This window comes from Saprospiraceae bacterium, from assembly GCA_016716185.1.
In the GTDB taxonomy this organism is placed as follows: Bacteria; Bacteroidota; Bacteroidia; order Chitinophagales; family Saprospiraceae; genus Vicinibacter.
The window spans coordinates 2,830,172-2,887,842 of the sequence record JADJWV010000002.1; the positions used below are offsets into that span (position 1 = coordinate 2,830,172).

At 39.7% G+C, this 57,671-nt stretch carries 52 protein-coding genes (1 of these 52 cut by a window edge); 23 read left to right on the plus strand and 29 right to left on the minus strand.

The genetic code is table 11. The annotated features are described in order from the left end of the window. Positions 1–378: 378 nt before the first annotated feature. Positions 379–2,697, minus strand: a complete 2,319-nt coding sequence (locus IPM34_12765; protein MBK8956407.1) for a 3-hydroxyacyl-CoA dehydrogenase/enoyl-CoA hydratase family protein — start codon at positions 2,695–2,697, stop codon at positions 379–381. A gap of 128 nt (positions 2,698–2,825) precedes the next feature. Here IPM34_12765 and IPM34_12770 point away from each other — a divergent pair, with 128 nt between their 5' ends. From IPM34_12770 to IPM34_12780, 3 genes are all read left to right on the plus strand, one after another. Continuing rightward, complete coding sequence (locus IPM34_12770) at positions 2,826–3,107, plus strand: hypothetical protein (protein ID MBK8956408.1); 282 nt, start codon at positions 2,826–2,828, stop codon at positions 3,105–3,107. A 378-nt stretch (positions 3,108–3,485) separates the two neighbouring features. Further along, positions 3,486–3,845 (plus strand): cupin domain-containing protein, encoded by a 360-nt coding sequence (locus IPM34_12775; protein MBK8956409.1) that lies wholly within the window; start codon positions 3,486–3,488, stop codon positions 3,843–3,845. 60 nt (positions 3,846–3,905) lie between these two features. After that, positions 3,906–5,015 carry a DNA alkylation repair protein gene (locus IPM34_12780; GenBank protein ID MBK8956410.1) on the plus strand — a complete coding sequence of 370 codons (1,110 nt, stop codon included), beginning with the start codon at positions 3,906–3,908 and terminating at the stop codon, positions 5,013–5,015. A 408-nt stretch (positions 5,016–5,423) separates the two neighbouring features. Here the strand turns inward: IPM34_12780 and IPM34_12785 are convergent, their stop codons facing one another. From IPM34_12785 to radA, 4 genes are read right to left on the minus strand one after another with little or no spacing between them, the layout of a single operon-like run. Beyond that, the gene (locus IPM34_12785; GenBank protein ID MBK8956411.1) at positions 5,424–6,296 is read right to left on the minus strand and encodes a flippase-like domain-containing protein; all 873 of its coding nucleotides are present in this window, start codon (positions 6,294–6,296) and stop codon (positions 5,424–5,426) included. Positions 6,297–6,302: 6 nt separating this feature from the next. Continuing rightward, on the minus strand, positions 6,303–7,250 hold the full coding sequence (locus IPM34_12790) for a glycosyltransferase family 2 protein (protein ID MBK8956412.1): 948 nt from the start codon (positions 7,248–7,250) through the stop codon (positions 6,303–6,305). Beyond that, positions 7,244–8,872: a hypothetical protein gene (locus IPM34_12795; protein MBK8956413.1), complete on the minus strand. Its 1,629-nt coding sequence runs from the start codon at positions 8,870–8,872 to the stop codon at positions 7,244–7,246. The genes IPM34_12790 and IPM34_12795 overlap by 7 nt, the downstream gene beginning before the upstream one ends. A gap of 46 nt (positions 8,873–8,918) precedes the next feature. Next, positions 8,919–10,304, minus strand: a complete 1,386-nt coding sequence (gene radA, locus IPM34_12800; GenBank protein MBK8956414.1) for a DNA repair protein RadA — start codon at positions 10,302–10,304, stop codon at positions 8,919–8,921. 512 nt (positions 10,305–10,816) lie between these two features. Between radA and scpB the strand changes: the two genes are divergently transcribed. Together scpB and IPM34_12810 are read left to right on the plus strand one after the other, a co-directional pair. Further along, positions 10,817–11,449, plus strand: a complete 633-nt coding sequence (gene scpB, locus IPM34_12805) for an SMC-Scp complex subunit ScpB (GenBank protein MBK8956415.1) — start codon at positions 10,817–10,819, stop codon at positions 11,447–11,449. A 2-nt stretch (positions 11,450–11,451) separates the two neighbouring features. After that, entirely contained in the window at positions 11,452–11,961 is a 510-nt protein-coding gene (locus IPM34_12810) for a DUF2480 family protein (protein ID MBK8956416.1), read from the plus strand. 705 nt (positions 11,962–12,666) lie between these two features. Here the strand turns inward: IPM34_12810 and IPM34_12815 are convergent. The 6 genes from IPM34_12815 to IPM34_12840 form a co-directional block, all read right to left on the minus strand. Then, a complete protein-coding gene (locus IPM34_12815) occupies positions 12,667–13,455 on the minus strand; it encodes a TIGR00266 family protein (protein MBK8956417.1) in 789 nt (262 codons plus the stop codon). A gap of 135 nt (positions 13,456–13,590) precedes the next feature. Continuing rightward, complete coding sequence (locus IPM34_12820; GenBank protein ID MBK8956418.1) at positions 13,591–14,580, minus strand: cytochrome c; 990 nt, start codon at positions 14,578–14,580, stop codon at positions 13,591–13,593. A gap of 667 nt (positions 14,581–15,247) precedes the next feature. After that, a complete protein-coding gene (locus tag IPM34_12825) occupies positions 15,248–16,735 on the minus strand; it encodes a DASS family sodium-coupled anion symporter (GenBank protein ID MBK8956419.1) in 1,488 nt (495 codons plus the stop codon). 28 nt (positions 16,736–16,763) lie between these two features. Beyond that, the gene (locus tag IPM34_12830) at positions 16,764–17,495 is read right to left on the minus strand and encodes a TerC family protein (GenBank protein MBK8956420.1); all 732 of its coding nucleotides are present in this window, start codon (positions 17,493–17,495) and stop codon (positions 16,764–16,766) included. A gap of 118 nt (positions 17,496–17,613) precedes the next feature. Continuing rightward, a complete protein-coding gene (locus IPM34_12835) occupies positions 17,614–19,209 on the minus strand; it encodes a DUF1501 domain-containing protein (protein ID MBK8956421.1) in 1,596 nt (531 codons plus the stop codon). A gap of 34 nt (positions 19,210–19,243) precedes the next feature. Continuing rightward, complete coding sequence (locus tag IPM34_12840) at positions 19,244–20,995, minus strand: DUF1800 family protein (protein MBK8956422.1); 1,752 nt, start codon at positions 20,993–20,995, stop codon at positions 19,244–19,246. A 150-nt stretch (positions 20,996–21,145) separates the two neighbouring features. Here IPM34_12840 and IPM34_12845 point away from each other — a divergent pair, with 150 nt between their 5' ends. The 9 genes from IPM34_12845 (at position 21,146) to IPM34_12885 (ending at position 31,400) form a co-directional block, all read left to right on the plus strand. After that, entirely contained in the window at positions 21,146–22,468 is a 1,323-nt protein-coding gene (locus IPM34_12845; protein ID MBK8956423.1) for a methionine adenosyltransferase, read from the plus strand. 347 nt (positions 22,469–22,815) lie between these two features. Beyond that, complete coding sequence (locus IPM34_12850) at positions 22,816–23,898, plus strand: DUF3667 domain-containing protein (GenBank protein MBK8956424.1); 1,083 nt, start codon at positions 22,816–22,818, stop codon at positions 23,896–23,898. Between the two features lie 34 nt (positions 23,899–23,932). Continuing rightward, positions 23,933–24,352, plus strand: a complete 420-nt coding sequence (gene mce, locus IPM34_12855; GenBank protein ID MBK8956425.1) for a methylmalonyl-CoA epimerase — start codon at positions 23,933–23,935, stop codon at positions 24,350–24,352. After that, positions 24,339–25,115: a sulfite exporter TauE/SafE family protein gene (locus tag IPM34_12860; GenBank protein MBK8956426.1), complete on the plus strand. Its 777-nt coding sequence runs from the start codon at positions 24,339–24,341 to the stop codon at positions 25,113–25,115. The genes mce and IPM34_12860 overlap by 14 nt, the downstream gene beginning before the upstream one ends. Next, positions 25,112–28,246: an ATP-dependent helicase gene (locus tag IPM34_12865; GenBank protein MBK8956427.1), complete on the plus strand. Its 3,135-nt coding sequence runs from the start codon at positions 25,112–25,114 to the stop codon at positions 28,244–28,246. The genes IPM34_12860 and IPM34_12865 overlap by 4 nt, the downstream gene beginning before the upstream one ends. A gap of 97 nt (positions 28,247–28,343) precedes the next feature. After that, entirely contained in the window at positions 28,344–28,766 is a 423-nt protein-coding gene (locus IPM34_12870; GenBank protein ID MBK8956428.1) for a RidA family protein, read from the plus strand. Further along, positions 28,763–29,881 carry a hypothetical protein gene (locus IPM34_12875; protein ID MBK8956429.1) on the plus strand — a complete coding sequence of 373 codons (1,119 nt, stop codon included), beginning with the start codon at positions 28,763–28,765 and terminating at the stop codon, positions 29,879–29,881. Before IPM34_12870 ends, IPM34_12875 begins: the two co-directional genes overlap by 4 nt. After that, on the plus strand, positions 29,868–30,863 hold the full coding sequence (locus tag IPM34_12880; protein ID MBK8956430.1) for an amidohydrolase: 996 nt from the start codon (positions 29,868–29,870) through the stop codon (positions 30,861–30,863). Before IPM34_12875 ends, IPM34_12880 begins: the two co-directional genes overlap by 14 nt. Before the next feature lie 120 nt (positions 30,864–30,983). Beyond that, the gene (locus IPM34_12885) at positions 30,984–31,400 is read left to right on the plus strand and encodes a hypothetical protein (protein ID MBK8956431.1); all 417 of its coding nucleotides are present in this window, start codon (positions 30,984–30,986) and stop codon (positions 31,398–31,400) included. 242 nt (positions 31,401–31,642) lie between these two features. Here the strand turns inward: IPM34_12885 and IPM34_12890 are convergent, their stop codons facing one another. Next, complete coding sequence (locus IPM34_12890; GenBank protein MBK8956432.1) at positions 31,643–32,593, minus strand: hypothetical protein; 951 nt, start codon at positions 32,591–32,593, stop codon at positions 31,643–31,645. A 76-nt stretch (positions 32,594–32,669) separates the two neighbouring features. Here IPM34_12890 and IPM34_12895 point away from each other — a divergent pair, with 76 nt between their 5' ends. The 3 genes from IPM34_12895 (at position 32,670) to IPM34_12905 (ending at position 35,053) form a co-directional block, all read left to right on the plus strand. Beyond that, on the plus strand, positions 32,670–33,485 hold the full coding sequence (locus IPM34_12895) for a helix-turn-helix transcriptional regulator (protein MBK8956433.1): 816 nt from the start codon (positions 32,670–32,672) through the stop codon (positions 33,483–33,485). A 66-nt stretch (positions 33,486–33,551) separates the two neighbouring features. Further along, entirely contained in the window at positions 33,552–34,529 is a 978-nt protein-coding gene (locus IPM34_12900) for a PD40 domain-containing protein (protein MBK8956434.1), read from the plus strand. Positions 34,530–34,585: 56 nt separating this feature from the next. Further along, on the plus strand, positions 34,586–35,053 hold the full coding sequence (locus tag IPM34_12905) for a GNAT family N-acetyltransferase (protein MBK8956435.1): 468 nt from the start codon (positions 34,586–34,588) through the stop codon (positions 35,051–35,053). Here IPM34_12905 and IPM34_12910 read toward each other — a convergent pair. Next, positions 35,022–36,413 carry a phosphoglucomutase/phosphomannomutase family protein gene (locus IPM34_12910; GenBank protein ID MBK8956436.1) on the minus strand — a complete coding sequence of 464 codons (1,392 nt, stop codon included), beginning with the start codon at positions 36,411–36,413 and terminating at the stop codon, positions 35,022–35,024. The two genes, IPM34_12905 and IPM34_12910, sit on opposite strands and share 32 nt — an antisense overlap. 93 nt (positions 36,414–36,506) lie before the next feature. Here IPM34_12910 and IPM34_12915 point away from each other — a divergent pair, with 93 nt between their 5' ends. Further along, entirely contained in the window at positions 36,507–37,154 is a 648-nt protein-coding gene (locus IPM34_12915) for a protein-L-isoaspartate(D-aspartate) O-methyltransferase (protein ID MBK8956437.1), read from the plus strand. A gap of 463 nt (positions 37,155–37,617) precedes the next feature. Here the strand turns inward: IPM34_12915 and IPM34_12920 are convergent, their stop codons facing one another. Continuing rightward, positions 37,618–38,220, minus strand: coding sequence for a hypothetical protein (locus tag IPM34_12920; protein MBK8956438.1), 603 nt, complete (start codon positions 38,218–38,220; stop codon positions 37,618–37,620). Positions 38,221–38,474: 254 nt separating this feature from the next. Next, entirely contained in the window at positions 38,475–39,467 is a 993-nt protein-coding gene (locus tag IPM34_12925) for an NTP transferase domain-containing protein (protein ID MBK8956439.1), read from the minus strand. A gap of 251 nt (positions 39,468–39,718) precedes the next feature. Here IPM34_12925 and IPM34_12930 point away from each other — a divergent pair, with 251 nt between their 5' ends. Further along, positions 39,719–39,967 (plus strand): hypothetical protein, encoded by a 249-nt coding sequence (locus IPM34_12930; protein ID MBK8956440.1) that lies wholly within the window; start codon positions 39,719–39,721, stop codon positions 39,965–39,967. Between the two features lie 241 nt (positions 39,968–40,208). Here IPM34_12930 and atpG read toward each other — a convergent pair whose 3' ends face one another. From atpG to atpB, 6 genes are all read right to left on the minus strand, one after another. Beyond that, entirely contained in the window at positions 40,209–41,105 is an 897-nt protein-coding gene (gene atpG / locus IPM34_12935) for an ATP synthase F1 subunit gamma (GenBank protein MBK8956441.1), read from the minus strand. A 32-nt stretch (positions 41,106–41,137) separates the two neighbouring features. Beyond that, a complete protein-coding gene (locus IPM34_12940; GenBank protein MBK8956442.1) occupies positions 41,138–42,730 on the minus strand; it encodes a F0F1 ATP synthase subunit alpha in 1,593 nt (530 codons plus the stop codon). A 232-nt stretch (positions 42,731–42,962) separates the two neighbouring features. Next, entirely contained in the window at positions 42,963–43,532 is a 570-nt protein-coding gene (gene atpH, locus IPM34_12945) for an ATP synthase F1 subunit delta (GenBank protein MBK8956443.1), read from the minus strand. A gap of 23 nt (positions 43,533–43,555) precedes the next feature. Beyond that, a complete protein-coding gene (atpF, locus tag IPM34_12950; GenBank protein MBK8956444.1) occupies positions 43,556–44,071 on the minus strand; it encodes a F0F1 ATP synthase subunit B in 516 nt (171 codons plus the stop codon). 85 nt (positions 44,072–44,156) lie between these two features. Next, entirely contained in the window at positions 44,157–44,363 is a 207-nt protein-coding gene (atpE, locus tag IPM34_12955; GenBank protein MBK8956445.1) for an ATP synthase F0 subunit C, read from the minus strand. Positions 44,364–44,412: 49 nt separating this feature from the next. Next, a complete protein-coding gene (gene atpB, locus IPM34_12960) occupies positions 44,413–45,744 on the minus strand; it encodes a F0F1 ATP synthase subunit A (protein ID MBK8956446.1) in 1,332 nt (443 codons plus the stop codon). A 259-nt stretch (positions 45,745–46,003) separates the two neighbouring features. On the opposite strand from atpB, the gene IPM34_12965 reads away from it, so the two are divergent. Beyond that, positions 46,004–46,276 carry a DUF2188 domain-containing protein gene (locus IPM34_12965; protein ID MBK8956447.1) on the plus strand — a complete coding sequence of 91 codons (273 nt, stop codon included), beginning with the start codon at positions 46,004–46,006 and terminating at the stop codon, positions 46,274–46,276. A gap of 22 nt (positions 46,277–46,298) precedes the next feature. Further along, positions 46,299–46,919 carry a hypothetical protein gene (locus IPM34_12970; GenBank protein MBK8956448.1) on the plus strand — a complete coding sequence of 207 codons (621 nt, stop codon included), beginning with the start codon at positions 46,299–46,301 and terminating at the stop codon, positions 46,917–46,919. Positions 46,920–47,103: 184 nt separating this feature from the next. On the opposite strand, the gene IPM34_12975 is transcribed toward IPM34_12970, so the two are convergent. After that, positions 47,104–47,625, minus strand: coding sequence for an energy transducer TonB (locus tag IPM34_12975; protein ID MBK8956449.1), 522 nt, complete (start codon positions 47,623–47,625; stop codon positions 47,104–47,106). A 124-nt stretch (positions 47,626–47,749) separates the two neighbouring features. After that, entirely contained in the window at positions 47,750–49,267 is a 1,518-nt protein-coding gene (locus IPM34_12980) for a serine hydrolase (GenBank protein MBK8956450.1), read from the minus strand. A gap of 504 nt (positions 49,268–49,771) precedes the next feature. On the opposite strand from IPM34_12980, the gene IPM34_12985 reads away from it, so the two are divergent. Continuing rightward, positions 49,772–50,113 (plus strand): hypothetical protein, encoded by a 342-nt coding sequence (locus IPM34_12985; protein MBK8956451.1) that lies wholly within the window; start codon positions 49,772–49,774, stop codon positions 50,111–50,113. 106 nt (positions 50,114–50,219) lie between these two features. Here IPM34_12985 and IPM34_12990 read toward each other — a convergent pair whose 3' ends face one another. Continuing rightward, a complete protein-coding gene (locus tag IPM34_12990) occupies positions 50,220–50,783 on the minus strand; it encodes a YceI family protein (protein MBK8956452.1) in 564 nt (187 codons plus the stop codon). Positions 50,784–51,105: 322 nt separating this feature from the next. Between IPM34_12990 and IPM34_12995 the strand changes: the two genes are divergently transcribed. Next, a complete protein-coding gene (locus tag IPM34_12995; GenBank protein ID MBK8956453.1) occupies positions 51,106–52,722 on the plus strand; it encodes a hypothetical protein in 1,617 nt (538 codons plus the stop codon). 268 nt (positions 52,723–52,990) lie between these two features. Here IPM34_12995 and IPM34_13000 read toward each other — a convergent pair whose 3' ends face one another. From IPM34_13000 to IPM34_13020, 5 genes are all read right to left on the minus strand, one after another. Further along, positions 52,991–54,880, minus strand: coding sequence for a CHAT domain-containing protein (locus tag IPM34_13000; protein ID MBK8956454.1), 1,890 nt, complete (start codon positions 54,878–54,880; stop codon positions 52,991–52,993). Positions 54,881–54,897: 17 nt separating this feature from the next. Continuing rightward, complete coding sequence (locus IPM34_13005) at positions 54,898–56,340, minus strand: tetratricopeptide repeat protein (GenBank protein MBK8956455.1); 1,443 nt, start codon at positions 56,338–56,340, stop codon at positions 54,898–54,900. A gap of 563 nt (positions 56,341–56,903) precedes the next feature. Beyond that, positions 56,904–57,041 carry a hypothetical protein gene (locus IPM34_13010; GenBank protein ID MBK8956456.1) on the minus strand — a complete coding sequence of 46 codons (138 nt, stop codon included), beginning with the start codon at positions 57,039–57,041 and terminating at the stop codon, positions 56,904–56,906. 5 nt (positions 57,042–57,046) lie between these two features. Next, entirely contained in the window at positions 57,047–57,223 is a 177-nt protein-coding gene (locus IPM34_13015) for a caspase family protein (GenBank protein ID MBK8956457.1), read from the minus strand. 104 nt (positions 57,224–57,327) lie between these two features. Continuing rightward, on the minus strand, positions 57,328–57,671 hold the final stretch of the coding sequence (locus IPM34_13020; protein MBK8956458.1) for a tetratricopeptide repeat protein. 1,492 nt of this gene lie beyond the right edge of the window; the window shows 344 of its 1,836 coding nt (coding positions 1,493–1,836); its start codon lies off the right edge, out of view; the stop codon is at positions 57,328–57,330.

The window sequence follows — 57,671 nt, forward strand, 5'->3', positions numbered from 1 at the left end:
AAATAATTGATTAATAAGTATCCATTTATTATTTAATGTTATTCCAATTAAAAGATTGCCTTTTTACACATTTACTATGATGATTTGCATTAAATGACTACAGCCCATTTTATGAAATGCCTAAATATCATATTTCATAATCCCAATCTCTGCATTAGAATTGAAAATATACCATATATTGTTGATTATCAATATATAATTTCCAATATATTGCAATAGAAAGGTGATGTACAAAAACCCTAAACAAAGCTTACTGCTTATTGCTTTAAGCTAAGAAACTGGATTCCATTGCATGAATTGGGATAATTCAAAAACACTATCAATAACTGCCAGATAGCTTCGAGCTTTAAGCTTTTAGCTTTTAGCTTTTAGCTTCTCTCAATTCCTCAACACCTTCCTGTGCTCCAACATATGCTGAATCCTCTCCAGCGTCTTTGGTTCCGAACACAGACTCAAAAACGCTTCCCGTTCGAGATCCAGCAAATACTGCTCAGAAACTTTCTGGGGCGCGCTCAGTTCACCGCCGCACAGGACATGCGCAATTTTTCTTGCGATATGAACATCGTATTCACTGGCATAACCGGCGCGTTGCATGGAATTTGCAGCTACGTATAAGGTGGCCAGTCCGCTCTGCCCCAGGACCTGGACTCCTGTTTCTATGGGTTGTACATAATTTTCACTTAAATGTAATACCTTTTCTTTGGCCTTACGAACGTTTGTTAGTTTTTGGATGCACACCGCATCGCGGCGGTCGTCGAGATAGCCCAAATCAAAAGCTTCATGTGCGGATGTGGATACTGCTGCCGTAGCAATGGTTTTAAATCTGTGGATAAGCTGTGGCATGTGCACTTCGCCTTCTTTCATTTCCTGACTGAGTCTTTTGGCAAATTCTTTGGTTCCGCCACCGCAGGGTAAAATGCCTACACCCATTTCGACCAGTCCGATATAAGATTCTGCATAGGCCACAGCAGCGTCGCAATGCAAAAGCAATTCGACGCCTCCGCCAAAAGTATAGCCCTGGCAGGCACAGACTACCGGAATGGCAGAATATCTGCAACGCATGGAAGTTTCCTGAAATAATTTTGCAGCTTCATCCAATTGTGAATATTCCTGTTGAAAAGCCATCATGCCTATATACAAAAGATTTGCGCCGACGGTAAAATGCTCGGATGTATTGCCGATGACGACTCCCTTCCATCCCTGCGTTTCTGCCAGATCTATGGCATATTGAATTCCGCGAAGTATGCCTTCGCCGATGATATTGTTCTTGCTTATAAAATTTACACACAGAACTTCATCGCCTATATCGAGAATTTGGATTTCATCATTTTGAAACAGATTGTTTTCTTTGCAACGTATCTTAAAATTTAATTCTTTATCGGATCCGGGAATGCTTACATAGTTTCCGCTTAATGGATTCCAATATTCCATTCGCTCCGATTCATTGCGGTAAAACTGCAAATTTTCCTGATCCGACATTTGCTGAATCCATTCCGGTACGGTGAATCCCGAATCATGGATCAATTCAATTCCCTGTTGAAAGCCCAAAACATCCCACAGTTGAAAAGGACCCAGCTCCCAACCAAACCCGCTGCACATGGCCTGGTCGATTCCATAAACGGTATCACATATTTCGGGAATTCTGTGTGCAACATATGAAAATAAAAAGGCCGTACTTCTTTTAATCAACAACGCTCCTTCGTCCTCCAATGAAATCAAGGTGTTCATTCTCTTTTGTAAATCATCAATCTGTTTGGACAATTGCAGGCTTTCCAGTTTTACCGGAACTTCCAGTTCATAACTACAGGTCTGCAAATTCAAAGCCCTTATTTTGCGTTTCCCGGATGCATCCAATTCATCCGTTTTTTCATAAAAACCTTTTCCGCTTTTGCCTCCGTAAAATTGGTGCCGGAGCAAAAATTCAAAGGCTTTTGATGGCGGAATATTCTGAAGCATCTCATCATCCAAACAATGTATTTTTAGACCCTGCAAAACTTTTGCAGCTGTATCTAAGCCGACCAGATCAGCCAATCGAAATGTTCCCGATTTTGGGCGACCCATTGCCGGACCCATGAGTTTATCTGCAACATAAATGGGAAGTCCGAGAGTTTCACAGAGCTCGATGACTTTCAACATATAGGGCAGAATGATCCTGTTGGCCACAAAGCCCGGACGATCCTTACACAAGACCGTTTGTTTCCCTAAATACCTCGATCCGAAATCCAACATAAAATCGATGACTTCGGGTTTGGTTTCGACACAAGGAATGATTTCCAATAATTGAAGATATCTGGGAGGATTAAAAAAATGCGTCGCGATAAAATGTGATTTAAAATCAGCGCTTCTGCCTTTCGTCAACATTGAAATCGGCAAGCCCGAAGTATTGCTACTGATGATAGCATCAGGACGTCGAACAGCTTCGATTTTTTCGAACAATTCTATTTTAGGTGGTAGTTCCTCGATGATGGCCTCGATGATCCAATCGCATTGTGCCAACTTATGAAAATCATCATCAAAGTTTCCCGTTTTGATGCGCTCTGCAAAATCCTTCCGATACAAGGGTGAAGGCTTAGAGGATAAACAGGATCGCAGACTCTCCTTCACCAGGATATTTTTATCAGGACCAGCCGCTGCCCGATCCAATAAAAGCACTTGAAATCCCGCTCCGGCCAGATGGCAGGCTATGCCGGAACCCATCAATCCGGCGCCCAGTACTCCAATTTTGCGTATGTGAAAACTTGCCAAAATTCATTTGTTAAGAGGTTTAAAAATAGGGTGGAATATTTAACTAATACTTTTTCTATTGACAAATATTTCTCAAGTCATTGGAAAGACATTTCTTGCATTTAAACATAGTTTTGGGTATTTTTGCAACTATGGAAGCACAAAGCATCAAAGCCGAATTAATAGAATGGTTAAAAGAATTAGATGATAAGAGTATTTTGACATCCTTGCTTCAATTCAAAAAATCCGCTGAATCTGGAGACTGGGTGGACAAACTTACACAAGAACAAATTGAATCTCTTGAAAGGGGTCTTTCAAACTTATATGATGGTAAAATCATAAGCACAAAGGACTTTTGGATTTCATATGGCAGGCAAGTATAATGTTAACTGGACTCTTGAAGCCAAGAACCAGGTTGATCAAATTTTATCATATTTGAGAGAAAATTTTAGCGAAAAGGAGTGCAATGATTTTTTAGATCTTTTGTTTCATTTTGAAAAAGCGATTACCTCTTTCCCAAAATTGTTTAAAGAATCGAGTGTTTACAAAAACTGCAGACTTGGTATAGTACATAGACATGTTACAGCAATTTACATATTCCGGGGAAAATCAATTACAATACTTACCATAATTGATAATAGAAGCAAACTTAAAAAATAAACTATTCTTATTGAACCTGCCATTTTAAACAGGTAAACTAAATCCTTCCGCAACTATAGAATATTTTGCATATGTTCGTACATTCAAAGAATATTTGCAAAATGGACGTCATCAACATTCAAGAAAAACTAAACTCCTTTGAAGATCATTGGAACCCCAGAATTTTAGCTGAACTAAATGGTCAGCATGTTAAAATTGCAAAGTTTAAAGGAAGTTTTATTTGGCATAAGCACGATTTAGAAGATGAATTATTTATGGTACTCAAAGGAAGGTTTACCATGGAATTCAGAGACCGGAAAGTCACCGTCAGTGAAAATGAAATACTCGTGGTTCCCAAGGGTGTCGAACATCGCCCGGTAGCCCAGGAGGAAGTATCGGTGCTTTTATTTGAACCGGCTGGGACCTTAAATACAGGTGATCAGCAAAATGAATTAAGCCGGAGTCAATTGGAAAAGATCTAAGCTTTCTTAAAAATCATTGATGCCTTTTTATTCTCCTTCTTCATTTAGCAATCCCAGCTTATGAGTTCACTACTAAAAGATTTATATACAACAGATTTTGTCAGGCAATTTGCAATTCGGCTTTCAGAAGTTGTTCCCGACGCGAATGAAAAGGAATTTATCAAAGATGTTTTCGACAAGGATTGGAAAAACAAAGAACTCAAACAGCGCATGCGGCATCTTTCTACCGTGCTTAAAAAGCAATTGTCGGCAGATTACAAAATAGCTTCGAAGCAAATCGTAGACTTGATAGAACACCTGCAGTTAAAAGGCATGCGGGAATTCAGCCTTGAGTTCATGTTTTTACCCGACTTTATTGAACAATTTGGGCTCCATGATTTTCATGCATCTGTAAAGGCGATGCAACACATTACTGTATTCACCAGTTGCGAATTTGCAGTACGTCCGTTTCTCATTCGTTACAGAGAACCCATGATGAAGCAAATGCTGGTTTGGTCAAAGCATCCTCATGAAAAAGTCAGAAGACTTTCGAGTGAAGGAACCCGTCCTCGCTTGCCCTGGGCCATGGCTGTGCCCTATCTCAAAAAAGATCCTAGTCCACTGATTCCCATTTTAAACAATCTGAAATCTGATTCCTCTGAAACCGTAAGAAGAAGTGTTGCCAACAGCATCAACGATATTTCGAAAGATCATCCAGATCTTGCCCTCAAAATTGTTAAAGAATGGAAAGGCATAAGCAGGGAGACCGATGCACTCATCAAACATGCCAGCCGCAGCTTGCTCAAACAAGGCCATTCGGAAATTCTGAAATTTTACAAACTGCACAAAAGCGATCACTTCAAACTCACAAAATTCCAACTCAGACAAACGAAAATCAAAATGGGTGAAGATCTTGAATTCACCATAAGCCTGGAAAATACCCGTCCGAAACCATCTACCCTTCGGCTGGAATACGGCATCTATTATCTTCTAAAAAACGGCCAACATTCGCGCAAAGTATTTAAAATCAGCGAACGCGAGATTCCCGGATACAGTCAAATTGATATCACCCGAAAACAAAAATTTAAACCCATTACCACAAAGGTATTTTATCCAGGAAAGCATAAAATTTCAATCATTCTAAATGGGAAGGAGTTTGGGGAGAGGGCTTTTAGGCTTTTAGGCTTTTAGGCTTTTAGGCTTTTAGGCTTTTAGGCTTTTAGACTTTTAGACTTTTAGACTTTTAGACTTTTAGGCTTTTAGGCTTTTAGGCTTTTAGGCTTTTAGGCTTTTAGGCTTTTAGGCTTTTAGGCTTTTAGGCTTTTAGGCTTTTAGGCTTTTAGGCTTTTAGGCTTTTAGGCTTTTAGGCTTTTAGGCTTTTAGGCTTTTAGGCTTTTAGGCTTTTAGGCTTTTAGGCTTTTAGGCTTTTAGGCTTTTAGGCTTTTAGGCTTTTAGGCTTTTAGGCTTTTAGGCTTTTAGGAAAAAACGGAGTCTAACGAATGTTAGTTCCATAATTGCCAATTATTTTTCATTATTTTTCAATCATAATTAGTCGAAATCGTATTCATTCTGAATAAATATTCTCAGCACCTTCAGGGGCTAGGTATTGGTAACTTCAAAACTATTTTTCTTAAACGCGATGAACATGCCTAATAACGACACCCCTGTAGAAATGATATAAAATACAAAACCAACGGCAATGGCCTCTTCAACGATACCGCCCACCATCGGAGCACCATACATAAAGCAAATTTCGCGGGCGCCTGCTCCCCCTATGGTTATCGGAATCATAGCCGCCAGGGAAGAACCCAAAAACAGCAACAGGTATGCACCCAAATGCTCTTGTTGTTGCAATGCATAAATGATTCCGAATGCTGAAAATATTTGCGCGAGTTGAACGAGCAATGAATAAAAAGCCAAACGAAATCGTATCGACAGGTACAATGGATCGATGAACCTGAGAAATATCCAACTACAAAGAAGGGATAACATCAATGCAAATAGTAGCCAATAAAAGTAAATTTTAAATGCACTCAACAGCAACATCAATAACAAAGCCCACTGCACCAAAGCAATCAGACCCGAAATGCGATCTGCCAATACCAATTTTATCAATTGTCCAATGGATAAAGGATATCTATCCTTTAACACTTTCATTTTATAGGCATCGCCGCTGATGCCTCCCGGTAGTAATAAATTGTAATACATGCTCTTCCAATACAAAAGCAGGTTTTCTTTCCATTCAAATGGAGGGCTATGCAAATTCACCAGGGACCTGAAACGCTCGGCAGAAACCCATTTTGAAAAAGCAAAACAACAGATTGCAAAAAGGAGCCAGATGGGATCGGCTTTGCTCAAAACAGAAAAAAAATCCCCCCAATTTATTTTTTGTGCGATGATCAAAATGATCGCCATGGAGATCAACAATTTGAGCGTCCATTTTAACCAACCCGGAAAGGTGTAAGTAATCATTTCAGCTTAAAGGGTTTCTTCACGGAGGCTGTGAACTTTCCGGATCCTGTACACTTTTTTACCCTGAGATTCATAGTAGGTTCGAAGTTGCATTTCGGAAAGTATACCGAGTACGATCAATTGCAACCCGGTCACCATCAGGATCATCCCTAAAATTAAAATCGGCCTTCCCCAGATATCATGTCCGGCTAACTTTTCACCAAAAAGATAGATCATGATCAACACTCCGATGAACGTGAACAAGACTCCCCATCCACCGAACAAGTGCATGGGTTTGTGCCTGAATTTTTTCAAATACAAGATCAACAAAAGGTCGCTTAAAACACGCATGGTCCTGTTGATGCCATATTTTGATTGTCCAGCATTCCGGGCATGATGCAAAACCGGAGTTTCATCCATACGGGCTCCTTCCAGATCGGCAAGAACCGGTATAAAGCGATGCAATTCTCCATAGATTCCGAGACTTTTAGCCAGATCCGATTTCATCATTTTCAGGGTACAACCGTAATCGTGCAGATGAACCCCACTGGCATTTCTGATCAAAAAGTTGGCTATTTTAGAAGGTATTTTTCTCAGAATAAATCCGTCTTTTCTGTTTTGTCTGATCCCTGCCAGCAGATCCAGATTTTTTGACTTTGCCATTTCCAGCATTCGGGGTAAATCAGCAGGATCATTTTGTAAATCGCCATCCATGGTGGCGATCCATTCGCCGGATGCCAGTTCGATTCCGGCTGCCAGGGCAGCACTTTGACCGTAATTTCTCCTGAATTCAATGATTTTCATATCTCGCTCCTTCAGCAAACTCAAGCGTGAAAGCGTATCGTCCCGCGAACCATCATCCACAAAAATCAATTCATACTTCAGGCTCTTTAAAGCAGCTCTGAGCCGGGATACCAAAGGTTCGATATTTTCGGATTCGTTAAAAACACATATGACTACTGAAAGCTCTACCATGATTTGTTTGTCAATTTCATTACATTTAAATACCTTCCGGTTTCAATAAAAACCGAATCTATTTTCACCCCGCTAAATTCAGGATAAATTTCCGGATCGACAATATAGATCGCTGTTGTATCTGTCGCATGAAGTTGTTGGGTGATTATCTGCTGATAATTCTGTGTAAGATAATACCTGGAGATCTGGTGCAATTCGGTATCGCCATAAATGTACCAGACAAACATTTTGTATTGTCGCATGACTCTTTCCGCATCGATTTTACAAGTGTAAGCTTTTTCGCGAACAGGCCTGACTTCCAATACAGTCAGGTTAAAAACAATTCTTACAGCCAACATAAAAATCGCCAACCACAGTATCCAGTTCTCTTTGGCTTTCCATAAAACCAGACAAAACAGAGTCAATAATAAAGCAGAGCCCAGCCAAACTGTTGTCATTTGGGGTATTTCATTTGCTGATTCAAATAAGGGCAGCCCAAAGCTAACGCAAGTTAGTAAAGCAGCAATTGATATGAAAAACTTTTGGAAAATAGCCGGTAAAAATTGTTCATCCTGAACCTGGTTTTGGTAAAAATGAATTACCCATAAATTAAATAGCGGAATGAACATCAACAAATATCTGGGATACACTTCTACCGAAAGCCAATAAACCGGTATATTGGCTGCCAACATGATCCAATTATATTTTACAAAATGATGCCCGCTGATCCAGGACCAGAATTTTTTCGTAAATATGAATACAACAAATAAAGACCAGGGTAAAAAGTGATACAATTGTTCGAATGGAAAAGTAAAAAAATGAACAATTGTTTTGAAAATACCATGGTGTGTAGCGGTCCTCCTCAAAGACTGATCGGCCAGAACAGAAAACACCTGATCTAAAGGCACATAAGCCATGTAAACCAAATAATAGGTCACAACGGGAAGCAAACCTATCACTGCACAACCGATGTGAATCCAGGTAAAGAATTTCCGTTTAAATTCTCCAAAAAAAGCTAGTGCCACAATCATACTTATCGCCTGGAAAACCAAGGCCGGTAATCCTTTCAACATAAAAGCAACCGAACAGAGCAAATAAGATAACAAGAAAAAATGCAGCCATTTGCCCTTGTTGCCAAAATGATAGAGCCACATGAAATTCAGAAAAATCACCCACGAAAAACAGATATCGATCAAACCGTACATGCTGTCCCAAAAAAGAATTCGTCCACTTGTTAGAAACATCAATACAAGTGTAATTCCTCTGAATCCATGCGCGTATCTTCCCGTCCAATAAAAAACAGTAGCAGCAAAAATCCCAAGAAAAAATAGATTGACCAGTCTGGAAGGCATTTCGCCACCGTGACCCATTACCAGCGTGTTCAAATAGATCAGCCAGTTAAACAGCGGAGGTTTATTCAAGTATAGTTCTCCGTTTAGAGTTGGGACTATAAAATTTCCGGAGAGCTTCATTTCCAGTGCTACCAGATTTCTGATTCCTTCGTCTCCAATGATCGGCAGATTTCCGAGGTTCAGTAAATATGCCGGGATCCCTAAAATAAGCGCCAGCAGGCCTATTTGGCGATTTGAAATGCCATGAGCCCGATTATTTATTATTTGAAAAATAGAATGGATTAGATTCATCTAAAAGATCCGTTTAATACAGTCGGTTTTTAGTTGGGAAAAATTTTCATGTTTTTGAAAATACGAGATCGTAGAGTTCGTCCACGGTAGCAATAGGTACAATATTCAGTTTGTATTTGGATGGGTCCCAGGATTTTAAATTGTATTTGGAGATGCACACCGCCTTAAATCCTATCCGTTTGGCTTCCTGTATCCTCGATTCAATTCTGGAGACCGAACGCACTTCCCCCGATAATCCCACCTCGGCTGCGAAACAAATCTGTTTATGCAATGCTTTATCTTCCAAAGATGAAATGACAGCGGCAACTACAGCCAAATCCATAGCCGGATCACTGACCCGAATGCCACCGGCAACATTGAGAAATACATCTTTTTGTGCTAATGAAAACCCGCATCTTTTTTCGAGTACAGCAAGCAACATCGCCATTCTCCGATTGTCAAATCCATTGGCCACACGCTGAGGGCTTGAATAGACTGCAGGACTTACCAATGCCTGGGTTTCAATTAACAAAGGACGCTGTCCTTCTATCGTCGCCGCAATTGCTGAACCACTTAAGAGTTCCTCGTTCTGCGACAGCAGCAATTCGGAAGGATTGGTAATGGCACGCAAACCATTGGCCTGCATTTCGTATAAACAGAGTTCATCAGTCGATCCAAATCTGTTTTTGAGTACGCGGAGGATGCGGTAGGAGTAATTTTTTTCTCCCTCAAAATGAAGAACCGTGTCGACCATGTGCTCAAGCAATTTAGGGCCTGCAATTTCACCCTCTTTATTGATGTGACCAATGATAATTACAGGAGTCCCGCTTTCCTTAGCAAAACGTATGAGTTGAAATGCACTTTCACGGATCTGACTGATGGATCCCGGAGCAGAATCCAGATCTTCGCTAAACAAGGTTTGGACGGAGTCAACAATCAGCAACCCGGCTTTCAGCCGAACGGCTTCCGCAAGAATACTTTGGACGCGCGTTTCCGATAACAAATAGCAGGATTTTGTTGAAGACTGAATGCGGTCAGCTCTCATTTTTATTTGTCCGCCACTTTCTTCTCCTGAAACATAGAGTACATTTTCCACTTTTACCTGCAAAGCCAATTGGAGCATCAGTGTAGATTTTCCGATACCCGGCTGTCCGGTTAAAAGACTGACTGATCCTTTTACCAGTCCTCCTCCCAGGCCCTTATCTAATTCCGGATCCCCGGTAGGAATTCTTTTTTCAGAAATAGAAGTGATTTCTTCCAATAAAACAGCAGATGGCTTTCCTGGCAAATCTTTAAAATCTTTCCACTGGCTGCTCAATTTTCCAGACACTTCGCGTTCGACAACCTCTTCTACCATTGAATTCCAGGATGCACAAGACGGGCATTTTCCCTGCCACTTTGGGGAAGTCACCCCGCATTCAGTGCAAACATATACGGTTTTTAATTTGGCCATCTGTCAGGTCTTATAATCTCAAGGAAAAGGCAAAACTAAGCAAATAGCGGATGAAACTGCCTGGAGATCATCGCCGAAGTAATGGTCAGATTTTTAAATGTCTGTGAAATTTCCAGACAAACAATTGCAGAAAATCATGGGATTTCCCATCAAATAACATTTTATTTTAATGTTTATAAAATTGAATATTAATAAATAGTAATTTTTTTTGGATTAAAAGAAAGAAATTATTAATTTTCGGAATCATAAGTGGAACTCTTTTTCCAGATTTTCTGTAATAAATAGCATAAGGGAGTATGGAAATTCGTTTCATATTTATGAATAAGTTATAAAAAAACTAAGTTTCAATTGGTTTTTTGGGGTTATGCGGGGTATCGTTCGCTAGGATGGTACCCTGCTTTTTTAATGATCTTTTATAGAAATTATTTGTTATTAATTATTCGAAGCAGCTGCTCAATTTCATCGGAATTTTTGATACTTCCGGGATTTATGGCAGTGCTTAATTTTGCAGTATGAATTTAAATCCATTAGCACCTGCCGTTGAAAGTTTGCTGTTTGTTTCTCCGCAACCGATAAGTCCGACGGAGATCAAGTATTGCATTGAAAACAGCAGATCAATCAGCATCAGTCTCGATGAAATAGAACATGCTTTATTCCAGTTAGCGGAACGATATACTTCCGATGAATACGGAATAGAACTTAAAGAAATAGCCGGTGGTTACCAGTTTTTGTCCAAACCAGCACATTTTCCGGTGATCGCTGAACATATCAAGATGACCAACCGCAAAAAACTTTCCAAAGCGGCCATGGAATCATTGGCCATAGTGGCTTACAAGCAACCTATTTCCAAGTCGGAGGTGGAGCAGATCAGGGGAGTCAACTCCGAGCACTCCATTCAAAAATTAATGGAGAAGGAATTGGTCGAGATTGTGGGAAGAAGCGAAGGTCCCGGTAAACCAATTTTACTGGGAACGACACAAAGGTTCATGGAATATTTTGGTTTAAAGAGCCTGACTGATCTTCCAAAGCTGAAGGATTTTGCGGTGCCCGATCAGGAAATAGGAGAGCCTGCCCCGATAGAAGTCGAAGCGAAAAACCCGGAAGAACCCCTTGCTGAAATAAATACCGATAGCTCGGAAGAATAAATATGGATGTACTTGTAAATCGGGTTGCACAGAGTGGATTAATCACCATTAAACTGGAAGATTATTATCCGGAGCATCCTGTTTTTGAGTTTGACTTAAAAGACTATCTTTTTCACGGCCTTATTTTAAAGGAATTGGATTTTAGAAAAGCCCTGAAAGAACATCCCTGGGATCAGTATAAAAATGCATACATATCTATTCATTGTTCTGCGGATGCGATCATCCCCACCTGGGCTTATATGCTGGTAGCCAGTTATGTTGCGCCCATTGCAACCGATGTTTTTTACGGTACTAAAAAAGACTTTTTAATCTATTACTATCGCGAAAAAATAAGGGCGATGGATGTCAGCATCTATCGGGATGCTAAAATAGTGATCAAGGGTTGCAGTGAAAAGGAAGTTCCGGCATCTGCTTATCTCGAATTAACTGCAAGACTTTTACCAATTGCTTCGTCGATCATGTTTGGCGAGCCGTGTTCGACGGTTCCGGTGTATAAGAGGCCGAAGGCTTAAGGCGTTAGGCTGAAGGCGTAAGGCTGAAGGCTTAAGGCTGAAGGGGAAAAGGGATTGAAGAGAATAAGGCGAGAAGCGAAAAGCGAAAAGCTTAAAGCTTAAAGCTATTAGATTGCGTTATACTACGAACTTTTGTTAGTCAATTTTACTAATAATCCATCAACTAAAAACTATCAACTAATTCGCTAAAAGCGAGAAGCGAAAAGCGAAAAGCTATTCGATTGCGGTATATTACGAACGATTGTTAGTCAATTTTAATAACAACCATCAAATAAAAGGCGAAAGACTAAAGACTAAAGGATTAAGGATTAAGGATTAAGGAGCCAAGCTTAAAGAGAAATTTTTAAAAATAAAAGTTCCATACTAACGTTTGTTAAAACGTGATTACTTTTATAAATATAATTGCGGCGATGGACTTTTAGAAGATTAAACTTTTGTTACCAGTCATTGAACCACCTTGCAAATAGATCCCGATTTCAAGATCATTTAATAGAAACTTTAAGTTACATGATATCGGGACTGCAAAATTCATGAATCAGCTATCCTACAATCCTCCTTGCTTTCTGCTTCTCGCTTTAAGCCTTTTCATCAATTCTCCTTCAAATGCAAACTCTGAATTGCTCCTGAAATGAAGAAAATTTAAATTAACTGCCAGGCCTCTTGATGTCGGAACTGTCAACTGAGAACTGTTAACTGCCAACTTCCTCAACTATCTCCATCCAGGATATTACCGAGTCCACCAAGGATGCTGCCTTCTTCGCGTCTGCGGAGTCCGCCATATTGAATGATCCGGGATGCCAGTCTGCTGATGGGTAAGGATTGAACCCACACTTTTCCAGGGCCACGAAGTACGGCATAGAATAAACCCTCCCCTCCGAATACCATATTTTTTACTCCCCGGATAAATTCGATATCGAAATCGATTCTCGAAGTATAGGCGACTACGCAACCGGTATCCACGCGCAAAGTTTCCCCGACTCCCAGTTCCAGTTCTTTTACAAATCCACCGGCATGAACAAAGGCCATGCCATCGCCTTCCAGTTTCTGCATGATAAATCCTTCTCCTCCGAAAATTCCAGTGCCCAATTTTCTTTGCAATTCGATACCTACGGATACACCCATCGCGGCACACAGGAATGCGTCCTTTTGAGCAATAACGCGATTGTCGAGTACACTCAAATCGAGTGGGATAATTTTTCCGGCATAAGGAGAAGCAAAACTCACTCTGGCTTTACCAGCGCTCTGATTGGTATAAGCAGTCATGAAGAGACTTTCACCGGTAAGCAACCTTTTCCCTGCGGAAAAAAGTTTACCCATAAAGCCACTTTCCTGTTGGGTGCCATCGCCAAAGATAGTGGCCATGTTGATGCCGTCTTCCATCATCAAAAATGAACCGGCCTCGGCAATGGCCGTTTCACCCGGATCCAATTCAATTTCTACATATTGCATTTCCTCACCGAAGATGCGAAAGTCTATTTCGTGGTTGCTGCGCATAAATATTTTTTTTGCAAAGGTAAGTTTTAGAGAATTTCATTGTTTGAGAAATTCTCAGATTGCAGAACATCCGCCATCTTTATAACAGTCTCATAATATTCGCCAATTATAAAAGGATAAAGACAGGGACAAAACTCATTCTACTTTTTCTCCGGGCTCGTACACTACCTGTTTGATCCTATTTTTAACCGGTTTTACGGTTTGCAGATAGCGGTAAATAGCCTTGAGTTCGAGGGTATCCATTCTCGAAAAAGCACCCCAGGGCATCGTACTTCCTTTGTGAACTCGTCCCTTTTTAAAGCGGGCAATAAATGCATCTTCCGTCCACTGTGACATAATACTGGTTTCCGGATCAGGGGTAATGTTTGGCGTTACAAATGTTTTTCCCTCAGAAAATTCATCCGGAGGAAATACCGTGCCACCCGCAAAAGGTTCACCAACAAAAGCTCCGCTTTTTAAATCCCGTTCCGTATGGCAACCATTGCAGTTGGCCACAGAATTTGCCAGGTATTTGCCGTATTCAGCCGTTGTATCGATGGTCACTGATTTTGGAGGATCTCCTTTTGTGCCTTGAGGTTGGATGACCCCAAAACTCATTAATGCTTTACCAAGCATACTTAAAGAAGTTTTTGGAACGGCATGGTTAACAGCCGGTTGGGAACGAAGATAGGATATGATGGCGGTAAGGTCCTCATCGCTCAACTCCGCAAAGGGCATAAATGGAAATATGCAATTACCATCCTTGCCAACCATATGCCTCATAACCCTGGCTAATTCCTGGTCTGTGAAATTACCTATACCAGTCTCTGCATCCGGAGTGAGGTTGGGCGCTCTGAATGTGCCTGGAGGAATGGTTAAAGACCAGCCGCCACTGAGGGGGATCACTTCACCATTTTCTACATCTTCAATTTTATCCATCGGAACATGGCAGGTTCCACAATGGGCAGGCCCATAGGCCAAATGTTTTCCCCTGGCGATCACAGCACTGTCGGTGCTGGCTTTTATTTCAGGCAAGGGAGCCTCGAATTTCTTGTCCCAGGTCAATTGGATGTAGATAAATACCAGGGCAATTACGCTGATAATTCCAATAACCAGCCACTTGAAAATTTTGATTAAAGCCTTCATATGGAGTTGATTTTGTTTCGAAGAAAGCAAAAATATCGCATTTTATTATCAGAATAAAAACAATTTCCCAATTTAATATGGAAAATCCCAGAAACGGGGAGGCAGAAGGGGTTTTTATACCCCGGAAAATAAGGTTCTTTAAACTTATACTTTAGTTAAATTCTTATGATTTAACATCTTATCAATCGCAAACTTACATATATGAAATACTCCATTTTAATAAATTACCCTGCACTGTAATTCTTTTTCAACATTGGATTTAAGCTGTTCAAACTGCTATAGCTTTACAGTGCTTTTGCCATGGTAAAGAAATAATACCGTGGATCAGGGGGTGCTTTTGAACGGGGCATCCCTTTTTTTTTGACTTTTGGACCTTTTGACCTGTAGGTAAATTCAAAACCCAATTTATTAGCATGCGGGAGTTCATATAATTTCACCCCTTCGGGGTTTTGTTCCAGAATAAAATATAAATAGAATTTTTTATCCGCAACACTTTCGCTCTGAGCTCAATCTCAATTCTGTTTTCTTATGCCTTTTTTATTATACCTACGTACCTTTTTCCCTTTGGCCTTCAGCCTTAGGCCTTAGGCCTTAAGCCTTAGGCCTTAAGCTTTAAGCCTTAGGCCTTAAGCCTTTTAACCTCTATACCTTTCAGCTTGCCATGAACTTACAAAATCCTCGAAATCATAAAGTAACTCATCAAGCTGACAATTACGATGCTCCACATATTTATGACAAATCCGGCGCGCAACATCGATCGCATGGGAATTTCTCCACTGGCAAAAACGATGGCATTGGGAGGCGTGCCCATTGGCAACATGCCGGCACAGCTGGCGCCTAATGCCATGGGTATTCCTAAATACAAAGGGTGGATATTTAAAGAGATTGCAACAGATGTAACAATGGGTGCCATGACCAAAACTTGTGCAATGTTGCTCATGACTTCGCTTAAAAACACTGAAACTGTGGTCACCAGAAAAATGAGCAGTAATAAATGCTCGGGTGCTGTTCTTGAAATAAACTCTCCCATACGCTGCATGATCCCGGTTGATTCCAGGCTTTTGGCAAGAGCCAATCCGCCACCAAACATCAGCAAAATACCCCAGGCCATTTTGGTGGTGTCTTTCCATTCCAACAAACTAACGAATGTTTGTTCCTGAGAAGTTTCTGATTCTTTTCCCGAGGGTACGATAAACAACAGCATGGCCGCAAAAAGTGCAATACCCGTATCACTTAAGTTCCAACCCAGATACGTTATAAATAAATCTTTAGTGATCCATAACAAGGCTGCAAAACAAAATACAACAAACACTCTTTTTTCAGCTTTTGTCCAAGGGCCCAAAGCTTTCAGTTCATTTTCAATAAAAGCACCGGCTTCATCCCCCGGTGTGTGGTCAATTTTAAACAACAACCTGGTAAAAGAAAAATACATCGCTGTCAAAATGATGACTGCGATTGGAAAACACAATGCAAACCAACTTACAAATGTGATGGAACCTTCCAATTCTGAATTGACGTATCCAACGTAAGCAGTATTGGGGGGTGTGCCTATGATGGTGGATATTCCACCAATGTTGGAAGCATATGCAATGCTGAGTAAAACTGCTATTTGAAGTTTTCTGAATTCCTTTGAATTGATTTGATCTTTCAATACATGTATAACAGACAGTGCAATAGGATACATCATCAGAGTCGTAGCGGTATTGGAAATCCACATACTGATGCAAAAAGCAGAAACCATAAACCCAAGAAGGATGCGATTTAATGAGGAACCTGTTTTTGTCAAAATAAACAAAGCGATCCTCTTGTGCAAATTGCTTTTTTCAATGGCAAGTGCAAGAAAAAAACCTCCCATAAATAAAAAAATTATGGGATCCGCGTAATGCGGTGCCGTTTTATTTAAAGTCTCAATTCCCAGCCATGGAAACAGTATCAAAGGAAATAAGGCTACTACCGGCATAGGCAACACTTCAAAAATCCAAAAAGAAATCATAAGTATTGCACAGCAACTCAAGCGGAGTGCACTTTCATTCAACGCAAATGGATTTGTCAAATAGTTGAGCAGGATCAGCAAAAAAATCAAAACCAGGGTGGCAAATTTAGAATTTGAATTTTCGAATTTTCTACTCTTCGAATTCTTGTTTAAACTATCCATTTTATAAACGACAAGAACCAGAGTGGTCCTATTTCATTTTGGCTGCTGCACCCCGCAGCCCGGCTCTGATGTTGATGGCTTCCACGCCCACAGAAAATGCCATGGCAAAATAAATGTAAGCTTTTGGAAAATGAAAGTGCAGGCCTTCTGCAACCAGTGCAGTACCGATCATGATCAGGAATGCAAGTGCCAAAACCTTAACTGCAGGATGTTTATTTACAAAATTGGCAATGGAACCCGATAACAGCAACATGACTAAAACCGATACAACAACAGCGGCAATCATGATGTACAAATTACTCACCATTCCAACAGCAGTGATTACAGAATCCAGAGAGAATACAATATCAATCAGAATGATTTGCATAATGATGCTGTTGAAGCTGATTTTGGCAGGAATATGAGCATCTTCTTCCTGACTGCTGGCTTCCTCTACTTTATGGTGAATTTCTTTTACACTTTTAAAAATCAGGAACAAGCCTCCGAGTAATAAAATCAAATCTCGTCCCGAAAGCGAATAAGTATGCACCGTAAATAACGGTGTTGTGAGTTTCATGATCAGGCTGAGCGAAAAAAGCAAAGCTATCCGGGCAAACAAAGCCAGAAAAAGTCCAAGTTTTCTACCCCTTTCCCTTTGGTCTTCGGGAAGTTTATTGGTTAATATGGAAATAAAAATGATGTTATCAATTCCTAAAACGATTTCCAAAGCCACCAAAGTGATAAATCCTACCAGTAAATCGGGATTTAAAAAAGCATCCATACATGAATTTTAACAGACTGCAAGTAACAAAAAAACCAGTAAATACGGGATTGATAAAAACAAAAAACCCCGAAAAATGATTCCCGGGGTTCTTTTGTGTTATCGAAATCTAAAAAACTTATCCGCGAACTTTCATCATATTTTTTACCTGCTGGATGGAACCATTTTGCAACCTCACGTAATAAATTCCTGCAGGTGCCTCTTCCAGATTGCATTCAATGTCATATTTGCCGGCCTGCATATCTCCGTCAACCAAGGTTTTGATGACCGATCCTTCGTTGTTGATAATCTGGATCATCGTATGACCACCAAATGTTTCAAATTTAATTTTGGTGCGATCGACGAATGGATTAGGATATGCATATACCAGATTTTCACCCAGTTTCGTATTGTTATCGTGGACGGATGTCGGGATGCAATTGCTTTGATCGAGTATGGGCAGTTTCTGATAATTGCGCAGCAATACCGTTTCCAGATCCGGATCAGGTACGCAAAACCAGTTTCCTAATATCGAAGCATAAACCGATCTGAAATCGTATTGCATGGGCAAATTGGAATTTGCTTTGGAATTTGGATCGATCACAGGATTTGTTCCCACAACCCCCGGGATGACTTTGGCACCAAAAACAAACATCGGTTGAGCAGCGCCGTGGTCGGTTCCACCGGATGCATTTGAAATAATTCTCCGGCCAAATTCGGAGAAGGTCATACCCAGTACACGGTTTTCCATACCCAGCAATTTAACGTCATCCATAAAGGCACCGATCGCATCGGAAAGCCCTTTCAACAAATTTGCATGGTTACCCGTGCTTTTATCATTGACATTTGCCTGATTGGAATGGGTGTCGTAACCTCCGGTGCTTAACCAAAAAATACGCGTTTTGATACCTCCTGAAATCAACTTCGCTACAATACCAAGTTGCTGACCTAAAGTGTAGCCAAGTTCACCGCTCTTCGGGTACAATTGAGAAAGGTTAGCTCCTTTGTCGGCTGCCCCTTTTACAGAGTCTCCGAATTTATCTGTTTGTCTTTGCACTTCCCTGACATAAGCCAATTCTTTGCCTAAATAATTGGATGGAGCGGGGTCGACAAATAAACTACCCGTAAGATTCAGCGGATCCGAGGTGTTTGAAATGGAAATGGCCATCGGAACTCCCTGATTTTGTAATCCTAAAACGACGTTTCCACCCATCCGGATTCCCAATGGATCGGGCATATCGGTGTTTGGAAAACCTACCGGATAATTCGGATATTCATAAGCCAGATATCTGCCGGCCCATCCTGAATAAAGGAATTCTGTGGAGTCGGAACCAGTCATCATGATATCCGTTGCACGGAAATGCGAATAATTAAATTTCGTATATCCTACGCTTTGAATGACAGAAAGTTTACCCTCATTATAAAGGTCATACATACGTGTCATAGCCGGATGCAAAGCTGTGGCACCATTGGTACCCCCAAGTTTTAAAAGTTTATTTTCAGGAACCAGAATTCTTTCGCGAATTGAAGGAAGAGCAAGTGCGGCATATTGATCAACAGGAATCACGGTATTCAATCCATCATTACCACCGCTTAATTGTACGATGATCAATACGCGGTCTGTTTCGTACAGGGAATTGTGCAAAGCCGATAGCATCGGACTGGAGGCGTGGGCTGTAACTGTAATTCCACCAACCGTAACCGGAACTGTTTGTAAAAACGATCTTCTTTTCATATAAATGTTTTAAAGGAGATTAATGATTAAAAAATTAACAAAGATGGAATTCTGCTGAAGACATGATGTAAATGAACAAGTCCTGCAACATTGTTGGAACTCTTTTGGCCTCTGGATCCGTTGTATTTGGATTAGCCAGATACACTTCCCAGGCGTCGGTCCAATAATAATCAGTGGATTGACCCAAAAGTAAATAGTTAGTTTTCAACTGGTCTTTTACCGATTGTGATACCGCAGCGCCAAGCAACAATTCTACGGCTTCTGATATTAAATCATTTGGATCCGATGGATTGGCAAATCTTTTGACAAAGTCAACCCAATTGTATTTGACTGTAAATCCGTATGATGGACTGGAAGCTCCACCATAGGTATTGTTTTTATTGAGAGAAAAACTGCTTCTCGAAAACGTTTCATAACCTGATTTTCTTACAGGATATGTCGATGTATCAATCCAAAATTCGTAATACGATGGCGCCTGGTAATAGGCAGGCCATCCGGCCACATTGGGAGGATCATTCACATCCTGACCGGCATTAACATTAAATGTATGGACTCTGTTCCACATGTAGTATTGTGCCTCCAGTTGTGCACTTGTTGGAATCGGGTATTGTAAGGCTCTCACAATACCTACGTGATATTCAATGGCACTCTTGATCATACAACCCCTGTGTTCGGGTTTGAAGAAATATTCTGAACCCAAGAGGGCTTTGACCACATAATGCATTTGATCGGGATCATTGGTATATTGTCTGAATATTTCAGCAAGTGGCTCGATAACTTCTGCTTCGATTTCCGGAGTGATTTCATAATAGACGAAGAAATTCCATAGTCTTCTGCAGATGTATTTCGAAACTTCTTCAGTGGCAAAGATCATTTCGATTAAATCATCCAACTCCTTGAATGCCCTTTTTTCCTCTACGGTTTCGAAAGGTGCCTTATCTTTTTCCTCAATGCTTGTATCGGTGATGATGACTTTATTTCCGTAAAATGCCGAAAATTGCTTGGGATTGGTATCGTGATTATTTTTGTTGAAGCCTTTTGTGGGGAGAATATTCAGATTATTTGCACGGGTCACCAAAGTCCATCCCGTCAATACCCTGGCTGCCGCCTTTACATCATCTTCTGTATATCCTGATCCTGGTCCTTTTCCCACTGTAAACAATTCCTGAAGTTCCCGGGCATAGTTTTCATCCGGTGCAGTTTTGGTATTTACATTTCCATTTAAATAACGCAGCATCCCCGGATCCAGGCTGATATCTTTTATCAGTTGCTTATAGTTTCCAAAGGCATGTTTTCTGTAGAGATTCTGAGTAAAAAAAACACTGTTCGAATTTTCAACCACGCTGTCTTCGATGACCAGAACGGTTTGATAGAATTGGATCATTTTTTCATAAACGGTTTGTTCCTGATGGATCATCAATCCAGTCCACCAGTTTTTTAAACTCAAACGCCTGTTGTTGCTGGGACTTGCCACCACATTCGCAGGAATTGGGGTATTCACCCAGGTTTTGCCCCATTCGACAGCGTATTTATATTGACCGGAACCGACAGGATCCTCATATTTTTCCAGCGTATCAAGATCTGGATTTGCATTATTAAAATAAGCTCTGACCGGTGGGTCTGGAATCTGTGGTGTTTTCGGAACCAGCAGATCTAAAACTTCCTGAAAGGATTTATTTTTAAAAAATTCAAGATCAGCATGGCTCACGCCAAACATTGACCTTCGGAGGAGGTGGAGTAACTCCGGCTTTCCGAAAGGGCCGGAAAAAGGTTTTAATAGTCCCATACACGATTGTTTTAATAGGTAAAAATACGAGTAATTAACACTTTATTTATGAAAATACGAGAGATTAATGGGTTGGGTTGCTCAGCTATCATAAATAATAAAGGGCACATCCTTTATCTTTGCCGATCAAATATATAAATTAAATAAAGAATGCCGTATTTATTCACCTCCGAATCCGTTTCAGAAGGACATCCCGATAAAGTTGCCGACCAGATATCCGATGCACTCATCGATCATTTTTTAGCTTATGACAAAGAGTCTAAAGTCGCCTGTGAAACTTTGGTAACTACCGGACAGGTCGTACTTGCCGGAGAAGTAAAGTCTAAAGCTTATCTCGATGTACAGGAAATTGCCAGAGAAGTCATCCGTAAAATCGGTTATACCCGTTCAGAATACATGTTTGAAGCCAACAGCTGTGGAGTTTTTTCTGCTATTCACGAACAGTCTGCCGATATCAACCGCGGTGTAGACCGGAAAGTCAAAAAGCAGAATTTTGAAGCCAGAGCCAACGCACAGGGTGCGGGAGACCAGGGGATGATGTTTGGGTATGCTACCAACGAGACCGATACGTATATGCCTTTGCCCTTGATGTTATCACACCTGCTGTTGCAGGAGTTATCTAAAATCAGAAGGGAAGGAAAAGTGATGACCTATCTGAGGCCTGATGCAAAAAGCCAGGTAACCATTGAATACAGCGACGATCATAAACCACTCCGAATAGAAGCCATTGTGGTTTCTACCCAACACGACGAATTTATATCTGCGGGAAAAGGAATTCAAGCCCAGGAACTGGCCGATTTAAAAATGTTGAAGCAAATCAGAGAAGATGTCATTCAGATTTTAATTCCCCGGGTAAAACGGAAATTGAATACCTCTTTAAAAAAGTTATTTAATACGGATATAACCTACCACATCAACCCAACAGGAAAATTCGTTATTGGCGGCCCCCACGGAGACACCGGATTAACCGGCCGAAAAATTATCGTGGATACATACGGAGGAAAAGGTGCTCATGGAGGAGGCGCATTCAGCGGAAAGGATCCATCCAAAGTCGACCGCTCTGCTGCTTATGCTACCCGCCACATTGCAAAAAACATGGTTGCTGCCGGTTTGTGCGATGAAGTCTTGGTGCAGGTTTCATATGCCATCGGGGTTGCACGTCCCTGCGGTTTGTACATAAATACATTTGGAACCAGCAAGCTTAAAATGAAAGACAGTCAACTGGCCAAGCGCATAGAGAAATTATTCGACATGCGTCCTTATGCCATTGAACAACGACTCAAATTGAGAAGTCCGATTTACTCTGAAACAGCAGCTTACGGACATATGGGAAGGCCATCAGAAACTGTTTTAAAAACGTTCAATGCCGGAAAAGCCAATGAAAAAACCGTGAAAGTGGAGCTTTTTACCTGGGAAAAACTGGATTATGTTCGGAAGATCCGGCAGGAATTTGGTTTAAGAGGCAAAGCCTGAAATCCGTTTTCATCCATCTTCCTTCATAAGCATGACATACCTGATTGAAGTTGCGAATGACCGTATTTAAAAGCGGATCATCAATATTCTCCTATGGCCTGGACTTGAATTCAGACTTCTTTATTGAACCCAATCTCTGCATTAGAATTGAAAATATACTATATATTGTTGATTATCAATATATAGTTTCCAATATATTGCAATAGATAAGGAGATTTACAAAAACCCTAAACAAAGCTTATTGCCTATTGCTTTAAGCTAAGAAACTGGATTCCATTGCATGAATTGGGTTGAATAAAGTCCTTTAAAATATTTCTGGTCCACATTTCCCTGTATAGCTTTGCAAAATGGCCAGAATCAGGATCAAACAGATTGCATGCTCGAATTGCCAGTATCTCTTTAACAAGGGTGAAAATTTTTGTCCAAACTGTGGCCAGGAGAATCACCATCCCAATCAGCCTCTTCGTCACTATTTCGCCGAACTGATTGAGACCTTACTACACCTGGATTCAAAATTCTTTGTAACCTTAAAGACCTTGTTGACCAAACCGGGCCAGGTCTCCAAAGAATACAATCAAAATAAAAGGGAGCGCTATATGCCTCCTGTCAGGCTTTACGTCTTTGTGAGTTTTGTCTTTTTTTTAGTCCTGCAATATCAACCAGTGATTCGGGTGAACACTGATGAACCGGATGAAAATGAGATGATTGGAACCCCATTGGATAGTTCAAATAAAAATAAGCATTCAGATACGAAGATCGACAGCTCAGTTGCGAAAGAAGGGGCATTGATATTTGATAGCATTCAAGCTCAAATCGACGGCCAGGATGTCTTCGAAAATACTGGGGATACGATACCAGCGAAAAAAAAACGCAAAAGTTTATTAAATTTTAATATTTCCCAAGCACAACTGGAAAAGATGAAGGAATTCAATCCAGCCCAAATAGATTCCTTTATTCTTTCCGAAGATGGAACACCAAACTTTTTTACCCGAAGAATAATAAAGCAGATGATCAAATGGTCAGAGCATCATGAAAATCTTCTCGATAAATTTAAGTCCACAATCCTTAAATTTTCTTCGACATCTTTATTTTTTCTGATGCCTATTTTTGCGTTCATCTTGTATCTATTGTATTGGAGGAGCAAAAGAAATTATTATGAGTTTCTTATTTTTTCTATTCATTTCCATATACTGGTATTCATCGTTTTAAGTTTTCTCTTCATCATTCAAAGGTTAATACCAATTCCTGTTTTGATCAATTTCACCCTCGTTTTTGGAATATACATTTATCTTTGGATGGCAATGAAAAATCACTTTGGGCAATCCCATGGAAAATCTTTTTTAAAATCATTTTTAGCCGGAGTGACTTATCAGTTTGTGGTTTTAATAACTGTCATATTTATTTTTTTGGCTGGCTTTTTATTTACTTAATTAAAATATAATCGGAGATTAATAAAATTGAAACATGATCAGCCACATCGAACATATAGGAATTGCAGTCAAAGATCTCAAGATTGCTAATGAAACATACGAACGTTTGTTAGGAATTCCTCCCTACAAAGAAGAGACCGTTACTTCCGAACATGTTGTCACTTCCTTTTTCTTAAGTGGAAATCAAAAAATAGAATTGCTGGAAGCAACCCATCCCGAAAGTGCCATTGCCAGATTTATTGAAAAACGAGGAGAAGGCATCCATCACATTGCATTCGAAGTGGATGATATATGGGCAGAGATGGAGCGTTTCAAAAATGACGGATTTACCCTATTGAATGAAATTCCAAAACGCGGTGCCGACAACAAATGGGTTTGCTTTATACATCCCAAATCTGCACACGGCGTGCTTATTGAATTGTGCCAGCAAATAACAGAAGATGAGTGTTTATGAAATCTGTTTTGCTGTCGTTGGTGGATTTCTTGCAGGATGCATCAATACACTTTCCGGCAATGGTTCTGTCATAACCCTGGGCTTTCTTACCGGAGTCATGGGGCTTCCCGGCAATGTCGCCAATGGCACCAACAGAATAGGCATCATTACGCAAGGAGCAGCCAGCCTTGAAGCTTTTTTCAGGCATCAGAAAATTCCGTTAAACGCAAGTTGGCGATTGTTGATCTGGGGTTTTTTCGGAGCCATAGCCGGTACCCTGGTTGCCATAAAAATTTCAGCTGATCAGTTTATTTTGATATTTAAATATCTCATGCTGGTGCTGCTGATATTTATTCTCGTCAACCGCAAGCAGGCCCATCATGAAGCATTTCCTGAAATTAAGATGACGCCCTGGTTGTACATACCTGTGTTTTTTGCTTTCGGCTTTTACGGAGGATTCATACAAATGGGCATGGGAATTTTTTTACTGGCCTTTATGGTTTGGTATATGAAATTTCCAATCATCGAAGCCAACGCTTTAAAAATAATTATGGTCACTTCTTATACCGCCCTAGCCCTCCCTATTTTTCATTTTGCGGGATTGGTGAATTGGAAAATAGGTCTAACCATTGCCTTGGGCCAGGGTTTCGGTGGATGGCTCACTGCCAACTGGGCCAGCAAACTGCCCAACGCTTCTGAATGGGCTTATCGCTTTTTAGTGGCGATCATGATTTTTACACTGTTGAAACTATTTGGTTTACTAGATTGGTTATTTCAAGCATGAATCCTTTAATTAAGAGCTCGGAAATTTTTGATAGAGAATATAGACAACTCAACCCAGCCCAAAAGTTGGCAGTGGATACTTTGGACGGACCTCTACTGGTAATTGCAGGGCCCGGAACCGGGAAAACCCAAATTCTCACGATCCGCATTGGAAACATTCTTTTAAAAACAGATGCAGATCCAAGAAACATTCTATGCCTGACCTATACAGAATCGGGGGCGGCCAACATGCGCAAAAGACTCATCCAGTTTATTGGAGCCACAGGATATGAAGTAACTATATCAACCTTTCATGCATTTTGCAACAATGTGATCCGCGAAAACCCTGACAGCTTTCTGCATTATAGCGATTACGAAGTAGTCTCAGACTTAGAGAAGAGTGAGATCTTGTTAAATCTATTTCAAGGTCTTGATAGAAACAATGTTCTTTATAAGTATAATGGGAATTATAGTTTTGAATTTTACAAACTCACCTCCTTCTTTGATTCCATTAAAAAAGAAAACTGGGACTCTCAACAGATGTTGCAAGACATAAATCAATGGGTATCAAAACAGAGAGAAAGTGATGAATTCATCTATAAACGTAAATCCGGTGAAAATAAAGCCGGAGATTTTAATTCTAATAAATTTGAGAAGGAAATCATCAGAAGATTTGAAAAGACCAAGGCAGCAATTCAACTCTATGAAAAATACCAGGATGCATTAGATGCCATCCAACGTTATGACTATGAAGATATGATCAAATGGGTGATCAAAGGGTTTGAATCTGATGAAAGCCTCCTTCAAAAATACCAGGAAAGGTATCAGTATATTATGGTCGATGAATATCAGGACACCAATGGAGCCCAGAATAAAATACTGTTTCAATTACTAAACTATTTTGACAGACCTAATGTATTTGCAGTCGGTGATGACGATCAGGCTATTTTCAGATTCCAGGGTGCGAATGTTCAGAATATGTTTGATTTTGAGCATTTGTATGCTCCTGAGAAAATAGTGTTAACAAGAAATTACAGATCATCGCAAATTATTCTGGATACTGCAAAAAAAGTTATCGAAAACAATAAGGAACGACTTATAATAAAAGATGCAAGCCTCAATAAAGACTTAATAGCTTCCGGAGAGCATGCCGGCGAAATTATTCGTCCCATTTTTACGAAATATACCGATCAACGATCGGAAGTTCTTCATGTATGTCAACAAATAAAAACTCTTATTGATAACGGCACAACTCCGGAGCAAATAGCTATTCTATATAGGAATAATAAAGAAGCTGAACCTTACATCAAATGGTTTGCTGCCGAACAGATTCCTTATCAAACCAGCAAGCAATTAAATCTGCTTCATGATTTGATGTTTCAGCATATTTATAATCTCCTGGCTTTTTTAGTCAAAAATAATGCTGCTCCATTTCAGCAAGATGATTTGTTATTTAAAATATTGCATGCCCCATTCATTTCTCTAAATTGTGAAGAAATTTCCAGACTTGCCTATTTTCTGAGCAATGAGAAAAAAAAGCGCCAACAAGAACAGGAACGAGAGACACCAGGTCCAGATTATTCTTTAATGACTTTGATGGGTGATACCAGCCGATTATCTCAAGCCGGGATCCAGAATTTCAATGGGTGCCAGGAATTGAGTGCACTGCTCAACAAATTTCAAAAAGAAATTTACGATCATACACCTCAGGTTTTTCTTGAAAAACTACTTTTGGAATTTAATGTCCTAAATTTTATTTTATCGAAAGAAAACCGGGTTGAATTGCTTAATGTATTAAATACATTTTTTGAATTTATTAAATTGGAATCTCAACGAAATCCCAAATTAACCGTTGAACAATTAATTTACAATTTGGATTCATATCAATCTAATAACATAGGGATACCACTCATCCCTTTTGGTGGTTCCCTAAAGGGAGTCCATCTGTCCACCTTGCACAAAGCAAAAGGTCAGGAATATCAATACGTGTTTATGATCAATTGTACTCAACAAAATTGGAGTGCAAAAAATGTAACGCATTTCAAATTACCAGATTCTTATATTAATCAGAATATTGGAGCTGATGAAGATGATCGACGTCTTTTTTATGTTGGAATCACCAGAGCCAAATGCGGGATATATTTGTCCTATGCCGCTGCCAAAGAAAAATCAGAACATGTGCCTTGCAAATATATTTCTGAGATGTTTGAAAGTGGATTGATGGATGAACGGACTCATATGACCGATCCGATCGATTACAGCACGCAACTCGTTGTTGACATGAGCCCCATAAAGAAAGATTTTAAAGAATTGGAAGATGACTACTTTAACCATTTTTTAGAATCATTTTATTTAAATCCTACTGCGCTCAGTAAATATCTAAATTGTCCTCTTTCATTCTATTATGAAAATGTATTGCGTATTCCCGGCGCACGAACTCCAGCTCTTGGTTACGGAAAAGCTGTACACGACGCATTTGAGCAATACATGAAAAATACCATGTTGAGAAAAACTGTTCATAAAGAAGCCTTATTGCGTTATTTCAATAAAGGGATGGAAAAAGTTCATTCCCATTTTACATCTGCAGAATTTGACAATTATAAAGCAGAAGGTGAACGTGTGTTAGTTGGTTTTTTGGAACAATTTTCTGAAGATTGGAATCAGGCACTTGATTATGAAATTGAATTTTCAATAAAAACTGAAATAAACGGAATCCCTATTTCCGGAAAACTGGACCGAATTGATATTTTGCCAAATGGACTCAGAGTAGTGGATTATAAAACAGGAAAACCGAATCCTAAGGATAAAATGAATGAACCTTCAGATAAAAATCCATATGGAGGAAATTATTGGCAGCAAATGGTTTTTTATGCCGTTCTTTTAAAAAACCACAGTAAATATCACCATTCATCAGTAACAACTGCATTCTATTATGTGCAGCCCGATAAAGAAAAGAATAAGTACATGAAAGTTGAAATTGACACGACAGATCACATTCCATTTCTCACTCAGCTTATCCAGGAAACTTATTCAAAGATCAAAAATAAAATTTTTACACCAGGTTGCGGGAAAGAATCCTGTGAATGGTGTAAATATATCAATTCAGGGGCGGCTATCGAGTTTTTATCTGTGGAGGAAGACCTGGAAGAATAGAGTTTCTAAAAAAAAAAAATTCCAAATACTTTCAAACAACGTTTTTAAAGATTCAATGCGACTCAACTAAAAGCGTGTAATTCCTTATCTTTACAACATGTTAGAAAACAAATCGTCGAAAGTTGTCGAGGGAAAAGCAACACCCCGCGGAAAATTTCCCCACCTTAAAAGAGCCGGAGATTTTCTGTTCATTTCCGGTACCAGCAGTAGACGTTCCGACAATAGTTTTGAAGGGGTTGAAGTTGATGAAATGGGTGCTACGCAGCTCGATATCAGACTACAAACCAAAGCGGTAATTGAAAACATCCGCGACATACTCCATTCGGCCGGAGCAGATCTTTCAGATCTGGTCGAAATCACTACCTTTCTCGTTTCTATGAATGATTTTAAGGGATATAATGAAGTTTACAACAGCTACTTCAGTTATGACGGCCCCACCAGAACTACCGTGGCTGTTCACCAACTGCCCCATCCTCATTTATTAATTGAAATCAAAGCCATCGCATACAAGCCCATATGAGCCAGGATAAAAAATATACTTCCATTCACTACAGCAGTTATCTGGGACTTGATAAAGTTCTCGACGCACAACATCCCCGCAGCGCCCAACTAGGTAAAGAGGCCCATGAAGAAATGCTGTTTATTATCATCCATCAAGTGTATGAACTTTGGTTCAAGCAAATACTTCACGAAGTCAATTCCGTGATGAAGATGTTTGCTTCGGAAAGTGTTGATGAAAAAAATATTGACGTTGCGGTCTCCAGACTGGAACGCGTCAACGAAATTCTAAAACTCCTGATCCAGCAAATAAAGGTTCTCGAAACCATGACTCCTCTTGATTTTTTAGATTTCAGGGGATATTTATTTCCAGCATCGGGATTTCAGAGTTTTCAATTCCGCAAACTCGAAGTCATGCTTGGATTGAAAATGGAAAAACGGATTAGTTATACACCTTATGCTTATTACCGGGAGTTCAGCGCAGATCAACAGCTGGAAATTCAGGAACTTGAATCAGCAACAAGTATGTTTGATCTCATCGAGGCCTGGTTGGAAAGGACTCCTTTTTTGCAAATGGATGAATTCGATTTCAAAAACAAATACATGCAGGCGGTAAGTAATATGCTTAAACGCGAAAGAGATGCCATCCAATCCAGCGAATATTTGTCAGAGCATGAAAAAGCCATGAGATTAAAAATGAATGGAGATACCGATAACTATTTTGCCAATATTTTTAATCCCGATTTTCATGCACAGCAGATTGCCGAAGGCAAAATGCGCATATCCTTTAAAGCCTCGATGGCTGCACTGCTCATCCATTTATACGGAAGTGAACCTTTATTGCAATTACCTTGCAGATTGCTGAATACCATTACTGAAATGGATGAATTGCTGACCAATTGGAGATACCGGCATGCCCAGATGGTCATGCGCATGTTGGGACGCAAATCAGGTACCGGTGGTTCATCGGGACACGAATATCTTATGGATACCGTTAAAAAACATCAAATCTTTATTGATTTTCATAACATATCCACACTTTTGATCCCCCGATCAGAATTACCTGAATTGCCTCATTCGATGAAAAAAATGTTGGGTTTTTATTTTAACCAGCACAGCTCAGATGAAAAAAATTGACATCCACACGCACATCATCCCCGAAAACCTCCCACCCTGGGCCGAAAAATTTGGCTATGGTGGGTTTGTAAATCTGGAACACCATAATTCCTGCTCAGCCAGGATGTTGATCGATGGAAAATTTTTCAGAGAAATTGGAAAGAATTGCTGGGATGCTTCCACACGTTTGAACGAATGCGAACAACATGGGATTCAAATTCAGGTATTAAGCACCATTCCAGTATTATTTTCATATTGGGCACAAGCAAAAGACGGTCTCGATATATCCAGATTTCTCAATGACCACATAGCTCATATCGTACAAACTTATCCGGACCGGTTTATCGGGCTGGGTACTTTGCCCTTACAGGATCCTCAGCTCGCCATTGGAGAAATGGAACGATGCATGGATACTCTTGGCCTTGCTGGATTTGAAATAGGATCACACATCAATCAATGGAATCTGGATGCCAGAGAGCTTTTTGAGTTTTATGAAGCTGCTGAAAATTTAGGTGCAGCCTTGTTTGTACATCCATGGGACATGATGGGAAAAGAAAGAATGAACAAATACTGGTTGCCCTGGCTGGTGGGTATGCCCGCTGAAACATCTTTAGCTATATGCAGTATGATCTTTGGAGGTGTTTTTGAAAAGTTTCCAAACCTACGGGTTGCTTTTGCTCATGGTGGAGGTTCTTTTCCGGGAACGTATGGAAGAATTAAACACGGTTTCAAAGTAAGGCCTGATCTTGTCGCGATTGATAATGCCAATCATCCCGATTTATATTTAGGTAAATTTTGGGTTGATTCGCTGGTACACGATATCGACATGTTGGATAAACTGATCTCACTTTTTGGTATTGATAAAGTTGCCCTGGGCAGTGATTATCCTTTTCCATTGGGTGAATTGGAACCCGGAAAAATGATCGAACATTCTGCATACGATGAAGATGAAAAGAGTTGGTTGAATTACAGGTCAGCTGAGTCCTGGTTGGGAATACTCTGAGTTTCATTATTTTGACAGTAAGATTTCAACCGGAAATTTTTAATAAACATTAATCCAAGGCCTATATACTTTTAAAATAACTACTTCAAAAATATTTACTCAATCACCCAACACATTATTATGAACAGACGTATTTATTTTTTATTGGCTTCTCTTTTTTTAATAGCAGCTTTAATTGTTTACAAAATTTACAACAAGGAGCATGCAGATCTGACAGCAACCAAAGCAGATTTTAAGTTAGGCGCTACAGAACTCTTACAGGAGTTTGAAACCAATGAAGAATCAGCTCAAACAAAATATCTCAATAAAATTATTGCTGTCAGTGGCCAGATAAAGGAAATTCAACAGGTCGAATCGAAAACTATATGGATACTCGAAACGGAGAATCCCTTAAGCAGTATTCAGTGCGAAATGGATCCACGATTTCTCGAAAAATCTAAAAATGCAGGTGTTGTAGGGAACAAAGTCACTCTTCAGGGTCTGTGTTCGGGTAAATTAATGGATGTCGTGATGAACCAGGTAGTCGTCGTCGAATAAAGGAATTTTTCCTTATTTCCCGCACCTGCCCGACTGATATTTTGTTTTAAAATAATGGAAAATTTATTCGGTCAGGCGGGGATTACGCTGATTTACGCAGAAATTTAATTTGGAATATAATTTTAACATGATATGCCGTATTTATTTCAAGTGAATCTTTGAACTCTCGATGAAGACAGGCACTTATTGAAGTAAAAAACTGAATATTGTTGGAGTTATAAATATTAATTGCTTCTTTTTATTCACTTTTTTAGATCACTTGTTTTCGGGGTTTTTAAAGGAGGACTCCGTTGAATATATTGAGCTCTGGAGTTGTACAAGTTGATCATGATGCGTTTCCACTGGCATGGAGTCAATGCATTCTGATTGGCATTGTATCCCATCATGTTGTTGCTGTTTGCAAGCCAGTTGTTACATTGGCCGTTGTTGGGTCCTCCACAATCATTGTAGCAGGGACCGCTATAGCATTCTTTTGCCGGATCAAGATCAACTCCGGCACATTCGTTTTCACAGGTAAAAGAATGGCAAAGACCGAATATATGCCCTACTTCATGGTTTAATAAAGATGCAAACGACCACCAACCAAATTTGCCCTGATATTTTGCATTGTAAAAGGCCCCATACATGATCAGGGAATTACAAAAATTCAATCCACATGCGCTTCCATTTAACATTCGTTTTCCATCATCCTGAATCACAATATTCAGAACCCGATCCCCATACGGAAACTGAGCAGGAGCCCATTTGTCCCAGAACCAAATGCCACCAAAGCTATCATTCGGATTCCCTTTGTCCGTATAGATGTTGTAATTATAATGTGCATCACCCTTCATACTTTGTAGTGAAATCGGACTATCGTTAAGAGAATCCAATGCCCAGTTCGCATGGTTGATTAACAATTCAGCCCAATATCTCCCATGTAGTATCTGATTTTCTAAAACCGGAGCTCTTGAAAATGTTCCGAATTCAGGGTGATTTACAAAGTGAATATTGACATCAATAAGGTAATGGGGCACGTTTGCTGTGTCCAAAATTTGAATCGCATGCATAATTTCAACAGAATCCAGTGGATCGTAAATAGATTCTGAAGAACCTGATCCACCACTGAGGAATTTCTGTCCACAAGAGAAAAAAAACAGCAGAATATGAAAAACATATAGTCTCAATTTACCATGGGTCTCCAACAACGACATGCAAAAATATTGTACAAGCAAAGTTAGATGAAGTTAAATTTTAAAGAAGCAAAAATCATCAACTATATTTGTGATCATGATTTTGGAAATTCACATTCCTTCCTATCCCTTGTGCTTGTTCATTGATAATTTTCTTTATTACAAAGACTATCAACCGGATCATCAGTTGGACCGTTTTTTTCCTGACGGCAATGTATATCTGGTCATCGATCTTACTTCAACACCAAAACACATCCATGACAATGATCATTTTGGAGTTCTTCAAACCTGCAAAGGAACATGGTTTTCAGGCTTGAGAGATCAATCCATAACCATTCCTTCAGGAAAGGAACAAGAAATGATCGTGGTCAACTTTCAAAAAGGAAAATCATACCCATTTGTTGAAGCACCACTATCCCAGTTTACCAATATAACAGTGGAAGGAGAATTGGCTTTTGGAAAAAAAGTAATCGAAGTCAGGGAAAAAGTGCTCGAATGCAAAACTGTAACACAAATGTTTCAACAGCTTGAAAAATACTTTCTACCGTTTATCTCCAATTTAACGCCAAACCCTTTTATTGATTACGCCATCCAAACCCTGACTTGCGCTCCGGAACCTCTAACCATAGAAAAATTGACACACAAAATCGGCTATTCACACCGTCATTTTATTAAAATGTTTTCAGAACACGTAGGATTGAATCCCAAGCAATTTGCAAAAATCATACGTTTTCAAAAAACGATTGCATCAGCGCAATCCAACCCAAATTTAGAATGGTCAACAATTGCTTTATCTTCAGGATACTACGATTTAGCACATTTCCACCATGAATTCAAGATGTTTTCAGGTTTTACACCCAATCAATTCAGGAGCCTGAAAAGCGATTTTATGAATTACGTTGCAGTCAACTGAGGTAAATTTTTTACAATTGGATTTCTGGATTCCTTATTTCCTTTGCAATTAAAATTATTTCTTTACATGAACTTCAGGCTTCTTCTCCAAACACGGGTACCTATACTTATTTTATGTTTATGGATTCACGAAGGCTGGTCTCAGGACAAGTCTTCTAAGTCCCCAGAAAACCCATATTATATTGTTTACAACATCCGCAACCTGGATACTGTAAATGACGATTGGGAAATAATGAGGGTAAACATGGATGGAACAAACCAAAAAAACCTCACCCATAACAAGGATGTTGCCTGGACCTATTATGGTTACAAAGACAAAATATTTTTCATCAGCGACAGAGACAGTGCATACAGGAATTTTTATCTATACCAAATGGATCCGGATGGAAAAAATATACGGAAAATCAGTGATCTGAGATTAGAAGATAGCTGGATGTCCAGCAGAAAAAAAGGAAGCGAAATGGTTGTTAGCGGTCGAATTGGCAAAGAGATCAGGTTCCAGCTATTTTTAATTGATATTCAAACAGGAACTTACAAACAGTTGACCAATGATACCGGAGCATACTTCAGAGATCCCTGCTTTTCAAAGGATGGTAAAAAAATCGTTTTTAGTCATAAAAAGAACAAAAGAGACAGGAATGAAACAGAAGAACTTTTCATGATGAATGCAGACGGAAGTGGTTTAATGCAACTTACCCACTATCCGAAAGACAATATTTCATATAAGGATTATGGTTATAAAGCAGGTGCTGCCCGATGGCACCCCACTGAAAATTTTATAAGCTATATATCCAGGCAAGATGGAAGACATGGGATCTATGCAGTTACTCCTGATGGTAAAAAACAATGGAAACTCTACCCATCTGAAAATGCAGCTGGATGGCATGATTGGAGTCCGGATGGAAAATGGCTGGCCTTCAACAGTTCTGATCCTGAGGAAAATCAGTTTGAAATTCAGCTGATGAGCTGGAAAACCAAAGAGCTCAAACAACTAACCAACAGTGAATTCAAAATACAAATGGCACCCATATTTGTCAAAAAATAATTTCAAATCCTGTTCTGTTAAATTTACATGATGCCATTGCTGCTTAACTTCGCAGCATGATTCAGCTTCGCATCAAACACTACAAAGAACTCACTTTAGAGGAATTGTATTCCTGGCTGCAACTAAGACTGGAGGTATTCGTCGTAGAACAAAATTGCCCGTATCAGGATTTGGATGAAAAAGATATCCATTGCTATCACGCTCTGGCTTATGAAGGGGATCAACTCGTTGCGGGAAGCAGAATAGTCCCACCGGGTATATCTTATCCGGTTTACAGTTCCATTGGAAGAGTAGTCAGCCGAAAAGATCATCGCGGAACCGGTGCCGGTAAACTCATCATGAAACAAAGTCTTGCGAGCTGTGAAAGTTTGTATCCAAACACACCGATTAAGATTTCAGCACAATCGTATCTCCTTGCATTTTACGAATCCTTCGGATTTGAAAAAACGGGTGATGAATATCTCGAAGACGACATCCCCCATCATGCGATGATCAGACCTGCAGGACTTGCTTTGCCTGATTGAGCAACCGGAGAACCTCGGTTTTATTTTCAGCCTGAGCGTAAATGCGCAGCACGGGTTCTGTCCCCGATGTGCGGATGAGCAACCATCGATCATTTATAAAATGGTATTTGTGTCCATCCAGGTTTTCGTAATTTAGGACTTGTTGATCTCCCCATGTGGCAATACCTGCATCCATTAAAGATTTTACTTCTCTGATTTTTTCATCGGTGAGTGAAAGGTCCCACCGGTCGTATTGAAAAGGACCCACAATTTTGTAAACCTCTTCAATGAGTTCGTTCAGGTTTTTACCGGTTTCGGCCATGTATTGGAGGAGTGTCAGTGCAATCCAGATCCCGTCGCGTTCCGGGATATGTCCCTTGATTGCAAGTCCACCGGATTCTTCGCCCCCCACCAGAACATCCATGGTCGTCATGTATTCAGCGATGTATTTGAATCCGATTTTGGTAGTGTGATATTCGAGTCCAAAATGATCGGCCAGTTTTTTGAGTTTATTGGTTACAGAAAAACTCACCACGACAGCCCCAGACTGTTTTTTATAAACCACCATGTAGTACAATAAAAGCAGGAGGATGTGGTGAGAATCGACCATATTTCCGGAAGAATCCAGGAAAGCGACCCTGTCAGCATCACCATCATTGGCGACCCCAATATATTTTCCGGGATGATGGGCCAGATGTTTCATGATTTCCTGAAGATTGCGTTCGATGGGTTCCGGAGGCAGATGATCAAAACCAGGATTATAGGAACAATGGAAAGCCAACATGTCTGGAAAAAGTTGTTTCATTACATTTTGACCGGCTCCATACATGGCATCGTATGCCAAACTAACACTTGTTCGAATTTGATCCAATTTAAAATGATGCTGTACATGGCGGATGTATTCACTTTCCAGGTCTACGTATTCAATCCATCCCTTGGCCAGGCTTTCCTGAAAACTAAATGGTTCCGAAGGGACGTGATCTGGCATCAAATTTTCGATTTCGGCTATGGCTGCAGGAAGCAACGGGCCACCCAGCGCTGATTTCAATTTATAGCCATTGTATGAAGGAGGGTTGTGGCTGGCTGTGACGACGATACCCAGATCAGCCTGGTGTGTGAGAACTCCAAGAGAGACCATTGGGGTGCTTACATATCCTTTTGAAACGAGACATTGAATGCCTCCTTTGGCCAGCGTAGCCGCGATTTCTTCGAGAAACATTTGTCCGCCAAAACGACAATCGTGACCAATAACGACCCGGTTGTAACGGTGCTGCTTCAACCAGGACAACGTGGCGGCTGCCACGCGCTTGACATTATCTACGGTAAAATCTTTGGCAATAATTGCCCTCCAGCCGTCGGTACCAAATTTGATGGTGTACATGGTTTCAATTAAAAACGCAAAGATTCGGGAAAAAGCCTAGAATTCAAATAAAAAAACATATTAAAAAAATATTATATATATTTGTCAGTGCGGATGTTACTGGATACTTACAGACACAAAGGATTAAGGGCTCAACTGGTGGAAGAGATCCGAAAAAAAGGAATTTCTGATGAGCGGGTCTTGGCAGCCATGAATAAGGTGCCCCGGCATTTGTATCTCGACAATGCTTTTGAAGAATGGGCCTATAAGGATAATGCTTTTCCAATAGATTGCGAACAAACCATTTCTCAACCCTATACAGTTGCCTTCCAGACCAGTTTATTAAATGTGGAACCCAAGCACAAAGTCCTGGAAATTGGTTTGGGAAGTGGGTATCAGGCCAGTATTTTGTTTGAATTGGGAGCGAAAGTATACTCGATCGAACGACACAAACCACTGTTTTTTAAAACAACCAAGTTGTTGAATCAATTGGGATACAAAGGTATAAGAACCTTTTACGGAGACGGATTTAAAGGACTGCCTTTATTTGCACCTTTTGATAGAATATTGGTAACTGCTGCTGCGCCTTTGGTTCCCAAAGAGCTCATCAATCAGCTCAAGACTGGAGGATGTTTGATCATTCCGGTCACCAAGGGAGATCTCCAACAAATGCTAAGGATCACCAAAATCTCAGACCAGGAAACCAAAGAAGAAAGATTTGGAGATTTCCGGTTTGTACCCATGCTCGAGGGCACAGAATAACTGCGAATAAAATACAAAAGGCCTCCGGCTGTAAAAGAAAAAGGTAAGGTGAGAAGCGAATAGCTTTTTGGCCCTTTCGACTTTTAGACTTTTAGGCTTTTAGGCTTTTAGGCTTTTAGACTTTTAGACTTTTAGACTTTTAGACTTTTAGACTTTTAGACTTTTATACCTTTAGACTTTTAGACTTTTAGACTTTTAGACTTTTAGACTTTTAGACTTTTAGAAATTAACTGTTGATTTTGGATACTTGTTTAAAAATCATTAAAAATATTTTTTAACTAATAAATGTTAGTTTTAAAACAAGTTCATCTTAAAGTCCACTCAAAGTCGTCATCAAAAATAAAGAAATTAGTTTATACCAATAAAGCCAGATTTCCATCTTCTCTTGACTTATTTGGCAGTCTCATGCATGAGCTTTGCGCTTTTGGCTTCAAGCTCAATACAATATTAAAAGTACAAGAAATCAATACTTCCGATGCAAATTCCACCATTGATTGTCTATGCTCCTGAATGCCACGACCCCGATATTGGGTTTAAAATAAAAGAAAATGCTATCCCGGTTGGCATATTCGTAAACATCAGTATACACCGAATCATTTATTTGAATCAACGGCTTCAACACATACCTGTTTTGCTTGGCAATCAGGCTGTCGCTAAATCGGGAACTGTGTCCCCGATCAGACGCCACAAAAGATATGGTCGCAACGGCACCACTCACACTTGGATTGGTGCGATGTATAGTAAGTTTTAGTTCGTCATACAATACCGGATCTTCCGGAGTGGATGTCCTGGCGAGTCCGTCTTCAACAATCCCGATATTACCAATCAGCCTGAATTTTCTTGCCGTATCCAGATCGTAGTAGTTGATCGTCAAATGTTCGGACAAGTAATACTTGTCTGCACGCATTTCGTCTTCGAGGCATATATTTTCAACAATGGTGTGGGAGCTGTCTCTGATGAGACTTAAGGGATCATACAGCACGGCTGTATCGTTTGCACCGCTATTAATGAATTCGAGGAAACGGATATTGTTGTAAGGTAAAAATGTGTGAGATTGGGCTTCCAAACTCAGATTCCCTAATATCTCATCCGGTGGACAATCGTCATTTTCTGAACAGGAAATAAAAAATCCTGTAATCAGTATAGAGCTGACTAAAGTACCAAAATTTTTAAATAAAAAGGTTTAGAAAACATGTAATTATATTCCGATTAATGTTGAGGGCAAAAGTACATATTTAACATCGAGTACATCGGAATTTTGAACCACGAAGATTCAGTCTCTGTCAGTTTAGGGCTTGTCTGAATAACTGAGATGAACTTCTAAATCATGTCGATTTCGGTGTTGTCTCCAATATTAAAACTTTGAACCCGGCCTTTAATGACAGCATCGTTTCCAATGATCGAATGCTGCAATACAACGTCTTCGAGGCTGGTAAAATTGCCTATAATACCATCTTTAAGGATGGAATTTGTGATCTGGCTGTTGTCTCCAATCGATACATTTGGGCCAATAATTGAATGGGTGATCTGGCAGTTGTTTCCAATACTTACCGGGGGAATAAAAATATTGTTTTCATGATTATATGCCAACTGTCTTTGAGGTTTTCGAGCGAGCATGATGGCGTTGGTCGATAACAGAATTTCCTTTTTGCCGCAATCAAACCAGTTGCGGACTTCCATGATTTCAAACTTGCTCTTGTATTCAATCATGCACATCAATCCGTCTGTCAAATGAAACTCTCCTTTGGTTTTCCGTCCCGATTGGATATTGCTTTCCAGACAAGACAGTAGTTTTTGCCATTCCTTGATATGATACAATCCTACTATAGCAAGGTTGGATCTGGGAAACTGAGGTTTTTCTACGAGTCTCTCAACCAATCCCTTTTCGTTGAGCTCGACGACACCGAAGTTGCGGGGATCGTCTACTTTCCTTACCGCCAAAGTATTGACTTTTGAATTCTGGAGCACGTTCATATCGATGTCCAAAATGGTATCCCCTAATTGAATGAGGACTTCTTCCTCATTTTTAAGAATGTCTTTGCAAAGGAATATAGCATGACCCAAACCTTCCCGTTCATTTTGGGAGACATAATGCCTGGTTATATTCCTGTAATTTTCATCGAGATATTCCCTTATTTTTTCCCCCAGGTAACCCAAAATGAAAACATATTCCCGGATTCCCGCTTCGATCAACTGATCCAGAATATAGGCAATAATAGGCTTCCCTGCCACAGGGATAAGTGGCTTGGGCTGGGTATAGGTAAGCGGCCTGAGCTTGGTACCCGCTCCGGCAACCGGAATAATAGCCTTCATTTGTAACTTAAAATGCAAAAATTAAGCCGAATTCGTTTTTTCCGGTTATTTATTTAAATTTCAGTGTGTTAAATCATTATTATACACACAATTATATATTTTTTTTTATTTATGATATATTTTGTAGGCTTCATCTGCCTCATAATTGCTTCCTTATGAAAAACCTTATCTGATTCCTTTCATCTTTACTCCTCATTGGATCGATATCAAATGGTCAAATTATCCAATGGTCGTCCGAACAAATCATTCAAATGCAAGGATCGGGAAATAACATCCGACCACGTTTGATTTCCTTAAGCCAGGGAAAAGGTATTTTGATCTGGGGGAATGAACATACTCAAAGCATCCAATATTCAATGTGGAATAATGATCAACTTGGCAGGAAACTGACTACCGGAAAACCCACGAATGAAATTCAACTTGAAAATGTTAAACCGGGAATTTACTTCCTGAATTCTGTTTATCGACCATTTGGATCCATTAAACTTCTGCTTTATTGAGCTAAGGGAAGAACTAAATTGGTTTTTGGATTCTATTAAAATACCAGCATACTGAGTAAAATTGCTCAATGTATTGAGTAAAATTTAGTAAATTGTTATAAAGGTCTCATTTTCAAATACTTAAAATATAATTTCAAGTAGCTAAAATATTTTATAGACATCTACTTAGAGCGTTTTAAATACAGGCATCCACTGGAGGAATTCGTTCAAATAAAGCATCGGAATGTATTGATTCATCAAATTACCCCGCCAGCGCTGCAGCCCCGCCCACAATTTCAGACAATTCTTTGGTGATGGTTTCCTGGCGAGCTTTGTTGTAATTGATTCTTAATTCACCCAGCATGTCTTCTGCATTTTCGGTGGCTTTATCCATTGCTGTCATACGCGCACCATGTTCGGAAGCCTGTGTGTCCAGAACACATTTAAAAAGTTGCGTCTGTAAAATAGAAGGGATCAATTCTTCCAGTAATTGCTGCTGATTGGGTTCGAAGATATAGTCGGCCTTCATTTTGGATGATTCCGAATTATCGCTCAAAATTTTATGGACTGGCAAATATTGCTCGCGTTCGGGAAATTGCGTTCCTGCATTTTTAAATCGTCCGTAATAGATTTCAATTTGATCGTACTGGCCGCTTGAAAACTCTGACATCAGTTGATCTGCCAGGCTTGCAATGCTGTTGTAATCCAGATGGCTGTACAACGGGATGTGTTTATCTATGAGTTGCGCTTTTGGCAACCTTCTCTTAAAGTAATCGAAGCCTTTTTTACCAATAAAAAGCATACTTAAATTACCTTCTTCATAGGCTTTCGTGTAATGATCCTTCACGTACCCCGCTGCAGTCTTCAGAATGTTGGAATTGAATCCACCACACAATCCGCGATCGGAAGTAATAATGACCAACAGAGGTTTTTTCATCTCAGTCGCTTTTCCAAAAGACAATCCCTGTCCGGCATCACCTCCGGACATAATGTGGCTCAGGGTAATATTGAGTCGGTTGGAATAAGGACGCATTTGTTGGATAGCCTGTTGAGCCCTCCGAAGTTTTGCAGCGGAAACCATTTTCATGGCTTTGGTGATCTGCTGCGTTGAAATCACTGATTTGATCCGGTTTCTTACTTCTTTTAAATTTGCTGCCATGTCCTTAGATTGCTTGTACGAAGCTCAATTGATTATGCTTTCACGCGGTATTGTGAAGAAAGATCGTTTGCAACTTCGCGTAAGGTTTTCAAATCGTCATCCTGTAAATTTCCCTTTCTGAAATTTTCCAATACGCCTGGATGTTTTTGATCCAAGGTGGTTAGAAATACATTCTCAAAATCTTTCACTTTTTCGACAGGCACATCTTTCAACAAATTGGAAGTACCCAGATAAATGATGGCTACTTGTTTCTCTACCGAAACCGGGCTGTATTGCGGTTGTTTCAGAATCTCCACATTTCGTTTTCCTTTGTCCAACACGGCTTTGGTGGCCGCATCCAGATCCGATCCGAACTTTGAAAACGCTTCCAGTTCCCGGTATTGCGCCTGATCGAGTTTCAATGTTCCGGAAACTTTCTTCATGGATTTGATCTGAGCATTTCCACCCACACGGGAAACGGAAATACCTACGTTGATGGCAGGACGAATACCCGCGTTGAATAGGGTGGATTCCAAAAAGATCTGTCCGTCGGTAATGGAAATCACGTTCGTTGGAATATATGCAGACACGTCTCCCGCCTGTGTTTCAATAATCGGCAAGGCAGTCAAAGAACCCCCTCCTTTAACAATACCTGCCTTTTTCAATGAATCAGGAAGGTCGTTCATATTTCTTGCGATCTCGTCGTTGTTCAAAATTTTTGCGGCGCGTTCCAACAATCTGCTGTGCAAATAAAATACGTCCCCTGGATACGCTTCGCGACCCGGAGGTCTGCGCAACAGCAGGGATACTTCGCGATAAGCAACCGCTTGTTTAGAAAGATCATCGTAAATCACCAATGCCGGACGACCGGTATCGCGGAAAAATTCTCCGATGGCTGCACCTGCAAATGGAGCGTAAAACTGCAGCGGTGCGGGGTCTGAAGCGGAAGCAGAAACAATTACGGTATAAGGCATGGCTCCATATTCTTCCAGCGTTCTGGCCACTTTGGCCACGGTAGATGATTTCTGACCGGATGCAACATAGATACAATACACGGGTTCTCCGCGATCGTAAAATTCCTTTTGATTGATGATGGTATCGAGTGCAATGGCTGTTTTTCCAGTTTGGCGGTCGCCAATGATCAATTCTCTCTGGCCTCTACCAATTGGAATCATGGAGTCAATAGGTTTGATACCCGTTTGCAAAGGTTCGTTTACAGGTTGCCTGAAAATAACTCCTGGTGCTTTGCGCTCGATGGGCATTTCATAACGCGTGCCGGCTATCGGGCCTTTACCATCGATAGGCACTCCCAGAGGATTCACAACGCGACCAAGCATTCCTTCTCCAACTTCGATAGAAGCAATTTTTCCGGTCCGTCTTACTTTGGAACCTTCTTTGATTCCATCCCAGGAACCCATCAATACCACACCGACATTATCCAATTCAAGATTCAGTACGATGGCCTGCACTCCGGTTTCAAATTCAACAAGTTCTCCTGCCTGTGCATTGGTCAATCCATACACCCGGGCGATTCCATCACCCACCTGGAGTACGGTTCCTACTTCTTCGAGACTCGCTGCGCTGCTCGTTCCGGAAATTTGTTGTTTCAGTATTGCTGAAATTTCTTCGGGTCTTATTGATACCATGATGATATAGTTGTTAGATGTTAGTTGTTAGTTTAAAGGCTGATTCTTAAGGCTTAAGGTTAAAGGTTAAATTCGTCTAGCTTTAAAAAATCAGACTTCACTTTATAATTTATTAAGTTGTAAAATCACTTTTAAAATTCCTTTTATAATTTTATGTTCATAAAACATCATTCGCTTTTCGCTTTTCGCTTTTCGCTTTTCGCCTTCAGCCTTAAGCCTTCAGCCTTCTTCCCTACCTCCTCTCCACCAAGCTGACATAGCTCGTGTCGTAGAGATTCTCCTTCAATTCCCCGAGCTGTCTTTTGATACTTGCATCGTAATTTCTGTCTCCCATTTCGAGAATAAATCCACCGATGATAGATGGATCTACTTTTTGAGAGAGTTCCATGCTTTCTCCCGGATTTAACCAGAAGCTGAATTTGTTTTTGATTGCATTTAATTCAGAATCGTTCCACTCTTTTGCAGTAATGACTCTCGCTGTTTTGATTTTCTTTATTTCTTTAAATTGTTCGATAAATGCATGACAAATCGGAGTCAGTAAACTCTCCCTGCCTTTAGAAATCAACAATTGGATAAACTGCATCGTTAGTTTTTGAATTTTTCCTTCAAACAATGCAGATACGACGCCTTGCTTTTTATCGGAGTGCACAATCGGACTGTTCAACATAGCACTGAACTCAACATTTTTACAAACCGATACGATTCCAAGCATGTCTTCATAGACGGAGTCCAGAACTTTTTGTTCTGAGGACAGATCAATCAGTGATTTAGCGTAACGATGTGCAATTTGAAGTTGTGACATATTCTTATTATTGCTGATAAAGTTTAATTCATTTTTACTTCATCCATGAGTTTATTTACATAGTCAATCTGTGCGGGTTGATCCGCCAATTGTTTGCGGATGACTTTTTCAGCTATTTGCAAAGCCATAACACCGATTTCATTTTTAACATCTACCATAGCCGCCATTTTTGCATTTTCGATGTCGAGTTTCGCTTGTTGCAATAATCTCTGAGCTTCTTCTTTGGCTTTTTCCCGTGCTTCGGCGACCAATAGATTTGCAGATTCTTTTGCGTCTTTGATGATGACCATCTTTTCTTCCTTGGCCTCTGCGAGAACCCTTTCATTTTCAGCTTTAAGCTGAGACATCTCATACCTGGCCTGCTTAGCAGCATCAAGTGCATTTCTGATGTCTTCCTGACGATCTTTTAGTGCTTTAACAATGGGTTTGAATGCCATTTTTCCGACTAAAAACCAGAACAAACAGAAAAAGACCGTGGACCAAAACAACAAGCCGAAATCGGGTTTCAACGGAGAAAAGTCCAACAAGAAAATGTTTATAAAATCGAGCATCATATCTTCTTTAATTAAAAATAAAAAAACGAAGGTTCCTTAGCCAACCGCCAGGTGACCTTCGTAAAAATTTTTACGCTACGAGGTAAGAGAACAGGATCGCAATCAAAGCAGCACCTTCTACAAGGGCAGCCGTAAGGATCATGTTGGCACGGATATCTCCCAATGCCTCGGGTTGACGAGCGATAGACTCCAGAGCCTTACCACCGATGCTTCCCACGCCGATTCCGGCGCCGATAGCAGCCAAACCCATACCAATAGCAGCAATTGAACCTCCCATAATTATTGTTTTATATATGAATAAAAAGTTTTCAAATGAGTTCTTTCCTTTAATGATGATCGTGTTCGGCATGAGCATGTTCTTCTGTAGCTGCACCAATATAAGAAGCGGTGAGCAGCGTAAACACAAAAGCCTGAATCAAAGCCACCAGCAATTCTATAGACATCATGAATACCGTTAGCAATCCGGAACCAATGGAGGCTCCTAATCCTGCGCCCATGTTTTCGCCTGAACTTCCAAAAATGAAAATCAAACTGATGAAAATCAGAATGGCCATGTGACCTGCGGTGATATTCGCAAAAAGACGAAGCATTAAGGTCAATGGTTTGATAAATACTCCTAATATTTCAACCGGCGTCAATATGGTTTTCACCCATGCCGGAATGCCGGGCATCCAGAATATATGTTGCCAGTAATGTTTATTTCCGTTGAAGTTCACTACAAAAAAAGCAATCAGTGCAAGTACCATGGTCACCGATAAATTTCCGGTGACATTGGATCCTCCTAAAAATGGAATTTGTCCGAAAAGATTTAATCCCAGTACAAAAAAGAAAATAGCCAGTAGCATGGGAAGAAAACGCTCCCATTTCGGACCTAAAAAAGGTTTGGCCACTTCGTCCTGGATAAAGAGAATCAGAGGCTCAAAAAACAATTGAGAACCGGATGGTGCAGTTCCAGGATTCCGCTTATAACGATTTGCCATGCTGATAAAAACCCAACCCAAAAGGAGGACTACCAGCAGCATACTGAATACATTTTTTGTAATCGAAAAATCGTAAAAAGAAGTAATCCCTCCTCCAAATAATCCGCCATCTGCGGTACTTGGCTTCTCGAGTTTATATTCCTGTTGGTTGACGGTTACAAAATCAAAATCTTTTTGTTTTCCATCGATTGTCTCTGTTTTTGAATGGATCGATTGCACTTCAAATATGCCATTTGGAAAATCCCCGGCAATTCTATTGATTCTTCCGTGATTGAGCACATATCCATCGATGACCTTTTTGCCATTACCATGGTGGGCATTGTCGATTTCGAATTTTCCCGATGAGAAAAAAGACCAGCCTTTGGCAGGCGCATAGAGTATACAGGGTAAAGGCAGATTCCAGGGGCCTATGCTGTAAACATTCAAATCCGAAATGTGGTGAAAAGCAGTCCCTTTCGGATCAAAACTGTGCCCTTCATGCTCTTCATGCCCATGATCTGCAGCAGGATTCACAGCAGTAGTATTGGCTGGTATTTCCTGCGAATGGCTATGTCCGGGAGCATTGTGGTCGTGTCCCTCATGTGAATGATCATGCCCTTCGTGTTGAGCCAGATATTCCGAAATATTATTGGCCTCATTGTCAGAAACTTGTCCAATAATTCTACCGGAACTTATCATCAGGATTAAAAACCAAAGAATAATCTGCTTCATAGGCATTTCGGCACCAGGCTTTAAAAAATCGCTGCAAAGGTAAGTGCTGGATGGGAGATTACGTAAGCGCCTTTTCAAAAAATTGCCTAACAAAAGCTTAATGGCGGACTGTTTTTTGAGGTCAATAAACTAATCCCGGCATTCAATAAATGGTCACACCCAGCTGATCGTTCCAAGAGGTTCTCGTCAGGGAATTGTACTAAATTTGTCACTAATTTCAGTGAAAATGAACGCAAATTTTATTAAAGCGGAGGATAGGACCAAACTTAACAGATGGCTAAGAGCATCCGCTAAATTAAATCAGCATAGGATTTTTGTATTTCCCATCAACGATTATTGGGGAATTAAATTTGAAGGTTCCAAAAGGTTATACAGAAAATATAGAGATAAATCCGAGGCCATCAAGGAGGCTAAAAAGCAAGCAACCAAAAGACACTCAAGGAAAATTATTGTCCAAAATGATCTAGGGCTTATTACATCAGAAATTTCAGCCAATTGATAAGCGTTCATCATAGTAAACAATGGCCTACGACACCAACATATTTATAAATTGTCCTTTTGATAAAAAATACGAGCGAATATTAAAAGCCTTATTATTTACTTGTAAAGTCTCCGGATTAGAACCGCAATTATCAAACAGAAGTGATTCCGGTTCAGTTAGAATAAACACTATTATTACGAAAATAAAACTCAGCAAGTACAGCATACATGACTTATCAAGAATGCAAACTATTAGAAAATTTGATTTTGTCAGATTTAATATGCCCTTTGAATTAGGTCTGGATTTAGGTGTGAAGGCCACAGGAAATAGGCCTTTTAAGGATAAAAAGTGTTTGATAATAGATATTGAAAAATATCGATATCAGAAAGCATTAAGCGATTTAAGTGGAAATGATATTTCCAGTTATGGAAAAAAGAATCAAATACAGAATGCAATTAAAATTTTGAGAGACTGGTTTACTATTATATTAAATCCGATTCAAAAACCAGCCCATCAAATATTTCAAGAATATTTTGAATTTCTTGCTGAACTGCAAACCCGATTAATGAATTTAAATTATTCTAAAAGGGACATTGAAAATCTAACCCACGAAGAGTTTTGTCATTATGTAAAAGAATGGTTAAACGAAAGAAAAGTTTAATATTAATCCCAATCTCTGCATTAGAATTGAAAATTTACTATATATTGTTGATCATCAATATATAATTTCCAATATATTGCAATAGAAAGGTGATTTACAAAAACCCTAAACAAAGCTTATTGCTTGTTGCTTTAAGCTAAGAAACTGGATTCTATTGCATGAATTGGGTTAATTCATTTTAATATTACTTCATCAACCTGAACTTCACCGGCAGGGTCACTTGCACCGGTACTGCTTTTCCATCCTGATAGCCAGGCGTATATTTGGGTAATAGATTGATAAATCGCAGAACCTCTTCATCGCAGCCACCACCTATACCTCGTTCAACCCGGATATTAGTCAGGCTTCCATCTGTACGGACCACATATTTGGCATAAACGACGCCCTGAATCCGTTGCTTTTTCGCTTCAGGCGGATACGTTATATGGTTGAACAACAAGTCAATAAGTCTTTTTTTGGAGCATTCTTCCGGATCGCCATCCACCTCACAACCCGAAAATACCGGCATTTTTTCAACCCGTTTGTATAGTGTTGTTTTGATCAGTCTGAAATCGTCCTTATGGTTTTCCGAATTGAAGTACCTGAAGGTATCTATATGATCGCCAATGATCTCAGGTCTGATGACAGACGCCAGACTTTGCCCGGTAAGTGGAATTACCAGAATGCAAAATGACATCCATATGAGAAAATAGCGAATAGAATTCACAGCTTGAGTTTATGAATAATGGCGGGAAGAATACCCAGATCATGGGTGACACAAATTTAAAGAAATAATTCTTTTTGCAATAAAAAATTAACCCTGATTTTTAAAATCTGTCAATGTCTGATTATCAACGCTTTGTAAAATTATAAACCTCAAAGTCCACAAAATCAGCGCAACGAATGTCGACCGATTTGACTTTTTTCCTTTTCAAAGTGAAGGGGACTACTTTAATACCAAGAGTCGGGTTGCTGTAAGTGCACAAAAATCTATCCTGTCCCATGTGTTCCAATATGGCAAATTGGTCAGGATGATGCTCAAAATAGGCATGAAGTCGATTATTTTCAAGCCTGATTTCCAACTTTCCATAGACTTCATTTTTGTACATGCCTGTATATGATTTTAATGGAAGGCTTGCAGGCCTTTGCGCCAGGACGGAGTCGGTTACCGCGTTTAACAACTTTTCATCTTCTTCCTGAGCTTTTATACTTCTCTGCAAATACGAATTATTATAGTTCCTGTAAGGCAAATTCAGGTAGGCATCCATGATTTCGTATTTCAAAGCCTGGAAAAATCCGTTGTGATCACTGTTGGTCAACACGATGATTCCAAGTTGTTCTTTTGGGATCAGCGTAACTGAGGTTACGAAGCCATCTGCACCTCCGGTATGCGACACCACTTTTCTGCCTTCATAGTCATTGAGATTCCAGCCGAGTCCGTATAAAGAGAAATTGCCCAGGTTGAATCGATGCCGGAATGGGCCTACTATGGTAATGGCTTCCATACTTCTTTGGATGGCCGCAGATGGGATAATTACCTTTCCATCGAACTTCCCGTTATTCAATATCATTTGTACCCATTGGCTCCATTCGGAAATTGAGCTACAGATGCTTGCAGCGGGCGCCAGGTTATCGATATTTGGAATTTTCAGACTTATGAGTTTGCCTTTATACCAGGTATGGGGCTGACAATAATTGTTAGTCTTTGTAAAATCTCTGGTGAGGGGTTTGGTATCCGTAAATCCCATGGCATCAAAATAGTTTTTCTGGATATAATCTTCCCAACTCAGTCCGCTGGCCAATCGTATAATTTCGCCTGCAACGGTATAACCTGCATTGCAATATCCGTATTTATCGCGGAAAGCGTAATGCGGCTGAATGTTGGCCATTTTTTTAATGACTTCCGTTCTACTGGTTGTCGTGGACCAATGCGCGAAGTCACCTTGAAAAGTTTCGAATCCAATTCTATGGGTTACGATATCTTTTATAGTGACAAGCTTTGTTGCTTCCGGATCGTGCAGTTTAAAATCCGGCAACCACTTGCTGACTTTGTCATCCAGCGATAATTTTTTTTCCTGTTCCAGTTTGGCGAGGGTCATCCCCGTCACCGCTTTTGAATTGGAAGCGATCATAAACAAGGTATGCTCATCGACAGCGACACCTGTATTGATGTCACGCACTCCGTAGCCCTTTGCCCAAATGACTTTGCCGTCTTTTACAATACCCACCGCACATCCGGGCAGGTTCCAATCTTTTAAAGCACGCTGAACATAGATATCCAGACTATCGCTTATAAATGCAGGTGTGCTTGTCTGGGTGTAAGCGGTTATTGTAATCAGACAGCAGATCGATAACAGTATATTTTTCATAGGGAGCGAAGATAAAAAAAGCCTTTGTTGAAATCAAAATACTTTAAGCAAAAAGCGGAAAGCGAAAAGCTTAAATCCAAATTCTCATATTAACAATGCTAACTTTTCGCATAAATTGAACTTACTTTTGTTAGTTAAATTCAAAATTGCTCCGCCATTAGCGTTTGTTTTTAGCTACTAATTCCAAGCAAAAAGCGGAAAGCGAAAAGCTTAAATCCAAATTCTCATATTAATAATGCTAACTTTTCGCATAAATTGAACTTACTTTTGTTAGTTAAATTCAAAATTGCTCCGCCATTAGCGTTTGTTTTTAGCTACTAATTCCAAACAAAAAGCGGAAAGCGAAATGCTGAAAGCGAAATGCTGAAAGCGAAATTCCTATATAAACATCGTTTTCCTTTAGCCAAATATAAATTTAATTTTGTTAGTTTAAATCAAAATTTTTCCGCTTTAAGCTTGGAGCTTTTTGCTTTAAGCTCTTTCATATTATTAACTTTACGAACAATGAATCGCATCCTCGTTTCTTCGTTTTTCCTCACCTTGTTGACGGGTCGCTTTGCATCGGCCATTACACTCTGGCCATTTGTGATCCTGAGAAAATCTGAATTGAAAGCGAATGAAAATTTAATGCGGCATGAAAAAATTCATCTGAAGCAACAGGCGGAATTGATGGTCGTATTCTTTTATCTCTGGTATGTTTTCGAATATGGAGTTCATTGGCTGAGATTAAGAAACCGAAAGAAGGCATACTACAGAATTTCTTTTGAAAGAGAGGCTTATGCACATGAGGGAAACCCGGAGTATCTGGAGAAGAGGCGGATGTTTGCGTTTTTGAAATATGTGTGAAGGCGGAAGGCCAAAGGCGGAACGCGAAAAGTCGATAAAATGGTATACTACTTCAAAAAAGAAAAAGTTAGCTTCATTTTATCGGGGCGCAAGGTCGAAACTTCGTTTACAAGGCTTTGTAATCCACTTTAACTTTGATGGTCACGTTGTTGGAAACCGTATTTTTAACGACCGCAGGAATTTCGATGCTGAAATCGCTGCACTTGACTTCAAAGCTGCAGAGGGCATGAATGCCTTTGGCATCGACGATAAATTCAACCGGTGCTGCTATGCTTTTTGTGACTCCGTGCATGGTGAGCTCACCCCGCACTTGAGTTTTGTACGTACCTGGCTTTGAAAAATCAAGGCTTTGCTGATCCGTTAAACTTCCTTTGAAGGAGGCTTTGGGGAATTTGGAAGATTCCAGATAATTCTCGTTAAAGTGCTCTTGCATCAGCGCTTTTTCAAATACAAAGGCGTTGACCAGAGCAGCAAATTCGAGTTTGCCGCTCGAAAGATCCAAAACTGTGGTGGCTGTGGTATTGACCCCTTCAATTTTTTCGGCTTTTGACGGAGAATTAAAGCGGATCACGGCATTTTTGGAGAAGTATTTTTGTGCAAAGGCCGAATGGATCACAAACACAGAAATGATTGTAAAAATGATCCTCAAACTCAAATTAAATATTTGCATAGTAATCAGTTCCTAATTAAACGCCAAAGTTATCAGTTTGCAGTTGAGAATTTACTTAATAAAAACTTAAAGTTTGGATGCGCTGACTTTAATTTAATGATCTGTATTTCTGCCTTTTACAATTTACAAAATAATTTCATACAAATGATCGAAGAAATCACATATAAGTTTCAAGCTTACTTTCATCGTCTTTCAATGCTTCCGTTATACTGTCTTCGCTCCAGTACTCTGACTGATTTCTAATTTGGACTGATCTCGTTTAATTTTTTGTTGAATAGTATCAATTTTAGTAACTTTATTGTCTATCTGAATTTCACCCGCAATGAAAACGCCTGCTATTCTGATCCCTATCTTGATTCTCCAAAGTCAATTTTGGAATCTCAAATTAAACGCCCAGGATTGTACAAACGATACCATCCCTCCCGAGATGATTTGCCACGATTCCGTCGAACTAAAATTCGGATGGTGTGGAAATGAACAGGTTTACCCGTGGACTTTTTTAAAAAAAGTAACTGACAATTGTAAACTTGCAAATATCAGTTTTGATCCCCAGGGAATGCAGCCATATCCCGATGTGATGATGTTTGAAATTCAATACGGAAGGAATAATTTGATACCCATTTATGCATTCGATACGGCCGGCAATAGAAGCCAGTGTTATAGTTATTTCAGTATTTCCGATGATAAATATTATTCAAACATAGCTGTCAAAGTTTTAATCTTATCAGAATTCTCTGATTACACAGAGCAATTGGGCCCTTTTCAAATCGGTCTCAGTGGAAAGAAAGGAGAGCAACATTCAACTTCTTTAAATAAATTGAGTAACAATTCCATTTCCATTCCGATCAACAAAAATCTAACTCCTACCACGCTGTATTTAAAGGTAGACAGCCTGCATTCTTCCATGAATTCGCTGATCACGACCTACGATATTAATTACACAGCATTACATATTGTCGGGCGTAAAAATTTTCAAGGGACTGTGAATGAATACAATGCCGACATGAATCAGGATGGATATGTCGACATCAGAGATCTCAAATCGCAGTACGAACATATCCTTCAATGGAATCCGCAAGATCCAACTCTGAAACCAAAATACCACGCACATTTTATCGATGATTTAAATAGAATATTAGGTACTGAACAAAATTTCCATATTTTAAATAACGAACTCTACCTGATCAGTCTGGACCAACTTGGAAATATCAGCAGGGCGATTCCGGAGTCCAGTCAATCGAGAACAGAAAAAATAATTTCTTTTCCCGGGGAATCTATCTTTTGGAATACGCGGGATATCGATTGCAAATCTGGACATCGTTATCAGGTAAAATTCAGACTAAGTGATTCAAGTTCTTATTTTGCAATTCAGTCGTCTCTTGATTTTGATCCTTCCTATTTAAAAGTGGATACTGTAAGAGCATTGATTGGTGCGCAGATAAAATTTTATCATAATGTGTATCCGGAAGGCGTGCGCACCCTATTTCTGGATATGTCCAAACCAAAAACGGGTCATCAAGTAACGGAGTTGGTCCTGGAATTTACAGCTTTAAAGAACTTTTCACTCCATCAGGCATTTGAAAAATCCAATCCATCAATCAGCAATTATATCCTCCATGACGACAATCAGATATTTTCTGTAAAACCAAAATTTATAAATTTTAAAACGACAACTGGAGAAGGTTCAGATGCCAAAAATATGGGTTTATGGCCCAATCCATCTACTAAACTTGTACGTATTTCGAAATTTTTCCCTGCATTGGATCAGGTTGAATTAACTATTACAGACGTTCGATCGCAAACCGTTTATCGCAGAAATTTAGTACTTCATTCAGGCTATTTAAATCACGAATTGGAGCTTAAAAACAAAGGCATGTACTTTATGCATTTTACCAATCAGGGAAGATTGATTTCTGAAGAAACGGTTTTGATAGAATAATTGGAAAATTGTTAAAGAACATTTTGTGTCCTCTTAGCTTGATCCAATGTAGATCCTGCCTCAATTATTGGCCCATTTTTGCAATTTGGATAGGAGACCAAAGCAGGAATTTTGACGAAAATGGCTTAAAATTCGACAATATATTCAAAGAAATAGAACAATTATGCAAAATTGCGAATCAATTGCAGAATTACATATAAGCACAAATCCAGCCCGAATCCGGTCCCATCAGTACTGATGGGATGTGGGTGTGAGTGTGAGTGTGTGATTATTCAATTAGTACAAACCCAGCCCACTGATATGGATCAAATCCTAAATCCCGCAATTCCTTTTGGGCTGCATGAAATGCATCCGGTATCGACATCTTCTCCTCCAGCCATTTCTTGTAAAATGTAATCATCAGCATGGATGTTTGTTTGTCAGGGACCTGCCACAAACTCATAATGATGTATTTGACTCCGGCGATTTTAAATGCGCGTTGCAATCCATAGACTCCTTCGTTGCCTTGGATGTCTCCAAGTCCTGTTTCGCAGGCGGAGAGCACGACAAGTTCGGTATTTGATAAATTCATTTGAGAAATTTCATAGGCCGTCAATACTCCATCTTCACCTTCACCTAAGGGTCGTTTGCCTTGCCATCTAGCATTACCTCCAGCCAAAATTAAACCTGAACGCATCATGGGATTTTCGGAGATTTTAAAAATAGACTCCTCCCGTACTGAATCTTTATTGACGTCTGTTGACCGATCCCGATTTTCGGAACTGCCAACCGGTACATGAGTGTCTTCAAAAAAATATCCATGTGTCGCTATATGCAATACCTTTGGCGATTCTCTTTCTGTTCCAAACTGTTTGAAGATTTCTTCAGTACCCTTATTTCCTGAATATATGGCAGCATTCAAACCTGATGCCATCATGAGCTTATGTATTTTTTTGACTTCCAAATCAGTTCCAGACAGATATTCCCATAAACCTCCCCGCATAACACTTGCCATCGACCCATCCATTTTTTGCTGATCCGGCTGGTTCGCTTGAATTTGTTCATCATTGGTTTGGGTGGTATCTATCGTATATTTAAGTCCGCCAAGTAATACCGCTTCATTTGAACTAAAAGACCCTTCATCCGGAAAAATGACTTGCCGGGTACTATTCAATGCTACGAGTTTGTATCGATCCGTCAGATTTTCTTCAGCCGTTACAGGTATTGCAGCGAGATGAAGCCGGTGCAACAAGCCAGTCGGCGAATAATAAATGGTCCGGATGCCTCCCAATTCATTTTCCAAAGGTTTCCAAATCAATTCATATAAAGTTCGTTGCTTAGCATCCAAAGTTTGCACACCTCTGCTCGCATGCGTGTACAATTTATTTACATAATCGGCTTTTCGATCACCTGAAGTGACTAAAAGACTATCCAGGGATCGCTGTTCAAACAAAGGAATGAAAACAGGTCCTCGTTTTTCTGGCCGAAGTACTAAAGCTTCATAAAAAGTGCTATCCGATTGATCTTCCTTATAATAATCAAAATGCACAAACTCAATTGCAGCCTCTTCAGGTTTTAATTTAATTTGCAAGTCCTTCCAGCTTAATTGTTTTCTGGTTTCCCGGTAACCCGCAACCATTTGAGCAAGATCTTTTTCAATCACATTAACCTTTTCTTCCAATTCAGCTACTTTTGATTGATTTCTTTCCTTGATAGGTTTGCTATATTCAGTAGCCAGTCTGCGGCCAATTGCCCGAAGTTCATTATACTTTTCAGTAGTTACCGGATTTTTGTATGATATCTGTCGTAATCGGCTAAATTCGTTTAATAAAAACCCTTTATAAAACAGGCTATTGTCATAAGATACAGCAACCATGCCCTCATTTTTTGTTTTTTGAGCAGATGTAAGAATTTCGTTCTGACTTTTTTCAAATCCTGCAAGGTAGTTATCCATTTCTCTTTCTGAAAGATGATGCAAAGCTCTTTCAAGAATATGTTTATTTAAACCAGATAATTCTGTAAAACAGAATTCAGCTCTTTCATAATCGCCCATACTCATGTATAGCTTTGCCAGAGCTTCGAGATTGCCGGTATATCGCTGGTGTTCTTTTCCGAAAGTATTTTCAAAAATGGATTTGGCTTCTAATAAATATTTTTCAGACTTATCAAACTGACCCATTTTATGATGAAGGACTCCTAGATTATTAAGACCAGATGCATAACTGGGATGTGTTTTCCAAGAATCTTTTCAATGATGGCTAAGGATTTAACATACAAAGATTCAGCAAATTGATATTGGCCCATTTTAAAATATATAGCGCCCAAACTATTTATACAATCTGCATAATTTTGATGATCCTTTCCCTGACTCGCTTCTATAATTGGAATAGCTTTATTGAATAGTTGTTCCGCTTTTTCATATTGCCCCATTTTTCCATAGAGCAAGGCAAGATTCCCTAAGGTTATAGAACTTTGCTGACGATCCTTTCCAACAATCTTCTCTTCAACTGCCAATACCTCAAGATATAGATTTTCGGCTTTTAAATGTTGATTTAAAAATAAATAGAGATTAGCAAGACTATTCAATTCTTCGGAATATTCCAAATTTTCCTTTCCCTGCGATTTTTCAATGATGCTTAGCGCATTTTGATAAAGGGGTTCTGCCTTTTCATATTTTCCAATACGGCTATACAAATCTGCAAGACTGCCTAAACTTTTGCCATAAATCTTATCATCCTTACCATAGAGTTTCTCCACTATTTCATTGACTTCTAACCATATGCTTTCAGATTTCTCATAATATCCCATTTTTTCATATAGAAATGCCAGATTATCCAAAGTTCTGATGCGTTCCGCATGCAAAATGCCCAAAGCCTTTTCCTGCCTTTCAAGAATTTCAAGATAGAGCGGTTCAGCCTGTTCAAATTGACCCATTCTCATGTACAGGAGTGCAAGATTGTTCAATGTCCAGTTGTATATGACATTCTCCTTACCACTTGATTTCAATTGCAAGTCAATGGATTTAAGAAAAAGGGGTTCTGCCTTGCTGTATAAGCCTTTTTTGGTGTAGATAATTCCTAAATCTACCAGGTTGCCGGCGTAGTAAAGGTTTTCCTCTCCCATAAAATTTTTACAAATAGAATCGAATTCAAAGCATATCTTTTCTGCCTGATCCAGTCTTTCAAATGATCGGTATAAGGATAAGAGCGCGGATAATCCTGACAAATACTCGAGATGTGATTTGCCAAAAAGTTTCTCACGAAAAAAATTTGCTTCGAGCAAATGAGATTCTGCATCCTTAAATCTACCAGTTTCCCTGTAAACAATTCCAAGATTGTTTAGGGACCACATATAATCAACGTGTACTTTTCCAAATACTTTATCTCTTATTGATTTAGATTCAAGATACCATTTTTCTGCTTCTTTGAATTCTCTTTTGAAATGCATAATCCTGCCATAATTGAAACAAAAATTGCCGTATGAAGCCGATTCTTTTCCTATTTTTTCCAAAACGATTTTCCCGGCTTCATTATTGACTTCTATGGCTTTTTCGAAATCACTTTTGGCGGTGAATTGACGGGAAACTTTTATAAGGCTATCAATTTGCAGAATAGCCATTGAATCGATTGATTGCGCCATCAATAAAGTTGGCCAAATAGAAATAAAACAAAATATATTTCGAATCATGTTCATCCAAAAATTGATTTATGAAGATCAGCTCAAACCAAATGCCAATGCGTTAAATTGATTTGAACAAAATCAAATTCTTATAAAAATAAATAAAATATGAATACCAATACCCGATCCTGACAAAACTTATAAACTGCCCGTACTCCTGCGATGGCTCCGGCATCTTTTATTGCACGCTATGTGAAGACGGGAATGTGGAATTCAGCATGGGTGTGGAATCCAGCATGAGAGTGGGTGTGGGTGTGGAATCCTGCATGAGTGTGGGTGTGGGTGTGAGTGTGTAATTATTCTATTAATACAAATCCTGCCCATTGATAGGGATCCAATCCCAAGTCCCGCAATTCCTTTTGAGCAGCATGAAATGCATCTGGAATGGAAAGCTTTTTTCGCCGGTTGGCGAACCTTCGGCTTCCAGCCATTTCTTATAAAATGTGGTCATCAATATGGAGGATTGTATGTCGGGAACCTGCCACAGACTCCGGGTTTAAAGAAATAGCTCTTTTGAAATAAGTTTATGATTGCACGAGGCGTCCGGTATTCATGTAAATTTTTGCAAGGTTGTCCCAGATTTGACTTAATGTTGAATCCAATTGCAATGCTTTATTGCATACTTCTTCAGCTTGTTCAAATTTTCCAGTAGATAAATACACACTACCTAAATTGTTCCACGCAGCAAAAAAACTGGGAATCCACCTCTATCGCTTTTTTTTGTTTCCACATCGCCATGTCCGGAAAAATAAATGAAAGCCTGGTCTCTGCCTTTACTTTCTTCTAAAAGCCAGGAAAGGGCTGCGATGACCTTGCCGGCTGTGGCATTTTGGTTAATCAGCAACTTTAAATTTTCATTATCTCCCTCATTGATAAACGGGATGATTTCATGCGTGCATACATACTAGTTTACTGTTCATTTAACACTATAAAATTAAAATGACCGGTTCAGTCTTTGTGATGGTCCGGAAAATATTTATCCAAATATTGCCCCCATCTTGGATCCTTTCGAAATATTTCCAGATTTTCATCAGAATTCAGTGTTGCCAGATCATTATAACCTTTTTCAAAAGCTTGCTTTAAGTATGCCCAGGCAGTATCGTTTGGAGGGAGTGGTTTGTTGGTCAACCATGAATGGATAGCGTATAGCATATAATAATTACTGATAAGAGGATTTACTTTTATCCCTTTATCCAATTCTATTTTTGCCTCTTCCAATTTATTCTGAGAGAAGAACAAATTAATCAGATCCAACCTTGCATACCAAAAATTCTGATCAGATTCTAATGATT

Coding starts and splice junctions, on each gene's coding strand:
- IPM34_12765 (MBK8956407.1), bottom strand. CDS start 2,697: ATGGGTTCCGGCATAGCCTGCCATCTGGCCGGAGCGGGATTTCAAGTG.
- IPM34_12775 (MBK8956409.1), top strand. CDS start 3,486: ATGGACGTCATCAACATTCAAGAAAAACTAAACTCCTTTGAAGATCAT.
- IPM34_12780 (MBK8956410.1), top strand. CDS start 3,906: ATGAGTTCACTACTAAAAGATTTATATACAACAGATTTTGTCAGGCAA.
- IPM34_12785 (MBK8956411.1), bottom strand. CDS start 6,296: ATGATTACTTACACCTTTCCGGGTTGGTTAAAATGGACGCTCAAATTG.
- IPM34_12790 (MBK8956412.1), bottom strand. CDS start 7,250: ATGGTAGAGCTTTCAGTAGTCATATGTGTTTTTAACGAATCCGAAAAT.
- IPM34_12795 (MBK8956413.1), bottom strand. CDS start 8,872: ATGAATCTAATCCATTCTATTTTTCAAATAATAAATAATCGGGCTCAT.
- radA (MBK8956414.1), bottom strand. CDS start 10,304: ATGGCCAAATTAAAAACCGTATATGTTTGCACTGAATGCGGGGTGACT.
- scpB (MBK8956415.1), top strand. CDS start 10,817: ATGAATTTAAATCCATTAGCACCTGCCGTTGAAAGTTTGCTGTTTGTT.
- IPM34_12810 (MBK8956416.1), top strand. CDS start 11,452: ATGGATGTACTTGTAAATCGGGTTGCACAGAGTGGATTAATCACCATT.
- IPM34_12815 (MBK8956417.1), bottom strand. CDS start 13,455: ATGCGCAGCAACCACGAAATAGACTTTCGCATCTTCGGTGAGGAAATG.
- IPM34_12820 (MBK8956418.1), bottom strand. CDS start 14,580: ATGAAGGCTTTAATCAAAATTTTCAAGTGGCTGGTTATTGGAATTATC.
- IPM34_12825 (MBK8956419.1), bottom strand. CDS start 16,735: ATGGATAGTTTAAACAAGAATTCGAAGAGTAGAAAATTCGAAAATTCA.
- IPM34_12830 (MBK8956420.1), bottom strand. CDS start 17,495: ATGGATGCTTTTTTAAATCCCGATTTACTGGTAGGATTTATCACTTTG.
- IPM34_12835 (MBK8956421.1), bottom strand. CDS start 19,209: ATGAAAAGAAGATCGTTTTTACAAACAGTTCCGGTTACGGTTGGTGGA.
- IPM34_12840 (MBK8956422.1), bottom strand. CDS start 20,995: ATGGGACTATTAAAACCTTTTTCCGGCCCTTTCGGAAAGCCGGAGTTA.
- IPM34_12845 (MBK8956423.1), top strand. CDS start 21,146: ATGCCGTATTTATTCACCTCCGAATCCGTTTCAGAAGGACATCCCGAT.
- IPM34_12850 (MBK8956424.1), top strand. CDS start 22,816: ATGGCCAGAATCAGGATCAAACAGATTGCATGCTCGAATTGCCAGTAT.
- mce (MBK8956425.1), top strand. CDS start 23,933: ATGATCAGCCACATCGAACATATAGGAATTGCAGTCAAAGATCTCAAG.
- IPM34_12860 (MBK8956426.1), top strand. CDS start 24,339: ATGAGTGTTTATGAAATCTGTTTTGCTGTCGTTGGTGGATTTCTTGCA.
- IPM34_12865 (MBK8956427.1), top strand. CDS start 25,112: ATGAATCCTTTAATTAAGAGCTCGGAAATTTTTGATAGAGAATATAGA.
- IPM34_12870 (MBK8956428.1), top strand. CDS start 28,344: ATGTTAGAAAACAAATCGTCGAAAGTTGTCGAGGGAAAAGCAACACCC.
- IPM34_12875 (MBK8956429.1), top strand. CDS start 28,763: ATGAGCCAGGATAAAAAATATACTTCCATTCACTACAGCAGTTATCTG.
- IPM34_12880 (MBK8956430.1), top strand. CDS start 29,868: ATGAAAAAAATTGACATCCACACGCACATCATCCCCGAAAACCTCCCA.
- IPM34_12885 (MBK8956431.1), top strand. CDS start 30,984: ATGAACAGACGTATTTATTTTTTATTGGCTTCTCTTTTTTTAATAGCA.
- IPM34_12890 (MBK8956432.1), bottom strand. CDS start 32,593: ATGTCGTTGTTGGAGACCCATGGTAAATTGAGACTATATGTTTTTCAT.
- IPM34_12895 (MBK8956433.1), top strand. CDS start 32,670: ATGATTTTGGAAATTCACATTCCTTCCTATCCCTTGTGCTTGTTCATT.
- IPM34_12900 (MBK8956434.1), top strand. CDS start 33,552: ATGAACTTCAGGCTTCTTCTCCAAACACGGGTACCTATACTTATTTTA.
- IPM34_12905 (MBK8956435.1), top strand. CDS start 34,586: ATGATTCAGCTTCGCATCAAACACTACAAAGAACTCACTTTAGAGGAA.
- IPM34_12910 (MBK8956436.1), bottom strand. CDS start 36,413: ATGTACACCATCAAATTTGGTACCGACGGCTGGAGGGCAATTATTGCC.
- IPM34_12915 (MBK8956437.1), top strand. CDS start 36,507: ATGTTACTGGATACTTACAGACACAAAGGATTAAGGGCTCAACTGGTG.
- IPM34_12925 (MBK8956439.1), bottom strand. CDS start 39,467: ATGAAGGCTATTATTCCGGTTGCCGGAGCGGGTACCAAGCTCAGGCCG.
- IPM34_12930 (MBK8956440.1), top strand. CDS start 39,719: ATGCAAGGATCGGGAAATAACATCCGACCACGTTTGATTTCCTTAAGC.
- atpG (MBK8956441.1), bottom strand. CDS start 41,105: ATGGCAGCAAATTTAAAAGAAGTAAGAAACCGGATCAAATCAGTGATT.
- IPM34_12940 (MBK8956442.1), bottom strand. CDS start 42,730: ATGGTATCAATAAGACCCGAAGAAATTTCAGCAATACTGAAACAACAA.
- atpH (MBK8956443.1), bottom strand. CDS start 43,532: ATGTCACAACTTCAAATTGCACATCGTTACGCTAAATCACTGATTGAT.
- atpE (MBK8956445.1), bottom strand. CDS start 44,363: ATGGGAGGTTCAATTGCTGCTATTGGTATGGGTTTGGCTGCTATCGGC.
- atpB (MBK8956446.1), bottom strand. CDS start 45,744: ATGATAAGTTCCGGTAGAATTATTGGACAAGTTTCTGACAATGAGGCC.
- IPM34_12965 (MBK8956447.1), top strand. CDS start 46,004: ATGAACGCAAATTTTATTAAAGCGGAGGATAGGACCAAACTTAACAGA.
- IPM34_12970 (MBK8956448.1), top strand. CDS start 46,299: ATGGCCTACGACACCAACATATTTATAAATTGTCCTTTTGATAAAAAA.
- IPM34_12980 (MBK8956450.1), bottom strand. CDS start 49,267: ATGAAAAATATACTGTTATCGATCTGCTGTCTGATTACAATAACCGCT.
- IPM34_12985 (MBK8956451.1), top strand. CDS start 49,772: ATGAATCGCATCCTCGTTTCTTCGTTTTTCCTCACCTTGTTGACGGGT.
- IPM34_12990 (MBK8956452.1), bottom strand. CDS start 50,783: ATGCAAATATTTAATTTGAGTTTGAGGATCATTTTTACAATCATTTCT.
- IPM34_12995 (MBK8956453.1), top strand. CDS start 51,106: ATGAAAACGCCTGCTATTCTGATCCCTATCTTGATTCTCCAAAGTCAA.
- IPM34_13000 (MBK8956454.1), bottom strand. CDS start 54,880: ATGGGTCAGTTTGATAAGTCTGAAAAATATTTATTAGAAGCCAAATCC.
- IPM34_13005 (MBK8956455.1), bottom strand. CDS start 56,340: ATGGCGCAATCAATCGATTCAATGGCTATTCTGCAAATTGATAGCCTT.